This is a genomic window from Pseudomonas sp. 22085 (genome assembly GCF_052045815.1).
In the GTDB taxonomy this organism is placed as follows: domain Bacteria; phylum Pseudomonadota; class Gammaproteobacteria; order Pseudomonadales; family Pseudomonadaceae; genus Aquipseudomonas; species Aquipseudomonas glycinae.
Window position 1 is genome coordinate 115,393 of the sequence record NZ_JBQEQA010000016.1, and the last position, 50,410, is coordinate 165,802.

General features: G+C 60.8%; 52 protein-coding genes, 2 tRNA genes and 1 riboswitch (1 of these 55 cut by a window edge). Of the genes, 33 read left to right on the forward strand and 21 right to left on the reverse strand.

Features of this window, described 5'->3' with window-relative positions; translation table 11 throughout:
- The 3 genes from ACTJK7_RS20255 to ACTJK7_RS20265 all read right to left on the reverse strand — a co-directional run.
- A protein-coding gene (locus ACTJK7_RS20255; protein WP_064383978.1) for a DUF1302 domain-containing protein crosses the window boundary here: on the reverse strand, positions 1-1,323 show its 5' portion. It extends 567 nt beyond the left edge of the window; the window shows 1,323 of its 1,890 coding nt (coding positions 1-1,323); its start codon is at positions 1,321-1,323; the stop codon falls past the left edge of the window.
- A 336-nt stretch (positions 1,324-1,659) separates the two neighbouring features.
- Positions 1,660-3,342, reverse strand: coding sequence for a fatty acid--CoA ligase (locus ACTJK7_RS20260; RefSeq protein WP_064383979.1), 1,683 nt, complete (start codon positions 3,340-3,342; stop codon positions 1,660-1,662).
- A 156-nt stretch (positions 3,343-3,498) separates the two neighbouring features.
- Positions 3,499-4,128 (reverse strand): LysE family translocator, encoded by a 630-nt coding sequence (locus ACTJK7_RS20265; RefSeq protein WP_440780759.1) that lies wholly within the window; start codon positions 4,126-4,128, stop codon positions 3,499-3,501.
- Positions 4,129-4,219: 91 nt separating this feature from the next.
- On the opposite strand from ACTJK7_RS20265, the gene ACTJK7_RS20270 reads away from it, so the two are divergent.
- The 3 genes from ACTJK7_RS20270 to ACTJK7_RS20280 all read left to right on the forward strand — a co-directional run bounded on the left by ACTJK7_RS20270 (position 4,220) and on the right by ACTJK7_RS20280 (position 7,053).
- Positions 4,220-5,185, forward strand: coding sequence for a 2-hydroxyacid dehydrogenase (locus ACTJK7_RS20270; protein WP_085655277.1), 966 nt, complete (start codon positions 4,220-4,222; stop codon positions 5,183-5,185).
- A gap of 33 nt (positions 5,186-5,218) precedes the next feature.
- Positions 5,219-6,217 carry a class I SAM-dependent methyltransferase gene (locus ACTJK7_RS20275; RefSeq protein ID WP_108563223.1) on the forward strand — a complete coding sequence of 333 codons (999 nt, stop codon included), beginning with the start codon at positions 5,219-5,221 and terminating at the stop codon, positions 6,215-6,217.
- Positions 6,218-6,256: 39 nt separating this feature from the next.
- A riboswitch (yybP-ykoY riboswitch) is annotated at positions 6,257-6,381 on the forward strand.
- A gap of 87 nt (positions 6,382-6,468) precedes the next feature.
- Positions 6,469-7,053 (forward strand): TMEM165/GDT1 family protein, encoded by a 585-nt coding sequence (locus ACTJK7_RS20280; RefSeq protein ID WP_007956837.1) that lies wholly within the window; start codon positions 6,469-6,471, stop codon positions 7,051-7,053.
- Between the two features lie 44 nt (positions 7,054-7,097).
- Here the strand turns inward: ACTJK7_RS20280 and ACTJK7_RS20285 are convergent, their stop codons facing one another.
- Positions 7,098-7,916, reverse strand: a complete 819-nt coding sequence (locus tag ACTJK7_RS20285) for a M48 family metallopeptidase (protein ID WP_011335892.1) — start codon at positions 7,914-7,916, stop codon at positions 7,098-7,100.
- Positions 7,917-8,179: 263 nt separating this feature from the next.
- On the opposite strand from ACTJK7_RS20285, the gene ACTJK7_RS20290 reads away from it, so the two are divergent.
- Positions 8,180-10,321 (forward strand): methyl-accepting chemotaxis protein, encoded by a 2,142-nt coding sequence (locus tag ACTJK7_RS20290; protein WP_440780758.1) that lies wholly within the window; start codon positions 8,180-8,182, stop codon positions 10,319-10,321.
- Between the two features lie 214 nt (positions 10,322-10,535).
- On the opposite strand, the gene ACTJK7_RS20295 is transcribed toward ACTJK7_RS20290, so the two are convergent.
- Genes ACTJK7_RS20295 through ACTJK7_RS20305 form a run of 3 tightly spaced genes read right to left on the reverse strand, consistent with a single transcriptional unit; the run spans position 10,536 to position 11,648 of the window.
- Positions 10,536-11,159 (reverse strand): SOS response-associated peptidase, encoded by a 624-nt coding sequence (locus ACTJK7_RS20295; protein ID WP_108563225.1) that lies wholly within the window; start codon positions 11,157-11,159, stop codon positions 10,536-10,538.
- A gap of 36 nt (positions 11,160-11,195) precedes the next feature.
- Entirely contained in the window at positions 11,196-11,456 is a 261-nt protein-coding gene (locus ACTJK7_RS20300; RefSeq protein WP_108563226.1) for a putative signal transducing protein, read from the reverse strand.
- 9 nt (positions 11,457-11,465) lie between these two features.
- Positions 11,466-11,648, reverse strand: a complete 183-nt coding sequence (locus ACTJK7_RS20305) for a CPXCG motif-containing cysteine-rich protein (RefSeq protein ID WP_108563227.1) — start codon at positions 11,646-11,648, stop codon at positions 11,466-11,468.
- 142 nt (positions 11,649-11,790) lie between these two features.
- On the opposite strand from ACTJK7_RS20305, the gene ACTJK7_RS20310 reads away from it, so the two are divergent.
- A complete protein-coding gene (locus ACTJK7_RS20310; protein ID WP_170928982.1) occupies positions 11,791-12,954 on the forward strand; it encodes a 1-acyl-sn-glycerol-3-phosphate acyltransferase in 1,164 nt (387 codons plus the stop codon).
- Positions 12,955-13,003: 49 nt separating this feature from the next.
- Here ACTJK7_RS20310 and ACTJK7_RS20315 read toward each other — a convergent pair whose 3' ends face one another.
- Positions 13,004-13,282 carry a hypothetical protein gene (locus ACTJK7_RS20315; protein WP_108563228.1) on the reverse strand — a complete coding sequence of 93 codons (279 nt, stop codon included), beginning with the start codon at positions 13,280-13,282 and terminating at the stop codon, positions 13,004-13,006.
- Between the two features lie 193 nt (positions 13,283-13,475).
- Between ACTJK7_RS20315 and ACTJK7_RS20320 the strand changes: the two genes are divergently transcribed.
- The gene (locus ACTJK7_RS20320; RefSeq protein WP_039766399.1) at positions 13,476-13,682 is read left to right on the forward strand and encodes a hypothetical protein; all 207 of its coding nucleotides are present in this window, start codon (positions 13,476-13,478) and stop codon (positions 13,680-13,682) included.
- A 55-nt stretch (positions 13,683-13,737) separates the two neighbouring features.
- On the opposite strand, the gene ACTJK7_RS20325 is transcribed toward ACTJK7_RS20320, so the two are convergent.
- Entirely contained in the window at positions 13,738-14,322 is a 585-nt protein-coding gene (locus ACTJK7_RS20325) for a YajG family lipoprotein (RefSeq protein ID WP_007951676.1), read from the reverse strand.
- 190 nt (positions 14,323-14,512) lie between these two features.
- Between ACTJK7_RS20325 and ACTJK7_RS20330 the strand changes: the two genes are divergently transcribed.
- On the forward strand, positions 14,513-14,746 hold the full coding sequence (locus tag ACTJK7_RS20330; protein ID WP_039766297.1) for a hypothetical protein: 234 nt from the start codon (positions 14,513-14,515) through the stop codon (positions 14,744-14,746).
- Positions 14,747-15,446: 700 nt separating this feature from the next.
- Positions 15,447-16,955 carry a malate dehydrogenase (quinone) gene (gene mqo / locus ACTJK7_RS20335; protein WP_221615246.1) on the forward strand — a complete coding sequence of 503 codons (1,509 nt, stop codon included), beginning with the start codon at positions 15,447-15,449 and terminating at the stop codon, positions 16,953-16,955.
- A 75-nt stretch (positions 16,956-17,030) separates the two neighbouring features.
- Here the strand turns inward: mqo and ACTJK7_RS20340 are convergent, their stop codons facing one another.
- The 3 genes from ACTJK7_RS20340 to ACTJK7_RS20350 all read right to left on the reverse strand — a co-directional run bounded on the left by ACTJK7_RS20340 (position 17,031) and on the right by ACTJK7_RS20350 (position 18,601).
- Positions 17,031-17,318, reverse strand: a complete 288-nt coding sequence (locus ACTJK7_RS20340) for a PA4642 family protein (RefSeq protein ID WP_064383989.1) — start codon at positions 17,316-17,318, stop codon at positions 17,031-17,033.
- A gap of 63 nt (positions 17,319-17,381) precedes the next feature.
- Entirely contained in the window at positions 17,382-17,861 is a 480-nt protein-coding gene (locus tag ACTJK7_RS20345) for a hypothetical protein (RefSeq protein ID WP_064383990.1), read from the reverse strand.
- A 182-nt stretch (positions 17,862-18,043) separates the two neighbouring features.
- Positions 18,044-18,601, reverse strand: coding sequence for a hypoxanthine-guanine phosphoribosyltransferase (locus ACTJK7_RS20350; protein ID WP_007951681.1), 558 nt, complete (start codon positions 18,599-18,601; stop codon positions 18,044-18,046).
- A gap of 164 nt (positions 18,602-18,765) precedes the next feature.
- On the opposite strand from ACTJK7_RS20350, the gene upp reads away from it, so the two are divergent.
- Together upp and ACTJK7_RS20360 are read left to right on the forward strand one after the other, a co-directional pair.
- On the forward strand, positions 18,766-19,404 hold the full coding sequence (gene upp / locus ACTJK7_RS20355; RefSeq protein ID WP_007951682.1) for a uracil phosphoribosyltransferase: 639 nt from the start codon (positions 18,766-18,768) through the stop codon (positions 19,402-19,404).
- A gap of 2 nt (positions 19,405-19,406) precedes the next feature.
- A complete protein-coding gene (locus tag ACTJK7_RS20360) occupies positions 19,407-20,681 on the forward strand; it encodes a uracil-xanthine permease family protein (protein ID WP_064383992.1) in 1,275 nt (424 codons plus the stop codon).
- A gap of 159 nt (positions 20,682-20,840) precedes the next feature.
- On the opposite strand, the gene hemH is transcribed toward ACTJK7_RS20360, so the two are convergent.
- Complete coding sequence (gene hemH / locus ACTJK7_RS20365) at positions 20,841-21,866, reverse strand: ferrochelatase (RefSeq protein WP_440780755.1); 1,026 nt, start codon at positions 21,864-21,866, stop codon at positions 20,841-20,843.
- Positions 21,867-21,879: 13 nt separating this feature from the next.
- Positions 21,880-22,782 carry a TIGR01777 family oxidoreductase gene (locus ACTJK7_RS20370; protein ID WP_064383994.1) on the reverse strand — a complete coding sequence of 301 codons (903 nt, stop codon included), beginning with the start codon at positions 22,780-22,782 and terminating at the stop codon, positions 21,880-21,882.
- Between the two features lie 197 nt (positions 22,783-22,979).
- On the opposite strand from ACTJK7_RS20370, the gene ACTJK7_RS20375 reads away from it, so the two are divergent.
- The 12 genes from ACTJK7_RS20375 to ACTJK7_RS20430 all read left to right on the forward strand — a co-directional run bounded on the left by ACTJK7_RS20375 (position 22,980) and on the right by ACTJK7_RS20430 (position 33,009).
- Positions 22,980-23,966: an NAD(P)/FAD-dependent oxidoreductase gene (locus ACTJK7_RS20375; protein WP_064383995.1), complete on the forward strand. Its 987-nt coding sequence runs from the start codon at positions 22,980-22,982 to the stop codon at positions 23,964-23,966.
- Entirely contained in the window at positions 23,963-24,178 is a 216-nt protein-coding gene (locus ACTJK7_RS20380; protein WP_064383996.1) for a TIGR02450 family Trp-rich protein, read from the forward strand. Before ACTJK7_RS20375 ends, ACTJK7_RS20380 begins: the two co-directional genes overlap by 4 nt.
- A gap of 111 nt (positions 24,179-24,289) precedes the next feature.
- Positions 24,290-25,252 (forward strand): YbgA family protein, encoded by a 963-nt coding sequence (locus tag ACTJK7_RS20385; protein WP_440780754.1) that lies wholly within the window; start codon positions 24,290-24,292, stop codon positions 25,250-25,252.
- Entirely contained in the window at positions 25,252-26,193 is a 942-nt protein-coding gene (locus ACTJK7_RS20390; protein ID WP_108563233.1) for a MerR family transcriptional regulator, read from the forward strand. The genes ACTJK7_RS20385 and ACTJK7_RS20390 overlap by 1 nt, the downstream gene beginning before the upstream one ends.
- A gap of 20 nt (positions 26,194-26,213) precedes the next feature.
- Entirely contained in the window at positions 26,214-27,659 is a 1,446-nt protein-coding gene (phrB, locus tag ACTJK7_RS20395) for a deoxyribodipyrimidine photo-lyase (protein ID WP_108563713.1), read from the forward strand.
- Positions 27,652-28,074 carry a nuclear transport factor 2 family protein gene (locus ACTJK7_RS20400; RefSeq protein WP_108563234.1) on the forward strand — a complete coding sequence of 141 codons (423 nt, stop codon included), beginning with the start codon at positions 27,652-27,654 and terminating at the stop codon, positions 28,072-28,074. Before phrB ends, ACTJK7_RS20400 begins: the two co-directional genes overlap by 8 nt.
- Positions 28,071-28,853: an SDR family NAD(P)-dependent oxidoreductase gene (locus tag ACTJK7_RS20405; protein WP_064384001.1), complete on the forward strand. Its 783-nt coding sequence runs from the start codon at positions 28,071-28,073 to the stop codon at positions 28,851-28,853. Before ACTJK7_RS20400 ends, ACTJK7_RS20405 begins: the two co-directional genes overlap by 4 nt.
- On the forward strand, positions 28,850-30,097 hold the full coding sequence (locus tag ACTJK7_RS20410) for an NAD(P)/FAD-dependent oxidoreductase (protein ID WP_064384002.1): 1,248 nt from the start codon (positions 28,850-28,852) through the stop codon (positions 30,095-30,097). Before ACTJK7_RS20405 ends, ACTJK7_RS20410 begins: the two co-directional genes overlap by 4 nt.
- The gene (locus tag ACTJK7_RS20415; RefSeq protein ID WP_440780753.1) at positions 30,094-30,909 is read left to right on the forward strand and encodes a DUF1365 domain-containing protein; all 816 of its coding nucleotides are present in this window, start codon (positions 30,094-30,096) and stop codon (positions 30,907-30,909) included. The genes ACTJK7_RS20410 and ACTJK7_RS20415 overlap by 4 nt, the downstream gene beginning before the upstream one ends.
- Positions 30,896-32,167, forward strand: a complete 1,272-nt coding sequence (locus ACTJK7_RS20420) for an SAM-dependent methyltransferase (RefSeq protein ID WP_108563235.1) — start codon at positions 30,896-30,898, stop codon at positions 32,165-32,167. Before ACTJK7_RS20415 ends, ACTJK7_RS20420 begins: the two co-directional genes overlap by 14 nt.
- Positions 32,160-32,651: a DUF2878 domain-containing protein gene (locus ACTJK7_RS20425; protein WP_108563236.1), complete on the forward strand. Its 492-nt coding sequence runs from the start codon at positions 32,160-32,162 to the stop codon at positions 32,649-32,651. The genes ACTJK7_RS20420 and ACTJK7_RS20425 overlap by 8 nt, the downstream gene beginning before the upstream one ends.
- A gap of 52 nt (positions 32,652-32,703) precedes the next feature.
- The gene (locus ACTJK7_RS20430; RefSeq protein WP_108563237.1) at positions 32,704-33,009 is read left to right on the forward strand and encodes a YkgJ family cysteine cluster protein; all 306 of its coding nucleotides are present in this window, start codon (positions 32,704-32,706) and stop codon (positions 33,007-33,009) included.
- A gap of 57 nt (positions 33,010-33,066) precedes the next feature.
- On the opposite strand, the gene ACTJK7_RS20435 is transcribed toward ACTJK7_RS20430, so the two are convergent.
- The 6 genes from ACTJK7_RS20435 to hemA form a co-directional block, all read right to left on the reverse strand.
- On the reverse strand, positions 33,067-33,585 hold the full coding sequence (locus tag ACTJK7_RS20435) for an acyloxyacyl hydrolase (RefSeq protein WP_039766327.1): 519 nt from the start codon (positions 33,583-33,585) through the stop codon (positions 33,067-33,069).
- Between the two features lie 112 nt (positions 33,586-33,697).
- Complete coding sequence (murI, locus tag ACTJK7_RS20440) at positions 33,698-34,489, reverse strand: glutamate racemase (protein WP_108563238.1); 792 nt, start codon at positions 34,487-34,489, stop codon at positions 33,698-33,700.
- Positions 34,482-35,237: a molybdopterin-synthase adenylyltransferase MoeB gene (locus tag ACTJK7_RS20445; RefSeq protein WP_108563239.1), complete on the reverse strand. Its 756-nt coding sequence runs from the start codon at positions 35,235-35,237 to the stop codon at positions 34,482-34,484. The genes murI and ACTJK7_RS20445 overlap by 8 nt, the downstream gene beginning before the upstream one ends.
- The gene (gene prmC / locus ACTJK7_RS20450) at positions 35,231-36,061 is read right to left on the reverse strand and encodes a peptide chain release factor N(5)-glutamine methyltransferase (RefSeq protein WP_108563240.1); all 831 of its coding nucleotides are present in this window, start codon (positions 36,059-36,061) and stop codon (positions 35,231-35,233) included. The genes ACTJK7_RS20445 and prmC overlap by 7 nt, the downstream gene beginning before the upstream one ends.
- Positions 36,062-37,144, reverse strand: coding sequence for a peptide chain release factor 1 (gene prfA / locus ACTJK7_RS20455; protein WP_108563241.1), 1,083 nt, complete (start codon positions 37,142-37,144; stop codon positions 36,062-36,064).
- Positions 37,141-38,427, reverse strand: coding sequence for a glutamyl-tRNA reductase (gene hemA, locus ACTJK7_RS20460; protein WP_007951716.1), 1,287 nt, complete (start codon positions 38,425-38,427; stop codon positions 37,141-37,143). Before hemA ends, prfA begins: the two co-directional genes overlap by 4 nt.
- A gap of 182 nt (positions 38,428-38,609) precedes the next feature.
- On the opposite strand from hemA, the gene ACTJK7_RS20465 reads away from it, so the two are divergent.
- From ACTJK7_RS20465 to ychF, 8 genes are all read left to right on the forward strand, one after another.
- On the forward strand, positions 38,610-40,334 hold the full coding sequence (locus ACTJK7_RS20465) for a tetratricopeptide repeat protein (RefSeq protein ID WP_064384010.1): 1,725 nt from the start codon (positions 38,610-38,612) through the stop codon (positions 40,332-40,334).
- Positions 40,335-40,337: 3 nt separating this feature from the next.
- Complete coding sequence (lolB, locus tag ACTJK7_RS20470) at positions 40,338-40,955, forward strand: lipoprotein insertase outer membrane protein LolB (protein ID WP_108563242.1); 618 nt, start codon at positions 40,338-40,340, stop codon at positions 40,953-40,955.
- 3 nt (positions 40,956-40,958) lie between these two features.
- On the forward strand, positions 40,959-41,810 hold the full coding sequence (ispE, locus tag ACTJK7_RS20475) for a 4-(cytidine 5'-diphospho)-2-C-methyl-D-erythritol kinase (RefSeq protein ID WP_108563243.1): 852 nt from the start codon (positions 40,959-40,961) through the stop codon (positions 41,808-41,810).
- Positions 41,811-41,847: 37 nt separating this feature from the next.
- Positions 41,848-41,922, forward strand: a tRNA-Gln gene (locus tag ACTJK7_RS20480).
- A 47-nt stretch (positions 41,923-41,969) separates the two neighbouring features.
- Positions 41,970-42,911: a ribose-phosphate pyrophosphokinase gene (locus tag ACTJK7_RS20485; RefSeq protein WP_003171603.1), complete on the forward strand. Its 942-nt coding sequence runs from the start codon at positions 41,970-41,972 to the stop codon at positions 42,909-42,911.
- Between the two features lie 141 nt (positions 42,912-43,052).
- Positions 43,053-43,655 carry a 50S ribosomal protein L25/general stress protein Ctc gene (locus ACTJK7_RS20490; protein ID WP_011335926.1) on the forward strand — a complete coding sequence of 201 codons (603 nt, stop codon included), beginning with the start codon at positions 43,053-43,055 and terminating at the stop codon, positions 43,653-43,655.
- Between the two features lie 171 nt (positions 43,656-43,826).
- Complete coding sequence (pth, locus tag ACTJK7_RS20495) at positions 43,827-44,411, forward strand: aminoacyl-tRNA hydrolase (protein ID WP_007951726.1); 585 nt, start codon at positions 43,827-43,829, stop codon at positions 44,409-44,411.
- Positions 44,412-44,433: 22 nt separating this feature from the next.
- Entirely contained in the window at positions 44,434-45,534 is a 1,101-nt protein-coding gene (ychF, locus tag ACTJK7_RS20500; protein ID WP_064384013.1) for a redox-regulated ATPase YchF, read from the forward strand.
- A gap of 63 nt (positions 45,535-45,597) precedes the next feature.
- Here ychF and ACTJK7_RS20505 read toward each other — a convergent pair whose 3' ends face one another.
- Entirely contained in the window at positions 45,598-46,815 is a 1,218-nt protein-coding gene (locus ACTJK7_RS20505) for an MFS transporter (RefSeq protein WP_085668193.1), read from the reverse strand.
- A gap of 333 nt (positions 46,816-47,148) precedes the next feature.
- On the opposite strand from ACTJK7_RS20505, the gene ACTJK7_RS20510 reads away from it, so the two are divergent.
- The 3 genes from ACTJK7_RS20510 to ACTJK7_RS20520 all read left to right on the forward strand — a co-directional run.
- Positions 47,149-49,206 (forward strand): methyl-accepting chemotaxis protein, encoded by a 2,058-nt coding sequence (locus ACTJK7_RS20510; RefSeq protein WP_440780750.1) that lies wholly within the window; start codon positions 47,149-47,151, stop codon positions 49,204-49,206.
- 115 nt (positions 49,207-49,321) lie between these two features.
- A tRNA-Met gene (locus ACTJK7_RS20515) sits at positions 49,322-49,398 on the forward strand.
- A gap of 224 nt (positions 49,399-49,622) precedes the next feature.
- The coding region (locus ACTJK7_RS20520) for an S-type pyocin domain-containing protein (protein ID WP_440780749.1) at positions 49,623-50,410 on the forward strand (788 nt) is incomplete at its 3' end.

The following is a 50,410-nucleotide window of genomic DNA, read 5'->3' on the forward strand; positions in this document are numbered from 1 at the left end:
GATTTCCTTGCGCTCGTAGCCATGCAGATCCTGGCCCGGCACGCCATTGAGCAGCGATGCATTGGCGTAAGGGCCACCCAGCGGACGCACACCGGCGAACAGGATGTCGGTGGAGTTAAGTTGCACGGGTGCATTCGGGCGATAGCTGATCTCACCGCTCCACGCCGTACCGGTAGGCAAGGTGGTGGAGAAGCTCAGACCGTAGAGGCGGATGTCTTCAGGGTATTCGACGAAGTATTTCGAGTTGCCCGCGACCAGCAGCGGCCCGAGTGCCTGAAACGGACCTGGCAATGCGGCTACGCCGTTGTAGACCGATTGCGGCGCGCCAGTGGCACTGAAGATCGGCGCACGGCTGTGGTAATTCATGAAGTAGGCACCGAATTCGGTGTCCAGCGGTTCGAACATGTACTTGAGGGACGCGCCCCACTGGCCGCTGTCGCGCGCATCGCGATCGGCGCCGCGCGGCACCAGCACACCTTCTTCATTGACGTTGACGCCGTTGGCCGCCAATGGCCCCAGGGCAATGGCCGGGATCTGCGAGCGCTTGTTGAGTACGCGCAAGTTGTCGGTGCAGCCGTCGGCAATAATGTCCGGCTGGGAGAAGAACGTGCCGCAGTTGTCGACGACGGTCTGGTCCCACTCCAGCTGATAGAAGGCTTCGGCCGACAGGTTGTCGGTCAGGCTCTGGGACACGTAGAACATGTTGACCGGGATCAGGCCTTCCTTGATCTCGGCGCCTGGGCGACGGAACGCGGAAACGTCGATCGGGTTGATCGAGTTGATGCCGCCACCGATGAAGGTACTTTCACCCCAGCTCACCACCTGTTTGCCCAGACGCACGGAGCCCGGCTGATCGGCGATCGCGTAGTTGTGGTAGACGAAGGCATCGAGGATCTGGCCGCCGGCAGACTTGGCGCCTTCCTTGCGGTTGCTGTCGCTGATGTCCTTGAACTCGCGGCTCTCGTCTTTCAGTTCGAAGTCGTACCAGTACTTGCCACGGACGAACACGCCGGTGTCGCCGTATTTCAGTTCAAGGTCATGGATGCCCTTGAAGATCTTCGAGAAGGTTTCGCCGCTCTTGAAGTTGGCGTGGCCGTCGTCGGAAGTCTGGGACAGACCGTGACCGCCATTGTTGACGCCGATGAGGTTCTTGTTCGGGCTCTGGGTGGACCAACTGGCACCGATCGACAGGGAGGAGTCGAACTGGCCTTCGATTTCACCGACGTTGAAACTGACGCCGAATGCGGGCCCGGCGAGCGAAGAAGCAAGACTGACGGCCAGAGGCAGCTTTGCCCGGCGCCAGAACTGGTTTACTGAGGTCATCGACGCTACTCCATGTGCATTATTGTTATGGCAGTGAGTACTTTTAAAAACGCCTGAAGGACCGGGTGCCAGAGGCTTCCCGAAATCGCTTCAATGTTGCATCGCCCCGTTTGTGCGTGTGCCCCGTTCTTAAAAATCCTTGAGCGGACTATAGCCAGCAGGTGGTACTGCTTGATCCCTCTAAAGTGTGATTTGCAGCTGCCGGCCACTCTGGAACAGTCCTTTCGCCAGTCCGACACATGTCGGCACGGCAAGGATGGCTGAAAATTCGGATTTCACAAGCCAAGCGCTTGCTTGGTGGGTCTGGCGCGCCGTTTTCGGCGCGCCAGCGGACGCTCAAAGCGTCGAGAGGAAGGTGCTGTTGTTGGCCTGCCATTCGGTGATGTCGAGGCGGATGCGCTTCTTGTCGAGCTTGCCGACACTGGTCTTGGGAATTTCAGTAACAAGCGCGATCTGGCTCGGGATCGCCCACTTGCTCAAGTGCCCCAGTTCAACGAACGGCTTGAGGTGTTCCTTGAGCTCGCGCGCCCCTATAACGTGCCCTTCGCGCACCACCAGCAAGGCAAACGGACGCTCGCCCCACTGCGGATCGGCTATCCCCACCACTGCTACTTCACGTACCGCGACGTGTCGACTGATCAGGTCTTCGAGATCCAGCGAAGAGATCCACTCGCCGCCGGTCTTGATCACGTCCTTGATCCGGTCGCGGATATCGATCACACCCATGGCGTCGAGCGTCGCCACATCGCCGGTGTGCAGCCAGCCGCCGGCCCACAGCTCGGCGCCCTTCTGCGGTTCGTTGAAGTAGCCCTCGGTCAGCCACGGTGCGCGCAGCACCAGTTCGCCCTGGGTCTCGCCGTCCGCTGGGAGGAAATTGCCCTCGGTGTCGACGATGGCTGCTTCGACCAATGGCCCCGGCACGCCGGCCTTGATCCGGTAAGTGGTGCGCTCGTCTTCGGTGCCTGCCATCAATTCGTCGTTCAGATGCGCGCACGAAACCAGTGGCCCGGTTTCCGACATGCCGTAAGCGGCCGTCAGTTGAATGCCCTTGCTCTTGGCTGTTTCATACAGTGTGCGATTGAGGGCACTGCCGCCGATGACGATTTTCCAGCCGCCGAAATCGGTGCCCTGCGCGCCTTTGGCATTGAGCACCATCTGCAGGATGGTCGGCACGCAATGTGAGAACGTGACCTTTTCCTTGCGCCACAGCTCGACCAGGAACTCCGGGTCGTAACGCCCCGGATAGACCTGCTTGAGCCCGAGCATGGTCGCCACATACGGCAAGCCCCACGCATGCACATGGAACATCGGGGTGATCGGCATGTACACGTCGTTGGTACCCAGCAGCCGCACACTGTCGATGGCGCCCATGATGGTCGACACGCCCATGGTGTGCAGCACCAGTTGCCGATGGGTGAAATACACACCTTTCGGATTGCCGGTGGTGCCCGTGGTGTAGAACGTGGTGGCGACCGAGTTCTCGTCGAAATCCTGGAAGTCGTACTGGGGACTGGCGGCCGCCAGCAATTGCTCGTATTCGCCGACCAGATTCGGCAGATCGGCGGTTTTTTCCGGAAGATCGGTCAGCAGCAGGGTTTTCTCCACCGTGGTCAGGTGCGGCGCGATGGCCTGATACAGCCCGACGAACTCGCTGTTGACCAGCACGAAGCGGTCCTCGGCGTGGTTCATGGTGTAGAGGATCTGTTCCGGCGACAGACGCACGTTGATGGTGTGAATCACCGCGCCGATCATCGGGATCGCAAACATGCACTCCAGGTAGCGATGGCTGTCCCAGTCCATTACCGCCACGGTGTCACCCGCCTTTACGCCGGCCGCCGTCAGCACGTTGGCCAACCGCGCAACACGCTCGATCAGGGTCGGGTAGCTGTAGCGCAGCTGGTCACGGTAGATGATCTCGCGGGTTTTCTCGTAACGGGCGCCCGACATCAGCAGCCGTTTAATCAGCAGTGGATACTGGTACGCCCCTTCGGCGGGCGGAATAACGCGAGTCTGCAACATAAGAATCCCTTTTCTGACTGCACGGTGTTGGCGTTGGAGTTTCGTACTCTAGAACCGTTATACGTCAGCCAAATCAGCCAAAGGAATGATTTGCAGAGCCGTACAAATGCTAGCTTTGCGCCAGCATTTGCCGGAATCCGTTACGTCACCGCAGGATCAATGCATCTCGGTGAACGCGAGTTTCACGCCGATGGCGATCAGCACCGCGCCCATGGTGCGGTCGAACCAGTGGCCCATACGGGCGAAACCGGCGCGCACGCGCTGCTGGCTGAACAACATTGCCACCAGGCAGAACCAGGTCGCGGTCGCGACAGCCAGATAGATCCCGTAACCGGCCTGGACTGCCAGCGGGGTGTGCGGGTTGATCACCACGGTGAACAGCGACAGGAAGAACAGCGTGGCTTTCGGGTTCAGACCGTTGGTCACAAAGCCCGAGGTGAACGCGCCACGTGCGGTGCGCTCGCCGGCCGCTTTGTGCAGATCATCGGCGACGGTTTTCGCCGGTTGCGCGCGCAGGGCTTTGAAGCCGATGTACAGCAGGTACGCGGCGGCTGCCCATTTCAAGGCGTTGAACAGCACGATCGATTGGGAAACGATCAACCCGATCCCCAGCAACGAATAACCGACGTGCAGAAAAATCGCCGTGCCCACGCCCAACGCCGTCCAGGTTCCGGCACGACGCCCGTGAGTCACGCTTTCGCGCACCACCACGGCGAAATCAGGACCGGGACTGGCGACGGCCAGCAGGTGGATCAGGGCAACGGTCAAGAATTCGGTCCAGTACATGGGGGCTCCTTTCGGCCAAGCGTAACGAGTTGTTTCATCTGGTAGGCTCGGCAGATTACGCCTTCCCTTCAAAGCACGACAGGTACAGTTGATGACGAACGCCCACCGCGCCGTATTCCTCGATCACCCTTCGCTGGATCTTGGCGATCTCGATCTGAGCCCTTTGCGTGACTGCTTCAGCGATCTGCAACTGTTCGCCCAGACGTTGCCTGCGCAGGTTGCCGAACGCCTGCAAGGTGCGACCGTGGCGATCAGCAACAAGGTCCTGATCGACGCCGCCGCCATGGCCGCCAACCCACAGCTGAAGCTGATCCTGATCACCGCCACCGGCACCAACAACGTCGATCTGGCCGCCGCCCGCGCCCACGGCATCACCGTGTGCAACTGTCAGGGTTACGGCACGCCGTCGGTGGCGCAGCACACGATCATGCTGTTGCTCAACCTCGCCACGCGTCTGGCCGATTATCAAAAAGCCGTCAGCCAAGGCCGCTGGCAGCAAGCAAAACAGTTCTGCCTGCTGGATTACCCGATCGTCGAGCTGGAAGGCAAAACCCTTGGCTTGCTCGGTCATGGCGAACTCGGCGGCGCGGTCGCGCGACTGGCCGAAGCCTTCGGCATGCGCGTGTTGCTGGGGCAGATTCCGGGGCGCCCGGCCCGTCCGGATCGCCTGCCACTGGAAGAATTGCTGCCGCAAATCGACGCCCTCACCCTGCACTGCCCGCTCAACGAACACACCCGGCACTTCATCGGCGCCCGCGAACTCGCTTCGATGAAACCCGGCGCCTTCGTGGTCAACACCGCCCGTGGCGGGTTGATCGATGAACAGGCCTTGGCCGATGCTCTGCGCAGTGGTCATCTCGGCGGCGCGGCCACCGATGTGTTGAGCGTCGAACCACCGACCAACGGCAATCCGCTGCTGGCCGCCGACATCCCGCGCCTGATCGTCACCCCGCATAACGCCTGGGGCAGTCGCGAAGCGCGGCAGCGAATCGTCGGCCAACTGGTGGAAAACACCCGGGCGTTCTACAGCGGTAAGGCGCTGCGGGTCGTCAGTTGATAAACTGCGGCACTTTTTTTCACAGGAGCAGTTATGGATCCGCGCAGTGAAGTACTGCTTCGTCAGGCCGAGTTATTCCAGGGTTCGGTGTTGTTGGCCGGTTTGCCTGCCGATGATCTTTTGGGGCGCCTGCCCGAGGCGTTTGGCTGGTGCTGGCATGCCGGCGATCAGGCTGCGCTCGAAGCGCGCTTCGAAGGGCGTAGCCATTTTGGCGTGAACGTGCCGGAGCGCGAATTCACCAATGCCGTGGTGTTCCTGCCCAAGGCCAAGGACCTGACCGATTACATCCTCAATGCCGTGGCTTCGCGCTTGGCCGGGCGTGAGGTGTATCTGGTCGGGGAAAAACGCAGCGGCATCGAAGGCGCCTCCAAACAGCTCAACCCGTTCGGCAAACCGCGCAAGCTCGACAGCGCACGACACTGTCAGCTGTGGCAAGTGACGGTGGCCAACGCACCTGAAGCCAAACCGCTGGAAAGCCTGGCGCAAACCTACGAACTGCCGCTGGCCGAAGGCCCGTTGAAAGTTATCAGCCTGCCGGGCGTGTTCAGCCATGGCCGACTGGATCGCGGCAGCGCCCTGCTGCTGGAACACCTGGACAAACTGCCGAGCGGTCATTTGCTGGACTTCGGTTGCGGTGCCGGCGTGCTTGGCGCGGCGGTCAAGCGCCGTTACCCGCACAATCAGGTCACGTTGCTCGACGTTGATGCCTTCGCTGCCGCCAGCAGCCGGCTGACGCTGGCAGCCAACGGTCTGGAAGCCGAGGTGCTGACCGGTGACGGCATCGACGCCGCGCCGATGGGTTTAAACGCGATTCTGAGCAATCCACCGTTCCATGTCGGCGTGCACACCGATTACTTCGCCACCGAAAACTTGCTGCGAAAAGCGGCAAAACATCTGAAAAACGGCGGAGAACTTCGTCTGGTTGCCAACAGTTTCCTGAAGTACCAGCCGCTTATCGAGGAGCATCTCGGAGTCTGCGCGATCAAGGCCGAAGGCAATGGTTTCCGGATTTACCGGGCCAAGCGCGGCTGAAAATTAGCACTTGCCGAATGGATTGCGCCTAGGCAGAATCCGCTCCGTCCTAGGGGAGTAGTCTCCCACGAGCGCCAAGCTCGTCCGGCATACGTCAACATACTTGATCCTCAGATCATGGCGTATGCGACCCAAGCGTCCGCACCAGACGGATCGCAGGGTTTGACAAGACCTATGACACGCACACCTTACCCGGGGCGGGAAGGCTGTACGTGTCATAGCCGTGTCGACCCGCCCCTTAGGAAATCCTGATGCTGGACTCGTTACTCGTTCCCACCGCAATCGTTGCCTTGGCCGAAATCGGCGACAAGACGCAACTGCTCGCGCTGATTCTCGCCGCTCGCTTCCGCAAACCCTGGCCGATCATCGCCGGTATCGTGGCTGCGACCCTGGCCAACCACGCGGCAGCCGGTGCGGTCGGCGCCTGGTTCGGCAGCTTCTTCTCCGATTCCGTCCTGCACTGGATTCTCGCCGCAAGTTTCGCCGCCACCGCCCTGTGGACGCTGGTGCCGGACAAGATGGATGACGATGAAGCCAGCACCGCCCGCAAGTTCGGGCCATTCCTGACCACGCTGATTGCGTTCTTCCTCGCGGAAATCGGTGACAAGACCCAGATCGCTACCGTGATGCTGGCGGCGCAATACCCGGAGCTGTGGCTGGTGATCATCGGCACCACGGCGGGCATGCTGATCGCCAACGTGCCGGTGGTACTGGCGGGTAATTTTGCAGCGGAGAAACTGCCACTGACCCTGATCCGTCGACTGGCGGCCTCGGCGTTCCTGATCCTGGCAATCGTCGCGGTCTACAAGGCGATGCAGAGCAGCGGCTGGGTTTGATCCGGCAGATCGCTCCCCCACTCAGTGTGGGAGCGATCATTGTTTCAGGACTTGGGCGCTTTCTCGTAAAGCGGCATGACCTTCGGAATCGCCGCCTGCAAGGCAGCCGTGCGGCTGCTGGAAGACGGGTGAGTGCTCATGAACTCCGGCGGGGCGCCTTCAGATGCCTTGCTCATCTTGTTCCACAGGGTAATGGCGGCATTCGGGTTGTACCCGGCACGCGCGGCCAGTTCCAGACCGATCAGGTCGGCCTCGTTCTCGTTGGCGCGGCTGTTGGGCAGCGTCATGCCGTAGTTGGCCACGGTGTCGGCCAGCGCCAGGCTGTCCTGACCCAGGCCGAGCAACGCACCGGCGCCCTGCTTGGCCATTTCGATGCCATAAGCCTTGGACATGGCTTCACGACCATGCTCGCGCAGGGCGTGGGCGATTTCATGGCCCATGACCGCGGCGATTTCATCGTCGGTGAGTTTCAGGCTGTCGATCAGACCGGTGTAGAAAATGATCTTGCCGCCAGGCCCGCAGTTGGCGTTGAGTTCGTCGCTCTTGATCAGGTTCACTTCCCACTGCCATTGCGCCGCATCCGGACGGAAGTTCGGCGCCTGAGCGATCAAGCGGTTGGCAATCGCCTGAACACGTTTGGCATCGTTGCTGGTCTTGTCCAGCACGCCTTTGCTGGATGCTTCGCCCACGGTCTTCTGATAGGACTGGGCATACATCTGGTCGACCTCTTGCGAGGACAGCATGCTGAACATGTACTGCTTGCGCTCGACGCCCACGGCACCGCCGCTGGTGGTGTTGACCGACTGACAACCGGCCAGCAACAGCGCTGCGCTCAGTGCACTTACAACCAATGTCTTGTTCATTCAAAAGCTCCCTGAAAACCTGCCGCGTATCCTAGGCGGGTAATGGTATCGACGCCAGATACAACGGACGTGTTGCACCTGATTTCAGAAGACCTCCTTCTGACCTGTAGGAAAACATTCATATCCACCGACAAGCCCGCTGCAACTGCGTCGCTCACTGATCCATTTGCGACATTGCGCTGCAATTACTCTCTCTATACCTCATGGCTCAATAGTGGCTGCCGATACAACAGCGCAGACGTCCTCTCGCGTGCGGAGCTCCCATGAAGTTCAAGTCGATCCAGTTTTCCGTGGCTGCCCTGGCCGGCGCCATCGTGCTCAGCGTAGTCGCCGCGTTGGTGCTGTACGCGCTGTTCTCCGGTGCCCGCACCCAGGAAATGGTCCAGCAACGGACCCAGGCCCAGTTCGAGCAAGTCATCGAACAGCGCCTGACGTCGCTGGCGCAGACCCAGGTCAGCCAGATCCAGCGCGAACTGGAAGCGCCACTGTTGATCGCCGGCGGACTGGTACGCGTCAACGCCCTGCTCGGCACGCCGGGCGCCGACGGCCAGCCACGCCTGAACGTCAGCCGCGAGCAACTGATCAGCCTGATCAAGGAAAACGTCGAGAAGAATCCGAAGATTCTCGGCACCTACATCGGCTGGGAAAAGAACGCACTGGACCACAATGACGCGGCCTACGTCGGCACTCAGGTTGTCGGGATCGATCCCGCCAACGGGCGCTTCCTGCCGTGGTGGTTCCGCAACGACGATGGCACCCTGGGCCTGGACAAACTGGTGGACGTCGACGACCAGAAAGTCCTGTCCACCGGCGTGCGCGCCAGCGAGTATTACCTGTGCTCGAAAGAAACCAGGAAATCCTGCGTGATCGATCCGGCCCCGTACAAGGTCGGTGACAAGATCGTCATGCTCGCCTCCTTCATCGAACCGATCATGCTCAACGGCGCGTTCCAGGGCATCGTCGGGGCCGACCTGTCGGTGAACTTCATTCAGGAAATGCTCCTGGGCGCGAACCAGAAACTCTACAGCGGCGCCGGGCAAATGGCCCTGATCGGCAGCAACGGCCGGATCGTCGCCTATACCAAGGACCCGAGCAAATTCGGCGAGAAGGTCAGCGACATCCTCGACGCCCAGCAGATTGCCAACATGGCCAATCTCAAGCGCGGCGAAGTGACTTACACCGTCAATAAAGAGCAAGGCCGGATCGAGTTGTACCTGCCGTTCGGCATCGGCCAGACCGACGCACGCTGGACGCTGATGCTGCAACTGCCGCTCGACGCGGTGATGGCCGATCTGCAAAAGCTCCAAGGCGACCTCGACGCCCAGCGCAAATCCGACACCTTCGGCATGGCCATGGTCGGCCTGATCATTGCCGGCCTCGGCCTGCTGGTGATCTGGCTGGTGGGCCACGGCATCGCCCGTCCGCTCAAACAAATGGTGACCATGCTCGATGACATCGCCCAGGGCGAGGGCGACCTGACCCGTCGCCTGACCAGTGATCGCAACGACGAACTCGGCTCCATCGCCAAAGGCTTCAATACCTTCCTCGCCAAGTTGCAGGGGATGATCACGCAGGTGGTGTCGTCGGTGCAGAGCGTCAGCGATTCCTCGGAGCACACGGCGGACATCGCGATCCGTACCAATATCGGCATACAGAAACAGATGGCCGAGATCGATCAGGTGGCCACCGCTGTGCAGGAAATGACCGCCACCGCGCAGGATGTGGCGCGCAATGCGACCCAGGCCGCACAAGCCGCCAGCCATGCCGATCAGGCCGCCAGTCAGGGCATGCAGATCGTGCGTGACACCTCCGACTCGATTGGCGTGCTGGCCGTGGAAATCGGCAAGGCCGTGGACGTGGTGCAGACGCTGGCCAAGGACAGCGAAAACATCAACGCGATCCTGATCGCCATTCGCGGAATCGCCGAGCAGACCAACCTGCTGGCCCTCAACGCGGCGATTGAAGCGGCCCGCGCGGGTGAACAAGGACGCGGCTTCGCGGTGGTGGCCGATGAAGTGCGCAACCTGGCGCAGAAAACCCAGAAGGCCACCGAAGAAATTCAGAGCATGATCCAGCAACTGCAACAGGGCACCCGCGATGTAGTGCGGGTCATGGAAGACAGCCAGAACCGCACCGACGAAAGTGTGCAGCACGCGGCGAAGGCGGCCGAAGCGCTGGAAACCATCACCCAGGCAGTGTCGGTGATCAACGACATGAACACCCAGATCGCCAGCGCTGCCGAAGAACAGAGCGCGGTGGCCGACGACATCAACCGCAACGTGATCAATATCGGTCAGGTGGCCAATGAAGTGGCCGGTGGCGCGGATGAGTCGAGTTCGGCGAGTGCGGATCTGACCAAACTGGCGGAGCAGCAGCGGCGGTTGATCAACCAGTTCAAGGTTTAAGAGCCACCCCCTCACCCCAGCCCTCTCCCGGAGGGAGAGGGAGCCGACCGAGCAGTCTTGAGCTATCCATCGACCTGAAAAACCGAGTCGATTATGGATTCAAAGCAAATCGTGCAGGTCAGTACATTACTGAAGCATCCCCCAATCGGTCCCCTCTCCCTCTGGGCGGTCCGACGTTTCGGGAGGGCTAGGGTGAGGGGCTCTTGATCTGCTGCTAGGCCGGAGTCAGACACTCCGGCCCGTTGAGCTTCGGATCATTGACCAGATTCGCCAGCACCCGCTCGCGCAAGGCAGCGGGCTCGCTGGCGAGCAGGCCTTGCAGGACATGCAGCGGCGTCTCGAGATCAAGCCATGCCGCCTGCCCCGCCTCATCGAGAATCAACGGCCGGCGCTGACTGGCCGCCGACTGGGTGATCACCGCCGTGCTCAGCCAAACCTGCTCCTGCACCGGATACGCCTCCCAGATCGCCGCAAAAAACAACGAAGCACCTTCCCCCGGTGTCAGCCAGTACGGCCGTTTGCGCACATTGCCGCGCCATTCGTAGAAACCGTTGGCCGGCAGCAGACAGCGCCGCAAACGCAGGGCTTCACGGAACATCGGCTGTTCGGCGACGGTTTCGGCCCGAGCGTGGGCCGGCGTGCGTGACAGGTCGGTCAGCCACGGCGGCGTCAGGCCCCAACGGGCACGGGCCAGCGTGCGCTGGCCGTCAGGTTCGGCGCGCAGCATCAACACCGAATCGTTGGGGGAAATGTTCCACTGCGCCTGCTGATCGGCAGGAAAACCTGGCAGGCTCGCGAAATCGCGGTTCCAGCGAAACAGGGCATAACGTCCACACATGGGGCAGCACGACTCACAAACAAAACGAACGCCAGCCTAACAGACCAGCGTCCCGGGATAACTGTCCGGTTCATCGCCGGGCAGCGGCAGCGCGGCATTGTACGCACGGATCAGCTCGCGGGCGTATTCGGCCTGGTCGTTATCGACCGACAGGCCCAGCAAACCGAAGATCGGCAACTCCCCCGTGCCGCCCAGCAGATCGCGCCCGACCAGATGCGCCTCGATGCCCTCGCTTTCGAGCATGCCCTTGAGCATCTCGCCTTCCATCAGGTTTTCCGGCTCGTAGATTCGCTGCATGGGCGCGCCTCACTCGTTTTCGCTGAAGACTTCCAGAAACCAGTCCTCTCCATGGACCTGCAAAACAAACGTGATCGGCCGACAACACACCTGACAGTCTTCGATATAGGTGTGGTCGCCAGCGGAGAGATCCACGGTCGTCTCGACCTCTTCACCACAATACGGACATTCATATACTGCGCTTTCCAGCATCGCGGTCTCCCGGGTGACTTGTGCGTATAATCGCCGGTCTATTTGCAGGGCTATTTTTGTCTGGCTACTTTTTCAGACCGTGCCCCGTTGGTTTTCGATCAAAACCTTTACTTACCCTAGCCGTTTCCAACAAGAGAGCATGATGGGCGAATTCGATGCCATCCGACCTTACGACGACAGCGAAGTACCTGCGGTACTGGCGCGACTGCTCGGCGACAAGGCGTTTCTAGATATCCTCACCCACTTCCGCTTCCCGCGTTTTGCCGGTGCCTTCGGCTGGATGCTCAAACCACTTATAGCCCATCGGCTGCGTCGTGAGTTCGCCGACGTGACCTCCGTGGCCACTTTGCAGGACAAGGTCGAGTTCTACGTCGACCACACCATCGAGCGCGCCACCGATGGCGTGACCTACACCGGTGTCGAGCAATTCAAGTCCGGCAGCGCTTATCTGTTCATCGCCAACCACCGCGACATCGTCATGGACCCGGCCTTCGTCAACTACGCCGTGTACCACGCCGGCCTGCCGACCCCACGCATCGCGATTGGCGACAACCTGCTGCAAAAGCCGTTCGTCAGCGATCTGATGCGTTTGAACAAGAGCTTCATCGTGCACCGTTCGATCACCGGGCGCCGCGAGAAAATGGCGGCGTATCAACTGCTGTCGGCGTACATCAACCACTCGATTCGCAACGACTGCGCCTCGATCTGGATCGCCCAGGCCGAAGGCCGCGCGAAGGACGGCGACGACCGTACCGAATCGGCGATCCTCAAGATGTTCCACATGAGCCGCAAGGACGAGCCGTTCGGCGAAGTCATTCAGTCGCTGAACCTGACCCCGGTGTCGATCAGCTACGAATACGACCCGTGCGACCAGGCCAAGGCCCGCGAGCTGTACATCCGCGCCACCACCGGCACCTACAGCAAGGCGCCGGGCGAGGATGACGTGAGCATTGCCAAGGGCATCACCGGCTACAAGGGCCGGGTGCACGTGAACTTCGCCGCGCCGATCACCGAGCTGTTCGAGGACACCAAGCAATTGGCGGTCGAAATGGACAAGCAGATTCTCGGCGGCTACCGGTTGTTCCCGGTGCATTACCTGGCATACGCGCAGTGGGCTGATGCCGATCCGCAACTGAACGTGCCGAAGGCTGCCGAAGTGTTTGGCGCCGAGGAACTGGCCAAGGCCCAGGAAGAATGGCAAAGCCGTCTGGACGCTTGCCCGCAAGAGCATCGTCCGTATCTGGTGCTGCAATATGCGACGCCGGTGCGCAATCAGTACCGGGTCAAGGCTGGCCTGCCGCTGTAAGCGGTGTCGGCTGGATACAAGAACGGCGCCTTCGGGCGCCGTTTTTCGTTCAGAAGCGGGTACTGATCCAGGACACCAGCAATGCCAGGCCCAGGCAGGCAAAACCGAAGCGATAGAAGAAGCGGTTCATGCGCAGGGTCGCCCAATCGAGCACCGGTTCCTGATCCGGCTGACTATGACGCTGGGCCGCGATACTGGCCATGGCCCGTTGTTCACGGCGGCGGGTCGCGTGCAGCAGCCAACTGCCGGGAAAGGCCAGCAGCAGGGCCAACAGGTTGATCAGCTTGGCGGGATGGGCGGTAAACAGCGTCATCAAGTGCAGCGACATCACAGACCTCAATCTAGACCGGTATGGCGAGCGCCAGACCGACGACCGCGGCGCGGATTCTACCGAAACCCTCCCCGACTGCCCTACCCTTTACGACAAATAACCCGCCAATCGACCGATGGCTGTCCTGTGTCACGGCATCGTCATTTGTTTCAGTCACCCTGCGCGCCTCGAAACCGACACGGAACGCGACATGCTTCACGCTGAAAACCAGGATCGCCTGTACCTCATCTCCCCGTCCGACGAGCAGCAAACCCTCGTCGGCAGCCTGGCCTTCAATGTCCAGGATCGCCACTGGCTGGTGTATTGCGCCCTCGGCGGGCACCAGCATGCGGACTTGCCCGAGACCGACCTGCTGACCGGCGTCAGCGTTCTCGACTTCTATTCACAAGCCGCCTGAACGAAAAAGCCCGGAGCCATCACTGGCCCCGGGCTTTTTCACATCAACCGAACACTTACTCGGCGAGGACCTGACCCACGGTCGGGTCCTTGAACAGACGGGTCAGCGCATCGCTCAGCACGTCGCTGACCAGTTTGGTGTTGGTTTCCTGGTTCGGCGCCATGCCGAAACGCTGGTCCAGCGAGGCACCGTAACGGCCGCTGTAGCGACGGTTGGCGTTCTGCACGTCGGAGCGGAAGGTCGCGCCGATGGTGGCCTCGGTCACGTACATGCCTTCTTTCGGCGACTGGTATTTCAGTTCCGCCAAGGTCACGGTCAGTTGCGGTGCATTGGGCGCGTTGTTGGTCGGGGTGAACCCGAGCAGACGCACGGCGGCTTCAGCCTGGGCCTGCAACTTCGGCAGGATCTGCTCGCGCTGAACAGTGATGGCGCTGGTTTCCGGGTACAGGCCGCCACGGGTGCCGAGGGTTGGCGACGGACGACCGTCGACCACACGGACCACGACAGGCTGGCCGTGGCCGACCGGTGCCAGCTGAGTGGTCAGCTTCGGTTCCGGGCTCAGTTGTTGCGGGCTGTGGGCGCAGCCAACCAGGGTCAAACTGGTCACAGTGATCAAACCGAACAACAGGCGTTGCAACATGCTCTTCTCTCCAGAATCAGGCACAGACAGGCCGGCAGTATAGCGGTGGGCCACTGTGGGTCACCAGCACTGAAATCTCAGACAAAACCCGCTGCCAGCGGTTCCTGTCACAGATTCTTCACCCCCCATACACGTGCGCGTCACGGCCCTTTGCCAATCTTCCTCACAGATCCCCAAAAGGAACACTGCCATGCGCTATCTGATCTCGTTGTTCGCCCCACGCCCGCTGCACCGCAGCTTTGCCCTGCTCGACCGCAACGGCCATTGCCAGGCTTTCAAGCAATGCAGCCTGCAACCGATGGGTGATGGCTGGGTGGAAATCGAGGAAATCCGTCTCAACTGGCTGCACCAGCCACTGCCCGCCAGCGCCCGGGTCGAACAGCAGCGCCCACGCGCACGGGCTCAAGCGATGTTGAGCATCTGACCGGATGCCTAATAAAAGTCATTAAACTCGACCAACTCCGCGCATTTCTTCGATACAATCTCCCCCCGATTATAAGGACGTCTCCTGATCGGGCCCCGCAACAGCGTCAATGCGCTTGCATTGGCATCCAAATCGCCCACAGAGAGCCGCCCACACAGATCGAGTGAAGCTGGCGTGCTTGCTGTTTCCCTGGCAAATCCCGCTTTTCGCGAATCTGCAGAGCTGTCATGACGCTCGGCCACTGAGTTGTTTGCCCCTCCGGGCACGGTGCCAGCCCCGGACAGCCCTTTTTGAGGTTCACGTCTTCAAAAGAGCGTGAAAAAAACGGGTTTTCACAACTTCACAAGAGTGTGGCGAGCAAATGAATAGTTTTGCGTCTGAACATGCACCATTAGCGTCTGAAACAGCCCAACGACACAGGAACGGGAACGCCTCGACTACCGGAGCCTGAAGCCTGTCCGCTACGGATTTGGTTGCACAAACGGATGTCTCGACCATAAGTCGAATTGCCAGCCCCGTGCCGAAATGAGTTCATGGGACTCTTTAAGCCAGGCCGCACGCATCCGTCGAAGTTGCGAAAAATTGCGAAGATTCGGACATGGCACACCTGACCAAGGATACCCGGGGCTCAACTGACCTGCCCTGGACACCTGGCAGCCATGCCGACAATTTGGTGCTGCAGATTTTGGAGACGCGTTAAATGGCGCATAACGAAGCAGTCGACGTAGTTCTGGTTGGGGCCGGCATCATGAGTGCCACCCTCGCAGTACTGCTCAAGGAACTCGACCCGGCGATCAAGCTGGAAGTCGTCGAGCTGATGGATTCCGGTGCCGCAGAGAGTTCCAACCCATGGAACAATGCCGGTACCGGCCACGCCGGCCTGTGCGAGCTGAACTACACGCCACAGGCTGCCGACGGCACCGTCGACATCAAGAAGGCCGTGCACATCAACACCCAGTTCGAGGTGTCGAAGCAGTTCTGGTCGTACCTGACCAAGAAAGGCACGTTCGGCTCGTGCAAATCCTTTATCAGCCCGGTGCCGCACCTGAGTTACGTCGAGGGCGAGAAAGGCGTGTCGTTCCTCAAGGAACGTTTCAATACGCTGCGCAAGCACCACGCCTTCGCCGACATGGAATACACCGAAGACAAGGCGAAGATGACCGAGTGGATGCCGCTGATGATGCCGGGTCGTCCGAAAGACCAGGTGCTCGCCGCCACCCGCGTGATCAACGGCACCGACGTCAACTTCGGCGCCCTGACCAATCAGCTGCTCAAGCACCTGACCAGCGCACCCGATGCCCAGGTCAAGTACTGCAAGCGCGTGACCGGCCTCAAGCGTAACGCCAACGGCTGGACCGTCAGCATCAAGGACGTCAACAGCGGCAGCAGCCGTGAAGTCGACGCCAAGTTCGTATTCCTCGGCGCCGGTGGCGCGGCCCTGCCGCTGCTGCAAGCCTCGGGCATCGAAGAGAGCAAAGGCTTCGGCGGCTTCCCGATCAGCGGCCAGTGGCTGCGTTGCGACAACCCGGAAGTGGTCAAGCATCACCAGGCCAAGGTTTACAGCCAGGCTGCCGTGGGTTCGCCACCGATGTCCGTGCCGCACCTGGACACCCGCGTGGTCGATGGCAAGAAATCCCTGCTGTTCGGGCCATACGCCGGCTTCACCACCAAGTTCCTCAAGCACGGCTCCTTCATGGACCTGCCGCTGTCGGTTCGCGCCGGCAACATCGGGCCGATGCTGGCCGTGGCGAAAAACAACATGGACCTGACCAAGTACCTGGTCAGCGAAGTGATGCAGTCGATGGAACAGCGCCTGGAATCCCTGCGTCGTTTCTACCCCGAGGCGAAAGCCGAAGACTGGCGCCTGGAAGTGGCCGGCCAACGGGTGCAGATCATCAAGAAAGACCCGAAAAAAGGCGGCATCCTGCAGTTCGGTACCGAACTGGTTGCTGCGAAGGACGGCTCCCTCGCCGCCCTGCTCGGTGCTTCGCCAGGCGCTTCGGTGACCGTTTCGATCATGCTGGAACTGATCGAGAAATGCTTCCCGGCCAAGGCCAAGGGTGAGTGGGCTGCCAAACTGGCGGAAATCTTCCCGGCCCGCGAAAAGGTCCTGGAAACCGACGCTGCGCTCTATCGCAAGATCAACACGCAGAACAACGTCGCGCTGGAACTGGTTGAAGCCAGCAACGAGACCGAAAGCTACGCCTGATTCGGCTCCATGAAAAACGCCCCGCACTCGGTGAGTGCGGGGCGTTTTTTTATGCCTGTGGAAAACTTCGGGCGATCAGCCGCGGGCTTTTTCGATCAGCTCGATGTATTCCGCCGCATTGCGTTGATCGCGGATCTGGTCGACGAAGGTCTGGCCGTGCTCGTCCTTTCCGTCCAGGTCATAACCGGCGGCAACGAAGAACGTCAGGAAACGCTCGAAATCGTCGATACGCAGGCCACGGTAAGCCTTGACCAGTTTGTGCAGCGACGGCGAGGTGGCGTCGACCGGCTCAAAATCGAGGAACAGCTTGATCTGCTCATCGCCGATCTCGTCACCAATCACTTGCTTCTTATCTTTACGCATTGCCGACTCCAGCTCGCAGACATTTCACGGGGCGGGCAGTTTACCCCTGCGCAGGCACAAGGCTCAACGCGAGCGCGTGCTGCCGGTGTGCAAATCGGCCCAGATGTGACCGTTGGCGTAGGTCAGGAACTGGCAATACACGGTGTCGTTGCGCAACAGATCAATCACCACCCGGTACTGGGCCAGCGGGTAGTAGAGCGTCAGAGTCTTGCTCTTGGCGTCATACGCCGGCTTTTTCAGGCTTTTGCTTTCGCCATCGAAGTTGACCAGCACCTGATTGATCGTCGCTCCCTTGTTCAGGGATTTGCCTTTGAGGCGGATCATCAAGGACGAGGTGACCGGAATCGGCTGCTGATTGGACTGGCGCTGGGCCCCCACCACCACAGAATAGTCGGTGACCTGCAACAATTGCTGCTGCTCGGGCTCGGCATCACGCAGAGTCAGGTCGTCGGGCGGCAGGAATTGGCTGTGCAGCGGGGCGGCGGCCAGGGGCAGGCTGAGGGTCAGCAACAGGGCGGCGCAGCTGCGGATCAAGAGGCTCATGACAGACTCCGGGAGGCGGGGCCGAGCACTCTAGCATGGGTATCGCGGATGGATCAGCACACACAAAACAACTGTGGGAGCGTGGCTTGCCCGCGATAGCGTCGGCATATCCGACATCAATGTGTCAGACAGTCCGCCATCGCGGGCAAGCCCGCTCCCACAGGGATCGGGGTTACCCGGAATTACATGCCTTTGACGGCGAAAATTCCGTTGGCGTTGCGCCAGTAGCCTTTGTAGTCCATGCCATAACCGAAGATGTAACGGTCGATGCACGGCAGACCGACGAAATCGGCTTTCAGGTCAGGACGGGCCTTGCGGTCGTGATCCTTGTCGATCAGCACGGCAGTGTGCACTTTGCGCGCGCCGGCGTGACGGCAGAAGTCGATGATCGCGCCCAGGGTGTGACCTTCGTCGAGGATGTCGTCGATGATCAGCACGTCACGGTCGATGAACGAGACTTCCGGCTTGGCTTTCCAGAACAGGTCGCCGCCGCTGGTTTCGTTGCGGTAACGGGTGGCGTGCAGGTAGGACGCTTCCAGCGGGAACTGCAGATGCGTCAGCAGTTTGCCGGAGAAGATCAGGCCGCCGTTCATCACGCAGAACACCACCGGGTTGCTGTCGGCCAGTTGTTCGTTGATTTGTGCACCGACGCGGGCAATGGCAGCCTCGACTTCAGCTTCGGTGTACAGGCAGTCAGCCTCTCGCATGATTTGACGGATATGCTCGAGATCAGCGGACATGGCGCTCTCCAGGGGGACGGATTTCGGAAAAGCGGGCAAAGGTACGCATCAACCGGGGCCGAATCAAGCATTTGTGGACTAACGTACTGTATGTCCTATAGGACATCACCCTCGGATAGATTAATCTAGGCCGGTTTTTTTGCCCGCCGCCGGAGCCTTTCCCCATGTCCATCCAAGAGATCCGCCATCCGCTGATCCGTCACAAACTTGGCCTTATGCGCCGTGCAGACATCAGCACCAAGAATTTCCGCGAGCTCGCTCAGGAAGTCGGTGCCCTGTTGACCTATGAAGCGACCAAAGACCTGCCGCTTGAAACCTACGATATCGAAGGTTGGTGCGGCACCGTGTCGGTCGAGAAAATCGCCGGCAAGAAGATTACCGTCGTGCCGATCCTGCGTGCTGGCATCGGCATGCTCGAAGGCGTGCTGAGCCTGATCCCGGGCGCCAAAGTCAGCGCCGTCGGCGTTGCCCGTAACGAAGAAACCCTGCAGGCCCACACCTATCTGGAAAAACTGGTTCCGGAAATCGACGAACGCCTGGCGATGATCATCGACCCGATGCTCGCCACCGGCAGCTCCATGGTCGCGACCATCGACCTGCTGAAGAAAGCCGGTTGCAAGGACATCCGCGCAATGGTGCTGGTTGCCGCGCCGGAAGGTATTGCCGCTGTCGAGAAAGCTCATCCGGACGTGATCATCTACACCGCGTCCATCGACCAGAAACTCAACGAGCACGGTTACATCATTCCTGGGCTTGGCGACGCCGGTGACAAGATCTTCGGCACCAAGCAGAAGGACGCGTAAGCATGCAGCAAGAGTTCAACGATCCGCTCTGGCGTACGGTGCTGTCCGGCGCACAGATGCTGTTCGTGGCTTTCGGCGCCCTGGTGCTGATGCCACTGATCACGGGCCTGGACCCGAACGTGGCACTGTTTACCGCAGGTTTAGGCACGATTCTGTTCCAGATCGTCACCGGGCGTCAGGTGCCGGTGTTCCTGGCGTCGAGCTTCGCCTTCATCACCCCGATCATTCTCGCCAAGGGTCAGTTCGGCCTCGCCGCGACCATGGGCGGCGTGATGGCGGCCGGTTTCGTTTACACCTTCCTCGGCCTGGCCGTGAAGATCAAAGGCACCGGGTTCATTGACCGTCTGCTGCCGCCAGTCGTAATTGGCCCGGTGATCATCTCCATTGGCCTGGCCATGGCGCCGATTGCCGCGAACATGGCGATGGGCAAGGCCGGTGACGGTTCCGAGCTGATCCACTACCAGACCGCGATGATGATCTCGATGCCGGCGCTGCTGACCACGTTGATCGTGGCGGTGTTCGGCAAAGGCATTTTCCGTCTGGTGCCGATTATTTCCGGGGTGCTGGTGGGCTTTGCCCTGTCCTTCTACTTCGGCGTGGTCGACACCGCGAAGATTGCCGCAGCACCATGGTTCGCCCTGCCAGCCTTTACCGCTCCGGAGTTCAACTGGCAGGCGATCCTGTTCATCGTCCCGGTGGCGCTGGCCCCGGCCATCGAACACATCGGCGGCGTGATTGCGGTCGGCAGCGTGACCGGTCGCGACTACCTGAAGAAGCCGGGCCTGCATCGCACCCTGCTCGGTGACGGTATCGCCACCACGGCTGCCGGCCTGTTCGGTGGTCCGCCCAACACGACCTACGCGGAAGTGACTGGCGCGGTGATGCTGACCAAGAACTACAACCCGAAAATCATGACCTGGGCGGCGATCTTCGCCATCAGCCTGGCGTTCATCGGCAAGTTCGGCGCCCTGCTGCAAAGCATTCCGGTGCCGGTGATGGGCGGGATTCTGTGCCTGCTGTTCGGTTCGATCGCGGCGGTGGGGATGAACACTCTGATCCGTCACAAGATCGACCTGGGCGAGGCGCGCAATCTGGTGATCGTTTCGGTGACCCTGGTGTTCGGTATCGGTGGTGTGCTGGTCGGCACCGGCACCGGTCCGGATGATTTCGGGCTCAAAGGCATCGCGCTGTGCGCGGTGGTGGCGATTGCGCTGAACCTGCTGCTGCCGGGCAACGACAGCTGGAAACAGAAGAAGGCGGATGAGCCGCTGATCTAAGCCTTGGCTTCAAGATCGTTCCCACGCGGATCACCCCACACTGATCGTTCCCACGCTCTGCGTGGGAATGCCTCTGGGGACGCTCCGCGTCCAGTGACGCGGAGCGTCACGGGCTGCATTCCCACGCGGAGCGTGGGAACGATCAATCATCGACGATCATCAAAGGGCCAATGGCGCCCGTTCACACAACGTTGCCAACGCCTTCGCCCATTGCGGGTCGTCATTCAGACACGGCACCAGCACCAACTCCTCGCCCCCCGCCTCGCGGAACTGCTCCTTGCCGCGATCGCCGATCTCTTCCAGGGTCTCGATGCAATCGGCGACAAACGCCGGGCACATCACCAGAATCTTCTTCACGCCACTTTTGGCCAGCTCATCCAGCCGCGCTTCGGTGTAGGGTTCGATCCATTTCGCCCGGCCCAGCCGCGACTGAAACGACACCGACCATTTGCCGTCCGGCAGGCCCATGCGCTCAGCGAACAACGCCGCTGTGCGCAGGCATTGGGCGCGATAACAGGTGGCCAATACGGCAGCCGAAGCATTCTTGCAGCAATTTTCATTCTTGAAGCAATGGTTGCCGGTCGGGTCAAGCTTGGTCAGGTGCCGCTCCGGCAAACCATGGAAGCTCAGCAACAGGTGATCGTAATCCTGCTGCAAGTGCGGTCTGGCGCTGGCCATCAAGGCATCGAGGTATTCCGGTTGATCGTAGAACGGCTGCAACACCGACAGTTGCACATCGAGTTTTTTCTCGCGCACCACACGCTTGGCTTCTTCAATCACGGTGGTGGTGGTGCTGTCGGCGAACTGTGGATAAAGCGGTGCGAGGGTGATGCGTTTATGCCCCGCCGCTACCAACTTCATCAGACTTGTCTCAATCGACGGCTCGCCGTAACGCATGGCCAGTTCCACCGGGCCGTGAGTCCACTGAGCCTTCATCTGCTGCTGCAGGCGACGACTGAGGACCACCAGCGGCGACCCTTCATCCCACCAGATCGAGGCGTAGGCGTGGGCCGACTGCTCGGGGCGCTTGATCAGGATCAGCGACACCAGCAGACGCCGCACCGGCCACGGCAGGTCGATCACGTAAGGATCCATCAGGAATTGATTGAGATAGCGGCGCACGTCGGCCACCGAAGTGGAGGCCGGCGAACCCAGGTTGACCAGAAGCAAGGCGTGATCGGTCATGCAACGTCCTATTTCAGAGGCGGCTGGAAAGATCGTCCAGGGCCGCGCGTAAATCCGTGAACCGGAAAGTGAATCCCGCTTCCAGCAAGCGCTTGGGCATGGCCCGTTGGCCACCCAGCAACAGCAATGACATCTCGCCGAGCCCGACCTTCAAGGCGAGGGCCGGCATCGGCATGAACGCCGGGCGGTGCAGCACACTGCCCAGCGTCTTGGCGAATTCGCGATTGCGCACCGGTTTCGGCGCGCACGCATTATAAGGACCGCTCGCCTGATTGCAGTGCAGAAGAAAATCAATCAGGGCGATTTGATCGTCGATATGAATCCACGGCATCCACTGCCGACCGTTGCCCAAAGGCCCGCCCAGCCCGAGCTTGAACGGCAGCAGCAGGCGCGACAAAAAGCCGCCCTCGGCCGACAGCACCAGCCCGGTGCGCACCAGCACCACGCGAATATCCATCGCCTCGGCACGTTGCGCGGTTTCCTCCCAGGCGATGCACAACTGGCTGGCGAAATCGTCGATCACCGGCGGCGAGTCCTCGGTCAACTCGCGCTCGCCGCCGTCACCGTACCAACCCACGGCCGAACCCGAGATCAGCAGCGACGGTTTTTGCCCGCGCTTTTCCAGCCACGCCAGCAACGATTCGGTCAGCGAGATCCGGCTGCTCCACAACAGCGCCTTGCGTCGATGGGTCCACGGCCGGTCGGCAATTGGCGCGCCGGCGAGGTTGACGATCACGTCGACCGGCTCGTCGCCAAGGTCCTCCAGACGCGCAATGCCACGCACCTGGGCGCCACAGATGTTCGCGACTTTTTCCGGACGACGACTCCAGACCGTCAGGCGATGCCCCTGCCCGGACCAGTGCCGGCAAAGCTGGCGTCCGATCAATCCAGTACCGCCGGTCAGCAATATGTGCATGACTTCTTCCTCGCGTGGCGTTTTACCCCGATCACTAGTCTATTTTTATAAACAGGGATCTTTTCTATCGGGCAGGCTCTATTGTTTAACCATAGGCCAAGCTGTCAGAACCAGAACGCTGGAAGTTATACCAAAAAACAGAATTGTACAGGTTTCATCCACGGCGTAGTCTGTACAGAAAGGTAAACGAGGCCCCTATGACTGTACCTATCGCAATCATTGGCACCGGCATCGCCGGACTCTCCGCCGCCCAGGCCCTTACGGATGCCGGGCATACCGTCCAGTTGTTCGATAAAAGCCGCGGCAGCGGCGGGCGCATGTCGAGCAAACGCAGTGACGCCGGCTCGCTGGACATGGGCGCGCAGTATTTCACAGCCCGTGACCGACGCTTCGTGACCGAAGTCCAGCGCTGGCAAAGCAAAGGCTGGGTTACCGAATGGGCGCCACAGCTCTACACCTTTCATGGCGGGCAGCTGAACCTGTCGCCGGACGAGCAGACCCGCTGGGTCGGCACGCCGCGCATGAGTGCCATCACCCGGGGCCTGCTCGATGGCCTGGAAGTGCATTTCGCCTGTCGCATCACCGAGGTCTATCGCGGTGAACAACACTGGCACCTGCAGGACGCCGAAGGCTTCACCCACGGGCCGTTCAGCCACGTCGTGATCGCCACGCCGGCGCCCCAGGCCACTGCACTGCTGGCCGCTGCGCCGAAACTCGCCGGTGCCGCCGCCGGGGTGAAAATGGACCCGACCTGGGCCGTCGCCCTCGCCTTCGACACGCCGCTGGATACGCCGATCGAAGGCTGCTTCGTCCAGGACAGCGCCCTCGACTGGCTGGCCCGCAACCGCAGCAAACCGGGGCGCGACACCACATGCGACACTTGGGTCCTGCACGCTACCAGCGCCTGGAGCAGGCAGCACATCGACCTGCCCAAGGAAGCGGTGATCGAACAATTGCACGGCGCCTTCGCCGAGTTGCTGCACAGCGCCATGCCGGCCCCGACCTTCAGCCTCGCCCACCGCTGGCTCTATGCCCGGCCTGCCAGCAGTCATGAATGGGGCACTCTGGCCGACGCCGACCTGGGTCTGTACGCCTGTGGCGACTGGTGCCTGTCGGGTCGGGTCGAAGGGGCATGGCTCAGTGGTCAGGAGGCGGCAAGACGCTTGCACGAACACTTGCAGTGAACCGTATCAATCCGCGCAAATTGCTGCTGTCGAAATGGACAGCAGCCCACCCGCAAAACCGTGAAAAGCATTTTCTGGTGACCGAACTGTTCCGTGACGAGGACGGTACGGTGCTGGAAATCGAATTGCAGGCTGTGCTCACCCGGCGTACCGAGCAATGCGACTGGCGCGCTTTGCAGGATGACTCACACTGGAAAATGGGCTGGCGCTAAAAACCTCAAAAAACTTATACAAAAAGTTTGACTTGTACACCCATGAATCTATGCTCAGAGAATGTTGTACAGATCTATTCGTCTGTACAGGATCAAATTCGAGGTTGTTGCATGTCCGACTCATCGACGCCCCTGCCAAAAATCGCCATCAGCGCCTGCCTGATGGGGGCCGAAGTTCGCTACAACGGCGGCCACAAGGAATCGCGTTTGTGCAGCCGCACCCTGGCCGAGCATTTTGAGTTCGTTCCCGTCTGTCCTGAGGTAGCGATTGGTCTCGGGATACCCCGCGAGCCGATTCGTCTGGTGGGCGACCCGCAAAAGCCTGATGCGGTCGGCACCGTCAATCCATCGATCAATGTTACCCAGCCACTGGCCGCTTACGGCGAGAAAATGGCCGGGGAACTCAGTGACATCTGCGGATACATCTTCATGCAGCAATCGCCGTCCTGCGGACTGGAGCGGGTCAAGGTCTACCACGCCAACGGCGCACCGGTGAATGGTGGCGGGCGCGGCATTTACGCCGACGCGTTCTGTGCACGGCATCCGGACCTGCCGGTGGAAGAAGCCGGGCGTCTTAACGATCCGGTGCTGCGGGAAAATTTCATCACCCGCGTACTCGCCTACCGCGAATGGCAGCAAGTGCTCCAGCAAGGCTTGAGCCGCCGCGCGCTCACCGACTTCCATTCGCGCTACAAATACCTGCTGATGGCTCACAACCCGGTGCAATACAAGGCGCTGGGCAATCTGCTCGGCAACATGGGCCGGACCGACCCGATCGAACTGGGCCCACGCTATTTCAGTGAACTGATGGCGGCACTCAAGAAATGCGCCACCCGCCGCACCCACAGCAATGTCCTGCAGCACATCAGTGGCTACCTGAAGCAGGCCATCAGCCCAGAAGACAAACAGGAAGTGCAGCACATCATCGGCCAATACCGACACGGCATCGTGCCGCTGGTAGTACCGCTGACGCTGCTCAAACATCACTTTCGCCTCCACCCGGATCCCTATATTGCGCAGCAGGTGTACCTGCAGCCGCATCCGGAAAACCTCAGCCTGCGAAACGCCATTTGATGAACGACTCACTCGACACCAGCGCCCGTGAAGACCTCGGCGCCGACTTCAAGAAAGCCCTCGACGAAGGCTGGCTGCCGATCCGCGAAGTCGCGCGTCAGACCGGCGTCAATGCCGTCACCCTGCGCGCCTGGGAACGGCGCTACGGGCTGATCGTGCCGCAACGCACGCCCAAGGGCCATCGCCTGTACAACGCCGATCATGTGCTGCGTATCCAGAATATTCTCACCTGGCTCAACCGTGGCGTAGCGGTCAGCCAGGTCAAACCGCTGCTCGACACGGCTCAGGCCTTGAACGAACCGGTGGAAGACGAATGGCATCCCCTGCGTCAGGCCGCCCTGTTGGCGGTCACTCAACTGAACGAGCGCAGCCTTGACGACAGCGTCAACCAGGCGATGGCGCTGTATCCGCCGCGCACCCTGTGTGAGCAATTGTTGCTGCCGCTGCTGAGCGATCTCGAACAACGTTGGCAGGGCCAGTTCGGCGCGCAGATGGAGCGCGTGTTCTTTTATGCCTGGTTGCGCAGCAAATTCGGCGCACGCATCTACCATAACAACCGTCAGTTGCGCACTGCGCCGCTGCTGCTGGTCAATCAATCGGACCTGGCGCTGGAGCCGCATCTGTGGCTCTGCGCCTGGCTCATCAGCAGCGCCGATTGCCCGGTACAAGTACTCGACTGGCCGCTGCCGGCCGGCGAACTGGCATTGGCAACCGATACCCTGCAAGCCCGTGGCGTACTGCTGTATTCCAGCAAAGCCCTGAACCTTGCCCAACTGCCGAAACTGTTGAATGGCATCAGTTGCCCGAAACTGATTGCCGGACCAACGGTGTGCATTCACCACGCCGAGTTGTCCGCCAGAACTTCCGAAATCGCAGATCTGCTGCTGGCCGAAGATCCTCTTTCGGCGCATCGGGCACTCGTTCAGCGTGGGTTGATTTAATGATTCAGACAGAAACCGACATGCAGTTGATCTGGCTGCGCAGCGACTTGCGCCAACATGACAACACTGCCCTCGCAGCCGCCGCCGAGCGTGGCCCGACCGTGGCCGTGTACCTGTTGAGCCCGCAGCAGTGGCAGGAACATGACGACGCGCCGTGCAAGATCGATTTCTGGCTGCGCAATCTGCACGAGCTGAGCAAAAGCCTCGGCGACCTGAACATCCCGCTCCTGATCCGCACCGCGTCTCACTGGGATCAGGCACCGGCGGTGCTGCTCGAGCTGTGTCGGCAACTGAAGATCGAGGCAGTGCACGTCAACGAGGAATACGGCATCAACGAAAGCCGTCGCGACGCAGCCGTTGCCAAGGCGCTGCAAGCCGAAGGCATAACGTTCCATAGCTACCTCGACCAATTGCTGTTCAAGCCCGGCAGCGTGCTGACCCGCACCGGCACTTACTTTCAGGTGTTCAGTCAGTTCCGCAAAGTCTGCTACGAGCACCTGCACCGTTCGATGCCTTCGCTGAAACAGGCGCCGGGCAAACAGTCAGCGCTGAACATCGCCAGCGACCCCGTTCCAGAAGCCATCGAAGGATTCCCGACTCCCGGCGCATCCCTGCGCGCCCTGTGGCCCGCCGGTGAAACCGAGGCCCGGCGACGCCTCGACACGTTCGCCGATGCACAGATCGACTATTACAAGAGCGAACGTGACTTCCCGGCCAAACCCGGCACCAGCCAGCTCTCGGCCTATCTGGCCGCTGGTGTGATCTCGCCGCGCCAGTGCCTGCACGCTGCCCTGCAAAGCAATCAGGGCGAATTCGAAAGCGGCAAGGTCGGGGCCATCACCTGGATCAACGAACTGCTGTGGCGTGAGTTTTACAAACACATCCTCGTCGGCTATCCGCGGGTGTCACGGCATCGCGCATTCCGTCCGGAAACCGAAGCCCTGGCCTGGCGCAACGCACCGCAGGATCTTGCGGCCTGGCAAGAGGCTCGCACCGGCCTGCCGATCATTGATGCAGCCATGCGCCAACTGCTGGAAACCGGCTGGATGCACAACCGGCTGCGAATGGTGGTGGCGATGTTTCTGACCAAGAACCTGTTGATCGACTGGCGCGAAGGCGAGCGTTTCTTCATGCGCCACCTGATCGACGGCGACCTGGCCGCGAACAACGGCGGCTGGCAGTGGAGCGCCTCGACCGGCACCGACTCGGCGCCGTACTTTCGCATCTTCAACCCGGTCAGCCAGTCGGAAAAATTCGACAGCGAAGGCTTGTTCATCAAGCACTGGCTGCCGGAGCTGGCCGGACTGAACAAAAAAGACGTACACAACCCGGCCAGTGCCGGCGGGCTGTTCGGCGTCGCGGACTATCCGCCGCCGATCGTCAATCTGAGCACATCGCGGGAGCGGGCGCTGGCAGCCTTCAAGAACCTGCCGTCGCGGTCGTCTCAAGGAGAGAGCGATGAGTGAATTTCTGCGCGGTTTTGCCCGGCGGTTCGCACAGTTGAATAAAGACAACTTGCGCAAACTGGACGAACTGTACAGCGAGGACATTCATTTCACCGATCCGCTGCACGAAGTGCAGGGACTGGCGCAACTGCGCAGCTACTTCAGCGAGTTGTACGCCAACGTCAACGAACTGCGCTTTGATTTCCACGGTTTCGACCAGATCGGCGACGGCGAAGGTTATTTGCGCTGGGTCATGAGCTACCGCCACCCGCGCCTGGCCAGCGGGCAACTGATTCGAGTTTCCGGCTGCTCGCACCTGCTCTGGCGCGACAAGGTTTACCGTCATCGGGATTACTTCGATGCCGGAGCACTGCTTTATGAACATTTACCCATATTGGGTCGGGTGATCGCTTGGCTGAAAAGGAGATTGGGATGAGTCGTACAGCTCCACGGCGTTATTGGCTGACCGGTGCCAGCAGTGGCATCGGCGCGGCACTTGCGGAAGAAATTCTGAAGAGCGGCGCACATCTGGCGGTCAGTTCCCGACAGGTCGCGCCGCTCAAAGTGTTGGCACAGCGCTATCCGGGCCAGGTGCTGGTAGTGCCGGGAGACCTGACCAACAGCCAGACTGTCCGGGAAATCGGCGAGAAAATCGCCATGGACTGGGGCGCGCTGGACACAGTGATCCTCAACGCCGGCACCTGTGAGTACGTCGATGCCCGGCAGTTCGACGCCTCGATCATCGAGCACGTGGTGCGCACCAACCTGCTCGCCAGCAGCTATTGCATCGAAGCCGCGCTGCCCTTGCTGCGCAAAGGGACGGCACCGCATCTGGTGGGCATGGCCAGCTCGGTGACCTATGTGCCGCTGCCCCGCGCCGAAGCCTATGGCGCATCGAAGGCCGGGCTGCGCTATCTGTTCGAGTCCCTGCGTATCGATCTGGCGGACGAAGGCATTGAAGTGACCGTGATCAGCCCCGGTTTTGTAGAGACGCCGCTGACCGCCAAAAATGATTTCCCGATGCCTCTCAGTTGGCCTGTGGATAAAGCCGCACGGCACATCTTCGCCAAGCTGAAAGATCGACCGCTGGAAATCGCCTTTCCGGCACTGTTCATGGCGGTTCTGTGGCCACTGTCGAAAATGCCTGCGCGGGTACAACTGGCAATTGGCAAACGCATGGTGCGCAGCAACCCTCCGCTCAAGGACGCAACATGAAGATCGCCATTGTCGGCAGCGGCATCGCCGGTTTGACCTGTGCCTATCTGCTCGCTCGTCGGCATGACATTACGGTGTTCGAAGCCGACGCCCGAATCGGCGGCCACACGCACACTGTGCCTGTGACCGTGGACGGGCGCGAGTATGCGGTGGACACCGGCTTCATCGTGTTCAACGACTGGACGTATCCCAACTTCATCCGTTTGCTTGGCCAACTGGGTGTGACGTTCAAACCCACCGAGATGAGCTTTTCGGTCAACGATCCGGACACCGGTCTGGAATACAACGGCAACAACCTGAACAGCCTGTTTGCCCAGCGCAGCAATCTGCTGTCGCCCGGATTCTGGGGCATGTTGCGCGACATCCTGCGATTCAATAAAGAAGCCCGGCGCGACCTTGCCGAACAGCGGATCACCGCGGACACCACACTCGACGATTACCTCAAGGCCGGCGCTTACGGCGAGCGCTTCATCCTGCATTACATCGTGCCGATGGGCGCGGCGATCTGGTCGATGCCGATGGCCGAAATGCTCAATTTTCCGTTGCAGTTCTTCGTGCGTTTTTTTGAGAACCACGGGTTGCTGTCGGTCAGCAACCGTCCGCAATGGCAGGTCATCGAGGGGGGTTCCAGCGCTTACATTGCGCCGTTGACCGCATCGTTCAAGGAGCGTATCCGCCTGAATTGCCCGGTGGGCCGGATCGATCGTGATGCGCACGGCGTGGTTATCCACAGCCCGGCCGGCATCGAACGTTTCGACAAAGTGGTGCTGGCCTGCCACAGCGACCAGGCCCTGCGACTGCTGGGAAGTCCTGACGATAAAGAAAGGGAAATCCTCGGCGCCCTGCCCTACGCCGACAACGAAGTGCTGCTGCACACCGACACCCGTCTGCTGCCCACGCGCAAGCGGGCCTGGGCCAGCTGGAACTATCGCCTCGGCGGAGCCGGTCATACCCGGGCGGCCGTGACCTACGACATGAACATTCTGCAAGGCATCCAGAGCGACACCACGTTCTGCGTCAGCCTCAACCAGAGCGCTGGCATCACGCCGTCCAAAGTGCTGGCGCGCTTCACCTATGCCCACCCGCAATTCAGCCTCGCGGCCGTGGCGGCACAGCAGCGCTGGGCTGAAATCGACGGCGCGCAACACACGCATTATTGCGGCGCCTATTGGGCCAACGGTTTTCATGAGGACGGCGTGGTCAGCGCCCTGCGCGTGGCCGCAGCCTTCGGAGAAAGTCTGTGAACAGCGCGCTCTACAGTGGCTGGATTGCCCATCGGCGATTCGCACCGCGCCGTCATCAATTCCGTTACCGGATCGGCATGCTGTATCTGGATCTGGCTGAACAGGAAGCGGTGCTGGGCCTGTCCCGACTGGCGGGTTCGAGCCGCTTTGCGCCGTTTTCATTTCGCGAAACCGATTACCTGAAAACCTTCACCGACCGGGGCGTGCGCCTGAGCGATGCGGTGCGCCAGTTGGTCGGCGAAGCCCTGGGCCATGCGCCGCAAGGTTCGATCTGCCTGCTGACCCAACCGCGCAGCTGGGGCCTGTCGTTCAACCCGGTGAGCTTTTTCTACTGCCACGAGGCCGACGGCCAACTGGCGGCGATTCTCTGCGAAGTCCGCAACACGCCGTGGCGCGAGCGTTATCACTACGTGCTGCCGGCTCGAGCGCCGACTCATCTGCAGGACTTTCATCAGCACTTTGCCGTGACCAAGGCCTTTCACGTGTCGCCGTTCCTGCCGCCGGACCTGGAATACCGCATGAGCTTCAGCCCGGCCGCGCAGACTTTGGGCGTACACATGGCCGACTGGCAGGGTGAGCAAAAACTGTTCGACGCCACCCTCGACCTGCAACGCGAACCCCTTGATCGAGGCCACTTGCACCGACACCTGTGGCGCTTTCCCTGGATGACTGCCAAGACCGCGCTGGCGATCTATTGGCAGGCGCTGCGCCTGTTGCTCAAGCGCACCCCGGTGTATGACCACCAACGCGCCGACGACCGTTTTCGAACCGCCACTGTACCGACCGAGGAACGCCACCATGAAATCCACTAGCGTCTCGGCCAAAGCCAGCCTGTTCAGCCCTCACGGCCTGAGCGGTTCGCTGCTGCGCCGGGGAGTACTGCGCCAGCTGGAGCAGCTCAAGCAGGGTCAACTGATCGTCATCGAGGACGGCGAGCGCCACGTCTTCGGCACGCCGGGCAGCGCCCTGGTGGGCGAGATTCAAGTTCTGGATCCGGCCGTCTGGGGCCTGGTCGCCGGCAATGGTTCGATCGGTGCGGGCGAAGCCTTCATCCATGGCTACTGGCGCTCGCCGGACCTGACGGCCGTGGTGCGGGTCTTCGTCAGCAACCTTGAAGTGCTCGACGCAATGGAAGGTGGCCTGGCCCGGCTCGGTCGCCCGCTGGTGCGCGGGCTGCACTGGCTCAACCGCAATACGCGCAAGGGCTCGCAGAAAAACATCGCCGCTCATTACGATCTGGGCAATGACCTGTTCGAGCAGTTTCTTGACCCGACCATGATGTATTCGGCCGCGCAGTTCCTCAGCCCTGACGACAGCCTGGAGCAGGCGCAACTGAACAAGCTGGAGCGGATCTGCCAGAAACTCGCGCTCAAGCCCGGCGACCATCTGCTGGAAATCGGCACCGGTTGGGGCAGCATGGCGCTCTACGCGGCGCAGCATTATGGCTGCCGAGTCACCACCACCACGCTGTCAAAAGAGCAGTTCGCCTTCACCGCGGCCCGCATCGAACGCCTCGGTTTGCAGGATCAGGTGACGCTGCTACTCAAGGACTACCGCGACCTCACCGGCCAGTACGACAAACTGGTGTCGATCGAAATGATCGAGGCGGTCGGCCACCGCTTTCTGCCGACCTACTTCAAGCAATGCGCGCAACTGCTCAAGAGCAACGGCCTGATGCTGCTGCAAGCAATCACCATCCGCGAACAGCGCTACGAACAGGCGCGCCGTGGCGTGGACTTCATCCAGCGCTACATTTTCCCCGGCGGTGCCCTGCCCTGCGTACAGAAAATGCTCGAAATCGTCGGCCGCGACACCGATATGAACCTGTTGCACATGGAAGATTTCGGCCTGCATTACGCCCGCACCCTGCGCCTGTGGCACGAGAACTTCCGCCATGCTCACGGCCGTTTGACCGAACTGGGCTATGACGATTACTTCCTCAGGTTGTGGGAGTTCTACCTGTGTTACTGCGAGGGCGGATTCCTCGAGCGCACCATCGGCACTGCACAGCTGGTGCTGGCCAAACCGGCGGCGATGACCGCGCCTTTGCTGGGCCGGTTCGATGCTTGAGCGGTTGGCCAACGCAGTGCTGTTCCAGATCGGCTGGCTGGCCTGCGTGCTCGGTGGCGACAGCCTTTGGCTGCTACTGGCGCTGGCGGTGCTGGTGATTCATCTGCGCTGGATCAGCAGCTGGGCGCGGGAAGGTCGCCTGTTGCTCTGCGTAGTGATTATCGGCACGGCAGTGGACAGTACGCTGCGCGGTCTCGGGGTCTTCGAGTTCAAGGATCTGTCGCCGCTGATCCCGCTGTGGCTGATGTTGCTCTGGGCGTTGTTTGCCACGACGTTGCGCCATTGCCTGCAATGGAGCGCCAGGCCGTGGTGGCTCGCCAGCCTGCTTGGCGCAGTCGGGGGCGCCCTGTCCTACGGTGCCGGCGGACGACTGGCCGGCGTGCAGTTTCCTCACGGTGAGCTTGCGACCCTGATCGGCGTGGCGCTGCTGTGGGCGATGCTGTTTCCGTTGCTGCATCAATTGTCCCGACGGCTGCCGCGCTAAACGCCTGTCAGGCCTTCCACACGGTCATCGGCCACTGCCGTACACTGGCGCCATGAAAACCATTCCCCATCGGCAAATCGCCGAATCCGTTGTCACGTGCTCGACCTGTGCAGCCTGCTGCTGTCAGCTCGAAGTGATGCTGATCACCGATACCGGCGTGCCCGAGCGTTTTATCGATACCGACGATTGGGGTGGTGAGGTGATGCTGCGTCTGGACGATGGCTGGTGCGCGGCACTGGATCGCGACACGATGATGTGCACGATCTACGAGAAGCGCCCGCTGATCTGCCGCGAGTTCGAAATGGGCGCCCCGGAATGCCTCGACGAACGCCAGGGGATTGCTACGGCGTACCGCTGAGCACAAAAAAAAGGAGCGCCTGGCGCTCCTTTTTTCTTGAACTGACTTTCCGGGTGCTTACAGCGGCATCGTGTAATGCAATGCGTAGCTTTCCACACCGTCGTTGTCGCTGCTCAGACCGGCGTTGGAATAGTGCGTCGCACGGATCCCCACCTCATGTCCGCCATTGAAGCGCAGGCCGAAACCGATACGGTCTTCGAACTGGAAGGAACCGCCGAGCTTGTTGTCTTCGTATTCGGTGTTGGAGAACAGCGCCACGCCGATCCCCGCCTCGACATACGGTTTGACCGACTGACCGGCGAACTCGTAAACAAACACCGGCGAGAACGACAGGCTGTTGTTGCTCGACGTCTTGTCGCCTTCCCAATAAGTGTAGGCGCCGCTCCAGTAACCGGTCAGACGACCAACGTCACTTTGCAGCCAACTCTTGTCCCAGTCGAAATTCATGCCCAGGCGATAAGTCATGGTCGAATCACTGGTAGCACCCACTGCAAACTCGACGCCAGCAGCCTGTGCGGTAAAACTTTGCCCCATCAGTGCAGCCGCAATCGCGGCCAAGCAGAATAGTCGCTTCACTTTGAAACTTCCTTTTCCGGAACGATCGTTTGGTTTTCTAGGTCACTCTGCGCTATAGAAATCTGCGCTTGGTCAGAAGTTCAGCTGACTTTTTAGATATTTCACATTTTTTTTACAAGTTGAATTTCTCGACTTCGCCGGCGACTTGCCCCAGCAGGGCCAGGGTCTTGCGTAAAGACGCGGGATCAGCGCTGGTCCAGAATCTGACCGGTCGGTTCGGACCTTCGGCAAGCAGATCACGCTGGGCCAACAACCGCTGCAGCTGCCGTGCTACCGCCGCGCCCGTATCGATCAGGCTGATGGTCTCGGGAATCATCGACTTGAGCATCGGCTTGAGAAACGGGTAGTGGGTGCAGCCGAGGATGATCGTGTCGCAACCATTGGCCAGAAGCGGATCGACATAGTGCTTGAGCAATGCACGCAACTCGGGGCTGTGCAGATCGCCGCTTTCAATGCGCTCGACCAGTCCGGGACACGGCTGAGTGATGACCCGCACATCGGTGGCGAAACGATCGAGCAGCGCGGCGAACTTGGCGCTCTGCAACGTACCGGTGGTGGCGAGTACGCCCACAACACCGCTGCGGGTGGCGGCTGCGGCCGGTTTGACCGCCGGCTCCATGCCGACGATCGGCCAGTCAGGAAAGTCCCGGCGCAGATCGGCGACACCGGCCACGGTCGCGGTGTTGCAGGCGATCACCAGCGCCTTGGCGCCCTGCTCGCGGAAAAAACCGGCCATCACGCTGCAACGCTGGCGGATGAATTCCGGAGTTTTCTCGCCATAAGGAATATGGCCGCAATCACCGAGGTACAGCAGCGATTCACTTGGCAGCAGGTGCTGGATTTCCGCCAGTACCGACAGACCGCCGACGCCGGAATCGAAGACGGCAATCGGCGCTTCACGCATGCTGCGAACCACAGACGCTGCAACCGGGGTCGCGCTTGACCCGCAGCTCACGGAATCGCGAGCCCAGTGCATCGATCAACAGCAGACGCCCCACCAGTGGCTCGCCAAAACCTGCCAGCAACTTCAGGGCTTCCAGCGCTTGCAGGCTGCCGACCAGACCGACCAGCGGCCCGACCACACCGGCTTCGCTGCAAGTCAGTTCGGCTTCGCTGCCGTGACCGTACAGACAGTGGTAGCACGGGCTTTCGGCGCGACGCGGGTCGAATACCGAAAGCTGTCCTTCGAGGCGAATCGCGGCGCCGCTGACCAACGGCTTGCGCCCGGCCACACAGGCGGCGTTAACCGCTTCGCGGGTGGAGAAATTGTCTGAGCAGTCGAGCACCAGATCAACCGCCGCCACAGCTGCCGCGAGGGAATCCTCGTCAAGCGCCTGACGATGGGGCACCAGTTTGATTTCAGGATTGATCGCGCTCAGGCGCTTGAGCGCCGAGTCGACCTTGGTCATGCCGACGCTGTCGGTGTCGTGGATGATCTGGCGTTGCAGGTTGGTCAGGTCGACCGTGTCGAAATCCGCCAGATGCAATTCACCGACACCCGCCGCCGCCAGGTACAACGCCACCGGCGCGCCGAGACCGCCGAGGCCGACGATCAATACCCGGCTGTCCTTGAGCTTCAACTGGCCATCGATGTCGATGTGTTGCAGCAGGATCTGCCGACTGTAGCGCAACAATTCCTGATCATTCAGCACGGCAGGCGCCCCAGGCTGATCCGTTGATGGCCGCCCAGATCGGTGCGGCTGTGGACTTCTTCGAAACCTTGCGTCAGCAGCAGATCGCGCACGGCTTCGGCTTGATCATAGCCGTGTTCGAGCATCAGCCAGCCACCGGCCTCGAGATGGGCCGGCGCCTGGGCGATGATCAGACGCAGATCGTCGAGCCCGTCGATGCCGGCAACCAAGGCGCTTTCCGGTTCGAAGCGCACATCGCCTTCCACCAGATGCGGATCGGCGGCGCGGATGTATGGCGGATTGCTGATGATCAACTCGAAACGCTTGCCTTCGAGGGCGCTGAACCAGTGGCTGCTCAGCACCGTGGCGTTGTTCAGGTGCAGGCGCTGCCGATTGCGCTCGGCCAGGGCCACGGCTTCCAGCACGCGATCCACGGCAGTGACCTGCCACGCCGGGCGCTCGCTGGCCAGGGCCAGAGCAATCGCCCCGCTGCCGGTGCCCAGATCAAGCACTTTGGCCGGGGTTGCCGGCAACAATTCCAGCGCGGCTTCCACCAGCAGTTCGGTGTCCGGACGCGGGATCAGCGTGTGCGGCGCGACTTCCAGATCCAGCTTCCAGAAACCCTGCTGGCCCAGAATGTAGGCGACCGGCTCACCACTGCGGCGACGTTGCAGGTACTCGGCAAAGACCAGCGCAGCTTCGCTGGGCACGATGCGTTCTGGCCAGGTGTGGAGAAAACTGCGGGATTTGCCCAGCGCGGCAGCCAGAAGCAATTCGGCGTCCAGACGCGCGGTAGGCGAATCCGGCAGTTCGGCGGCGCGCAACAGGCTGGCGATGATGGTCATTTACTCACCTATCGCTGCGAGCTGGTCGGCCTGGTATTCGGCCAGCAACGGCTCGATTACCGCTTCAACGCCACCGGCGAGGATTTCGTCGAGGGAATACAGGGTCAGGTTGACGCGATGGTCGGTGACCCGGCCCTGGGCAAAGTTGTAGGTGCGGATGCGCTCGGAGCGGTCACCGGAACCCACCAGCAATTTACGTTCGCTGGCGATGGCGTTGGCCGCCGCCGCCGTCTGCTGGTCGTTGAGCTTGGCCGACAGCCAGGCCATCGCCCGGGCGCGGTTCTTGTGCTGGGAACGTTCTTCCTGGCACTCGACAACGGTGCCGGTCGGTATGTGGGTGATGCGGATCGCCGAATCGGTGGTGTTGACGTGCTGACCACCGGCCCCGGAGGAGCGGTATGTGTCGACGCGCAAATCCGCCGGGTTGATCTCGATGGCTTCACGCTCGTCCGGCTCGGGCAATACCGCCACGGTGCAGGCCGAGGTGTGGATACGGCCCTGGGATTCGGTGGCGGGTACACGCTGCACGCGGTGCGCGCCGGATTCGAATTTCAGCTTGCCGTAAACGTTGTCGCCTTCGATGCGGGCGATGACTTCTTTATAGCCACCGTGTTCGCCTTCGTTTTCCGAAAGGATTTCCACCCGCCAGCCACGCCGTTCGGCGTAACGCGAGTACATGCGGAACAGGTCACCCGAGAAGATCGCCGCCTCGTCACCACCGGTGCCGGCGCGAATTTCGAGAAACACGTTGCGCCCGTCGTTGGGATCCTTGGGCAGCAGCATGCGTTGCAGGTCGGATTCCAGCGTGATCAGCAACTCCTTGGCTTCGCGGACTTCTTCCACGGCCATTTCACGCATGTCCGGGTCGCTGTCCTTGAGCAGCGCCTGCGCGCCTTCAAGATCGCTTTGTACGCCGAGCAGCTTTTTATAGCCTTGTACCACCGGCTCAAGTTCGGCGTATTCCTTGGAATAGGCGCGGAATTTTGCTTGATCGGAAATCACTTCGCCGTCGCCGAGCAGCGCGGTCAGTTCCTCGAAACGGTCCTGGAGGATGTCCAGCTTATTGAGCAGTGACGCTTTCATTGCGGTTTTTTATCCGAAAAGCTATCCGGTGAGCCCTCGAGGGCGAAGAGTTCCTGAGCCATGGCCAGCGCATCGAGGCGGCCTTCGGCAGAAAGCTTTTTCAACTGCACACTCGGGGCGTGCAGGAGTTTGTTGGTCAGGCCACGGGCCAGTTGCCCGAGCACGTCTTCGGCGTTGCCGCCGTTGGCCAGCAGGCGCAGGGCCTTTTGCAGTTCTTCGTCGCGCAGGCGTTCGCTCTGTTGACGATAGGCCTTGAGCACGTCGACCGCCGCCAGCTCGCGCAGGCGCACCATGAAATCGTCGGCGCCGACCGAAACCATCTCTTCAGCCGCCTGCGCTGCACCCTGACGGCTCTTGAGGTTTTCGGCGACCACTTCGTGCAGATCGTCGACGCTATAGAGGTAAACGTCGTCGAGTTCGCCGACTTCTGGCTCGATGTCACGGGGAACGGCGATATCGACCATGAAGATCGGTTTGTGCTTGCGCAACTTCAGCGCGCTTTCCACCGCGCCCTTGCCGAGGATCGGCAACTGACTGGCGGTAGAACTGATGACGATGTCGCTGCGCACCAGTTCGGCCGGGATGTCCGACAGCAACACCGCGTGGGCACCGAACTGTTCGGCAAGCAGGCTGGCGCGCTCCAGGGTCCGGTTGGCGACCACGATACGCTTGACCCCCAGCTCGTGCAGATGGCGGGCGACCAGGGTGATGGTCTCGCCAGCGCCGATCAGCAGGGCCTGGCTGCGTTGCAGGTCGCTGAAAATCTGTTTGGCCAGGCTGACGGCGGCAAACGCCACGGACACCGGGTTTTCGCCGATGGCAGTGTCGGTACGCACCTGCTTGGCGGCGTTGAAGGTTGCCTGGAACAGTCGCCCGAGCAGCGGCCCGATGGTGCCGGCCTCGCGGGCCACGGCGTAGGCTGACTTCATCTGGCCGAGAATCTGCGGCTCGCCCAGCACCAGCGAGTCGAGCCCGGAGGCGACGCGCATCATGTGACGAACGGCCGCATCGTCTTCATGCACATAAGCGCTCGCGCGCAGCTCATCGAGGCTTAAATGGTGATAGTCGGCCAGCCAGCGCAGCACGATATCGGCCGACAGCTGATCCTGTTCTATATACAGCTCACTGCGATTGCAGGTGGAGAGGATCGCAGCTTCGCGGCTGTCGGTGAGTCGGCAGAGCTGCTGCAAGGCCTCCACCAGCTGCTCAGGGGTAAAGGCCACGCGCTCGCGGACGTCTACTGAAGCAGTCTTGTGGTTGATACCGAGTGCAAGGAAGGCCATTCAAGGTCGCTGATGGTGACGTGAAGCCGGCAATTGTCCTACTTCGTCAGATTCAGAACAACTACCGCTGACTATTGTCCCAATTGCCGGCCCCTATAATGGCCACAATCGAGACTCGGTTATGTTTGGCCGAAGGCTTGTGTCATGATGATCCGACCGCAGGTTAGTCGTCCTCTTCCTATATGAATAGATCTTCCGCGTTGCTCCTCGCTTTTGTCTTCCTCAGCGGCTGCCAGGCCTTGGCCCCCGTTTCGCAGGACGGTGCCTCACCGGTCGAAGACACCACGCCGGCCCCTGAAAAGCCCAAGGTTTACAGCTCGTTCAGCCAGGAAACGGTGTTCAGCCTGCTGAGTGCCGAACTCGCCGGCCAGCGCAATCGTTTCGACATTGCCCTGGACAACTACGTGACCCAGGCCATCAACACCCAGGATCCGGGCGTTTCCGAGCGTGCCTTCCGTATCGCCGAGTACCTGGGCGCCGACCAGCCGGCCCTCGATACCGCGCTGATCTGGGCGAAAAATGCCCCGGACGATCTCGAAGCACAGCGCGCCGCCGCCGTGCAACTGGCGCGCGCCGGGCGTTATGACGACTCGATGGTCTACATGGAGAAAGTCCTTCAGGGCAAGGGCGACACCCATTTCGACTTCCTCGCGCTGTCGGCTGCCGACACCGATCAGGAAACCCGCAACGGCCTGATGAAAAGTTTCGACCGCCTGTTGCAGCGTCACCCGAACAACAATCAGCTGATTTTCGGCAAGGCCCTGCTGATGCAGCAGGATGGCGACACCCGAGGTGCGCTGACCCTGCTCGAAGACAATCCGCCGGAAGACGGCGAGATCGCCCCGATCCTGCTGCGCGCGCGCCTGCTGCAAGGGCTGAATCGCGGCGACGAAGCCTTGCCGCTGCTGCAAAAGAGCATCAAGAAGTATCCGGACGACAAGCGCCTGCGCCTGACCTACGCGCGGATGCTGGTGGAACAGGACCGGATGGACGACGCCAAGGTCGAGTTCTCCACCCTGGTTCAGCAATACCCGGAAGACGACGAACTGCGTTACTCGCTGGCACTGGTCTGCCTGGAAGCCAAGGCCTGGGACGAGGCCAAGGGCTATCTGGAAGACCTGATCGCCCGGGAAAGCCATGTCGATTCGGCGCACCTGAACCTGGGCCGCATCGCCGAAGAACGCAACGACCCGCAAGGCGCGCTTATCGAGTACGCCCAGGTCGGCCCCGGCAACGACTATCTGCCGGCGCAACTGCGTCAGGCCGATATTCTGATGAACAACGGCAAGACCGCCGAAGCCCAGAGCAAACTCGCCGCCGAGCGTGACGAGCAGCCGGACTACGCGATCCAGTTGTACCTGATCGAAGCCGAAACCCTGTCCGCCAACAATCAGGGCGACAAGGCCTGGAAAGTCCTGCAACAAGCGTTGCAGCAGTATCCGGACGATCTGAATCTGCTTTACACCCGCGCCATGCAGGCGGAAAAGCGCAATGACCTGGCGCAGATGGAAAAAGACCTGCGCCTGATCATCAAGCGCGATCCGGACAACGCCATGGCCCTCAACGCCCTCGGCTACACCCTGTCCGACCGCACCACCCGCTACGCTGAAGCCAAGGCGCTGATCGAACAGGCCCACCAGATCAACCCGGAAGACCCGGCGGTTCTCGACAGCCTCGGCTGGGTGAACTTCCGCATGGGCAATCTGGAAGACGCCGAGAAATACCTGCGTCAGGCCCTTGAGCGCTTCCCCGACCACGAAGTCGCCGCACACCTGGGCGAAGTGCTGTGGGCCAAGGGTAAACAGCGCGAAGCGAAACAAATCTGGGGCAAGTTCCTCAAAGACCAGCCTGACAGCACCATCCTGCGCAGCACCATCAAGCGCCTGACCGGATCCGAGACTCTTTAACTCATGTTTTTGCGCCACGTCATCGTTTTCAGCTTCATCGCCCTGCTCGCCGGCTGCGCGGGCTTCGGCGCCCGTGAATCGGTCGAGGGCCAAGGCAGCCCTGCACAATGGGCCGCGAACAAACAGCAACTGACCGGCCTCGACGGCTGGCAGATCGATGGCAAGATTGGTATCCGCGCCCCGAAAGATTCGGGCAGCGGCACGCTGTTCTGGCTGCAACGTCAGGATTACTACGACATCCGCCTGTCCGGCCCGCTGGGGCGTGGCGCGGCGCGACTCACCGGCCGCCCGGGTGCCGTGTCGCTGGAAGTGGCGAATCAGGGCCGTTATGAAGCGCCGACTCCGGAAGCACTGGTCGAAGAGCAACTGGGCTGGAAACTGCCGGTCTCGCATCTGGCCTGGTGGGTTCGCGGCCTCCCGGCACCGGACAGCAAAAGCCGTCTGACCCTGGACGGCAACAGTCGCCTGGCCAATCTGGATCAGGATGGCTGGCAGGTCGAATACCTCAGCTATGCCGAACAGAGCGGTTACTGGCTGCCCGAGCGGATCAAGCTGCACGGCAGCGATCTGGACGTGACGCTGGTGATCAAGACCTGGCAACCGCGCAAACTGGGGCAATAAAGCATGACCGTTCCACGCCTCACGCTGCCATCGCCGGCCAAACTCAACCTGATGCTGCACATTCTCGGTCGTCGTGAAGACGGTTATCACGAGTTGCAGACGCTTTTTCAGTTCCTCGACTACGGCGACGAAATCACCTTTGCCGTCCGTGACGATGGCGTGATTTGCCTGCACACCGAATTCGACGGTGTGCCCCACGACAGCAACCTGATCGTGCGCGCGGCCAAAAAACTCCAGGAACAATCCGCTTGCCCGCTTGGCATCGACATCTGGATCGACAAGGTCCTGCCGATGGGCGGCGGCATTGGTGGCGGCAGCTCGAACGCGGCCACCACCCTGCTCGGCCTCAATCATTTATGGCAACTGGATTGGGATGAGGATCGCCTGGCCGCACTGGGCCTGACGCTGGGCGCCGACGTGCCGGTGTTCGTGCGTGGCCATGCGGCTTTTGCCGAAGGTGTCGGTGAGAAACTCACCCCGGTCGAGCCCGCCGAACCTTGGTATGTCGTGCTCGTTCCGCAAGTCTCTGTAAGTACGGCAGAAATTTTTTCAGATCCTTTGTTGACACGTAACACGCCGCCCATTAAAGTGCGCCCCGTTCCCGAGGGAAACAGTCGAAATGACTGCTTGCCGGTGGTTTCGAGGCGTTATCCAGAAGTACGTAACGCATTGAATTTGTTAGGTAATTTTACCGAAGCAAAACTTACCGGAACTGGAAGTTGTGTGTTTGGGGGCTTCCCAAGCAAAGCTGAAGCTGATAAAGTCTCGGCCCTTCTGACAGAGACCCTTACAGGGTTTGTAGCAAAAGGAAGCAACGTTTCGATGTTGCATCGCAAGCTGCAAAGTCTGCTCTAAAGGAATCAAGTGCCCGGCACTTGAAAGCAACAGATACAGGGGCGTCGCCAAGCGGTAAGGCAGCAGGTTTTGATCCTGCCATGCGTTGGTTCGAATCCAGCCGCCCCTGCCATTTTCCTATACTCATCCAGGTATACCCTCAGCCTTCAGGTACTGCGCGTGTCCAAGATGATGGTCTTTACGGGGAACGCTAACCCCGATCTGGCTCGGCGTGTCGTACGTCAGCTGCATATCCCTCTCGGTGACATCTCTGTCGGTAAATTCTCCGACGGCGAAATTACAGCCGAGATCAATGAAAACGTTCGTGGTAAAGACGTCTTCATTATTCAGCCGACTTGCGCTCCGACCAACGATAACCTGATGGAACTGGTAGTGATGGCTGATGCCTTCCGCCGCTCCTCGGCTACTCGTATCACTGCTGTTATTCCTTATTTTGGTTATGCCCGTCAGGATCGCCGTCCGCGTTCCGCACGTGTGGCTATCAGCGCAAAAGTCGTTGCTGACATGCTTACCGTAGTCGGCATCGACCGTGTTCTCACGGTTGATCTGCATGCTGACCAGATTCAGGGTTTCTTCGATATTCCGGTAGATAACATCTACGGCTCCCCGGTTCTGGTGGATGACATCGAAGATCAGCGCTTCGAGAACCTGATGATCGTGTCCCCGGACATTGGTGGCGTCGTGCGTGCACGTGCCGTTGCCAAATCCCTGGGCGTGGATCTCGGGATCATCGACAAACGCCGTGAGAAAGCCAATCACTCTGAAGTGATGCATATCATCGGTGATGTCGAAGGGCGTACCTGCATTCTGGTCGATGACATGGTCGATACCGCCGGCACTCTGTGCCACGCGGCCAAGGCCCTGAAAGAGCATGGCGCAGCCAAGGTCTTTGCCTACTGCACACACCCTGTGCTGTCGGGTCGGGCCATCGAGAATATCGAAAATTCCGTGCTGGACGAGCTGGTGGTCACTAACACCATCCCGCTGTCCGCTGCAGCACAAGCCTGTGCACGTATCCGTCAACTGGATATCGCACCGGTTGTTGCCGAAGCGGTTCGCCGCATCAGCAATGAAGAATCGATCAGCGCGATGTTCCGTTAAGGGCCCTGCCCTTCGCGAAATGTCTCGTTGACGAAAAGCGCCCCGCCCCGGCATTCCTGCCGGGGCGGGGCTTTTTTGCCCATACCGTGTTCGGCGCTGGTCGCAAACGCCACTCGGTCATGGCTATTTTGGAGATACAAAATGAACGATTTTACTTTGAATGCTGAACTGCGTTCCGACCTGGGGAAAGGTGCGAGCCGCCGCCTGCGTCGTCTCGCTGCCCTGGTTCCAGCTGTTGTTTACGGTGGCGACAAAGCCCCTGAATCCATCAGCATGCTGGCCAAAGAAGTTGCCAAACTGCTCGAAAACGAAGCGGCCTACAGCCACGTTATCGAACTGAACGTTGGTGGCACCAAGCAGAACGTGATCATCAAGGCTCTGCAACGTCACCCGGCCAAAGGCCACGTGATGCACGCTGACTTCGTACGCGTTGTAGCTGGCCAGAAACTGACCGCTATCGTTCCTGTGCACTTCATCAACGAAGCTGCTCCAGTGAAGAAAGGCGGCGAAATCTCGCACGTTGTTGCCGAGATCGAAGTTTCCTGCCTGCCGAAAGATCTGCCTGAGTTCATCGAAGTCGACCTGGCTAACGCTGAAATCGGCACCATCGTTCACCTGTCGGACATCAAAGCTCCTAAAGGCGTTGAGTTCGTTGCTCTGGCACACGGCGATGACAAGGCTGTTGCCAACGTCCACGCTCCACGTGTTGCTCCAGAAGCTACCGAAGAAGGCGCAGCAGAGTAATTCACTCTGCCATGCCTGAGTGAGCAGGTAACATCGCGGACTGGAACGTAGCGAGAAAGCGGGCGGGAACGCGGAGTTTACATCCATGGTAAATGAGCATTTTTCGTCCACTTTCGCCGCCTTCACGGATCGCGGCGATGTTATCCACCACTCAAAGGAAGGGCCCCTATCGTGACTGCCATCAAACTGATCGTTGGCCTGGGAAATCCAGGCGCTGAATACGAGCAGACCCGGCATAACGCAGGGGCCCTTTTTGTTGAGCGCATCGCCCACGCACAGAACGTGAATCTCGTGGCCGATCGCAAGTATTTCGGCCTGACCGGGCGTTTTTCGCATCAGGGTCAGGATGTTCGTCTGCTGATTCCCACCACCTACATGAACCGCAGCGGCCAGGCCGTGGCGGCACTCGCCGGTTTCTTCCGCATCAAGCCTGAAGAAATACTGGTGGCACACGACGAACTCGATCTGCCTCCGGGCGTCGCCAAACTCAAAGTCGGCGGCGGCCATGGCGGTCACAACGGGTTGCGCGACATCATTGCGCAATTGGGCAATCAGAATACGTTCCACCGCCTGCGGCTTGGCATCGGCCACCCGGGCGTCGCCAGTATGGTTTCAAATTTCGTCCTTGGTCGTGCGCCACGCGCCGAACAGGAAAAACTCGATGCCAGCATCGACTTTGCCCTCGGCGTGCTGCCGGATATCCTCGCCGGTGAATGGAACCGCGCGATGAAAAACCTGCACAGCCAGAAGGCCTGACTCTAATCCGAGGGGAAACACCATGGGATTCAATTGCGGCATCGTCGGCCTGCCTAACGTCGGCAAGTCCACCCTGTTCAACGCCCTGACCAAATCCGGGATCGCGGCCGAGAACTTCCCCTTCTGCACCATCGAGCCGAACAGCGGCATCGTGCCGATGCCGGATCCGCGTCTGGACGCTCTGGCGGCCATCGTCAATCCGAAGCGCATCCTGCCGACCACCATGGAATTCGTCGACATCGCGGGCCTGGTGGCCGGCGCCTCGAAAGGTGAAGGCCTGGGCAACAAGTTCCTGGCCAACATCCGCGAAACCGACGCGATCGCCCACGTCGTGCGCTGCTTCGAAGACGAAAACGTGATCCACGTTTCCAACAGCGTCGACCCGAAGCGCGACATCGAAATCATCGACCTGGAACTGATCTTCGCCGACCTCGACAGCTGCGAGAAGCAACTGCAGAAGGTTTCGCGCAACGCCAAGGGCGGTGACAAGGACGCGGTGGCCCAAAAGGCCCTGCTTGAGCAGTTGATCCCGCACTTCACCGAAGGCAAGCCTGCGCGCAGCCTGATGAAGAACATGAGCGCCGACGAAAAAGCGATCATCAAGGGCTTCCACCTGCTGACCACCAAGCCGGTCATGTACATCGCCAACGTCGCTGAAGACGGTTTCGAGAACAACCCGCATCTGGACGTGGTCAAGGCCATCGCCGAAGAAGAAGGCGCCATGGTCGTTCCGGTCTGCAACAAGATCGAAGCGGAAATCGCCGAGCTGGATGACGGCGAAGAGAAAGACATGTTCCTCGAAGCCCTGGGCCTGGAAGAGCCTGGCCTGAACCGCGTAATCCGCGCCGGCTACGAGATGCTGCACCTGCAGACCTACTTCACCGCCGGTGTAGAAGAAGTCCGCGCCTGGACCGTCCGCGTCGGTGCCACCGCACCGCAAGCCGCTGGCGTGATCCACACCGACTTCGAGAAAGGCTTCATCCGCGCCGAAGTGATCGCCTACAACGACTTCATCCAGTACAAGGGCGAAGCCGGTACCAAGGAAGCCGGTAAATGGCGCCTGGAAGGCAAGGACTACATCGTCAAGGACGGCGACGTAATGCACTTCCGCTTCAACGTGTAAAAGCTGAACCCAAGAAAAAGCCGCGTTCGATACGCGGCTTTTTTATGTCTGAAATTCAGCCTGTCAGGCCTTTTTGGTTCTCGGCAGGAAGATCGCCAACACACCGAACAGCGGCAGGAACGAGCACAGGAAATACACGTATTCGATGCCGTGAATGTCCGCCAGATGGCCAAGCAACGCAGCACCAATCCCGCCGAAGCCGAACATCAGACCGAAGAACACCCCGGCAATCATTCCGACGTTGCCCGGCACCAGCTCCTGCGCGTACACCACGATCGCCGAGAACGCTGAAGCGAGGATGAAACCGATCACCACGCTCAGGACGCTGGTCCAGAACAGGTCGACATGTGGCATCAGCAGCGTGAACGGCGCCACGCCAAGGATCGAGAACCAGATCACCGCCTTGCGCCCGATCTTGTCGCCAATCGGCCCGCCAAAGAATGTGCCCGCCGCCACCGCGCCAAGAAACAGAAACAGGTGCAACTGCGAACTGGCCACCGACAGGTCGAACTTCTCGATCAGGTAGAAGGTGAAGTAACTGGTCAGGCTGGCCATGTAGAAATACTTGGAGAACACCAGCAGACCCAGCACCACCAGCGCACTGACCACCCTGCCCTTCGACAGTCCATGAGTGGCGGCCTGGCCGGCCTTGAGCTTGAACAGGTTCAGGTGATGGGCGTACCAGCGACTGATGCGATAGAGCACGAACAGCGCAAACACCGCGAACAGCCCGAACCACGCCACGTTGCCCTGCCCGAAAGGAATGATGATCGCCGCGGCGAGCAACGGGCCGAAGGCCGAACCGGCGTTACCGCCCACCTGAAAGGTCGATTGCGCCAGACCGAAACGCCCGCCCGAGGCCAACCGTGCTATTCGGGAAGCTTCGGGGTGGAAGGTCGAAGAGCCGATACCGATCAGCGCCGCCGCCAGCAAGATAAGCGGAAAACTGCCGACCATCGACATCATCACAATACCGATCAGCGTACACACGGAACCGGCGGGCAACAGCCACGGTTTCGGATGCCGGTCGGTGTGATAACCGACCCACGGCTGCAGCAGCGAAGCGGTCAATTGGAATGTCAGGGTAATCAGGCCGACCTGGGTAAAACTCAAACCATAGTTGGCCTTGAGCATCGGATAGATCGACGGCAGCACCGACTGGATCAGGTCATTGATCAAATGCGCCAGCGCCACCGCGCCGATGATGCGCATCACCAGTGGACTGCTCTGGGGAGGAGCGGACGCCGAGGCAGCGGCGGTCTGAACGTTGCTGATAGCCATGGGAGTTTCCGGACTGCAGATGGGTGCACGCGGGCAGGTGCGTCAATGTGCCATTTTTCGGTGCGTCAGCGCCATCCCCTTAGCCAGCTAACGAACTATTCAGTCGCCGCGCCGCAAGTGATAGCGCAACGCCATGGTCTGAATCTTGCCTTGCTTATCGGCTTGAACGCGGCGCCCTTACAAAGGGCATCGAGAATGGGAAGTTTCGCTACAGAGCCGGCCTACAGAGCGGGCAAGGGTGAACTTTCGAGGCCTTTTAGCAGGGCACCAATCCCGGTCGCAGTGACCGCGATGCACGCCGATGGTGCGTGGTGTCCAGAGGAGTCATGGGGCATGCAGGCTTTTTTATCACCGGGGATCAGGTTGCTGGGGCGGTTTGGCTTCGCGCGTAAATTCCAGTTGTTGTTTCTGCTGTTTATCCTGCCATTGGCCGGCAGCCTGTTAATGATCGGCCAGGACTATCGCGACAAACTCAACTTGATCGCCGGCGAACGTGCCGGTGTGCGGCAGTTGCTCGCCCTTGATGCACTCGACAACCTGCTCGCCGCCCAACGCGACCGCGCCGCCCGCTGGCGCGCCACGGAAACCAACCGCCAGCCGACGCCCGCCACCCTGGCCGCCGTGGCCGCATTCGATGGCGTGCAACCTGCCGTGGCCCAGGCCACGCTGGAGCTGGGCAATGCCTTGCAAGCCGAAGGCGCGGAAAGCGAAACCCTGACCCGCTATCAGGCTCTGCAAGCCGCGCTCAATGGTCTGGACTCGAAAAGCCTTTCCGGTGTCGGCTGGTGGCCGGATGGTTACGACCGCTTCACCAATGCGCTCAGCGCCCTGCAAGCGTTGCGCGAACAAATCGCGATGGACAATCGCCTGATCCTCGCGCCGTGGCTGGAAACGTATCTGCTGACACAGATTTCCACCCAGCACGCACCGGACCTGATCGAGCGGGTCGGCCGACTGGCAGCCGTCGGCCAGGCTTCTGTAGTTTCCGGCCAGTTCACCCTGCAAAGCCGTCTGCAACTGCGTGACCTGCGCAGCCGCATCGGCGATGCCCGCGAGCAGCTTGTAAAAACTGCCGGCCTGCTCGAAGCGCGTCTACCGAGCGCTCTGCAAGGCTGGGCCGGGCAATATCACGACAGCCTCAAGCAACTGGATGCCGGTCTCAAAGTGCTGGATGACGGCGTGTTCGGCGGCAGCATCAACCTCAAGCCGGAAGAGTTCGAGCGCATCCTCGACGCCCTGCTCGGCAACCTCGCCACGTTGCGCCAGCAATCGCTGGTGTCGCTGGATCAGAGGCTGGATGACTACCATGGGTCGGCGATTCGTCAGTTCATCATTGTCGCGGCGGTCTTCGGTTTTCTGTTGCTGGCGGCGCTGTACCTGTTCGTCTGCCTGCAAGCCTCGATCCGCCGCAGCGCCAGTGGCATCACGCTGCTGGCCGAGGCCCTGCGTGACGGCAATCTGAGCCTGCAAGTGCCAGTCGTGGGCCGTGATGAACTGGCGTCGATCAGCACCGCGCTCAACGTGGCCGTGGTGCAATTGCGCACCAGCCTGCTGGGAGTCGACCACGAGACGTCGCAACTGAGCAACGCGGTGCGCAGCCTCAACGATCACTCCAGCGGCGCTCTCAGCGAAGTCGAAGCGCAGCAATTGCAGATCAGCCAGATCGCCGCCGCAGCCACGCAATTGGCGGCGACCTCCCAAGGCGTGGCGCAGAGTTGCGAACAGGCTTCCGGCAGCGCCCAGCACACCCGGCGCATCGCTGCCGACAGCAGCCGTGACAGTCAGCGCACCACGGCGAGCATTCAACAGCTCAATCAGCGCCTGAACGAAACTGCCGCAGCGCTCGGCCGGGTCAGCGAGCAAGGGCAGCAGATTCAACTGGTGGTCGACACCATCCGTGGCGTCGCCGAGCAGACCAACCTGCTCGCCCTCAACGCCGCTATCGAGGCCGCTCGCGCGGGTGAACAAGGTCGTGGCTTTGCCGTGGTGGCCGATGAGGTGCGCAGCCTGTCGCAACGTACGCAATCGTCCACGGCGCAGATCGCCGGTACGGTCGACAGCCTGCGCAATACGGTCAACGAAGCCGTGAGCCTGATGGAGGCTGCGTGCGGCCAGGCGCAATCGGATGCCGCGGCGGTCACGGGACTTGGCGAACGCCTGGGGGAAATCGCCAGCGCCGTGCAGAGCGTCACCGACACCCTCGCCCAGATCGCCACGGCGGTCGAGGAACAGGCGAGCACCGCCGATGAGGTCAGCGGCAATATCCAGCAGGTGGATCAGGCGGCGGTTCGCCTGCTCGAAGGCGCGCGGGCGGTGAACCTTGCGGCGGACACCTTGAGCCAGGGCAGCCATGCCTTGAGTGCCAACACCGGAAGATTTCAGCTGCGTTGAAAGCCCTTCCCGCGCCTTTTTTCGGCGCGGGAGGATAAGCGGTTGAAAATAAGAAGAAATATTTTGAATTTACGCTTGACGCTTTTTCATTTCAGGGGAATAATGCGCGCCACTTGGCTACATAGCTCAGTTGGTTAGAGCATAGCATTCATAATGCTGGGGTCCGGGGTTCAAGTCCCTGTGTAGCCACCAAGTACTAAAAACGGCTTACCGAAAGGTAGGCCGTTTTTTTATGCCTCGAGAAAAGTGCCCTCCCCGCTGGATCGGTCTGATTCTGTAGGAACCCGGTGCGAAAGGCGTACGAAGAGGATTTTTCGTTCGTCCAGGCACCTGCATCTGCGCCAGTCGATTTGATCGCCATCCCGATTGACCGACACGCTCCCCTGTCTCGATTCCAGGACAGACAGGGAGTGGTCATGGACCTGAACAAATTCCTTTTCGACGATGAGTGGCGTCGAAAACGCCCGAGCGAAAACGCGACATGGACCGGATGGATTCCACCCCCGCCACCAGAACCCGTTTATATCCGGACAGACGAATGGCCATCGCCAAAGCCTCGCGACGATCTGGTTTTTGCCAAGTCCTGCACGCCGGGCAACTGGTGCCGGACGGATGCCGGCACTACACCTGAGCCCGCCTCTCACTTCGGCAAAGTCATGGTGGCAGGCGCTCTGCGCATTCCCGCTGCCAGTCACGCCGTAGCGAAGGCCATCGGCGCCGATCTGGCGTTGGGGCGCATGGCCGGTGGTGGAATTCTGCAGCAGCGCCTTAATTGGGCAATCCGCGGTGCGGGAGGCCCGGCCAGCGTGTTTATCCTCGGGATGCTCCCGACCCGAATGGGCGACGGCACGCTTCACACTGATGAACAGCTACGCAGCATGAGCCGCGCCACCACTCGCGTGCGGTTCCAGTTTCGGCGTGATGCCGAAGGCGTCATGCAGGTCTACGGCATCCACACCGGCGTCTCGGGCGACGACTCGGTGCGTACCGTAAAAGTCGAGTGGAACAGCGACAAGACCGCCATGGAGGCGAAGCTCAACGGCATCACGATTTTGTGGACGCCGCAACGCGGGCCGCTGGGATCGATGCCGCCGCTGGTGTATCCGGAACACGGCGAACCACTCAGCACGATTCTCGTCCACCCGATCGCCGCGAACACCGACAGCCAGATTGAAATCCTGCCCGGCGAAGACATCACCGCCGA

What these genes read in the sequence shown, in the direction of transcription:
- ACTJK7_RS20305 (WP_108563227.1), bottom strand. Translation starts at nt 11,648, where the DNA reads ATGCTGGAAAGCGCAGTATATGAATGTCCGTATTGTGGTGAAGAGGTC.
- phrB (WP_108563713.1), top strand. Translation starts at nt 26,214, where the DNA reads ATGCAGTTGATCTGGCTGCGCAGCGACTTGCGCCAACATGACAACACT.
- ACTJK7_RS20505 (WP_085668193.1), bottom strand. Translation starts at nt 46,815, where the DNA reads ATGGCTATCAGCAACGTTCAGACCGCCGCTGCCTCGGCGTCCGCTCCT.
- ACTJK7_RS20400 (WP_108563234.1), top strand. Translation starts at nt 27,652, where the DNA reads ATGAGTGAATTTCTGCGCGGTTTTGCCCGGCGGTTCGCACAGTTGAAT.
- ACTJK7_RS20280 (WP_007956837.1), top strand. Translation starts at nt 6,469, where the DNA reads ATGCTGGACTCGTTACTCGTTCCCACCGCAATCGTTGCCTTGGCCGAA.
- ACTJK7_RS20290 (WP_440780758.1), top strand. Translation starts at nt 8,180, where the DNA reads ATGAAGTTCAAGTCGATCCAGTTTTCCGTGGCTGCCCTGGCCGGCGCC.
- ACTJK7_RS20370 (WP_064383994.1), bottom strand. Translation starts at nt 22,782, where the DNA reads ATGCACATATTGCTGACCGGCGGTACTGGATTGATCGGACGCCAGCTT.
- ACTJK7_RS20430 (WP_108563237.1), top strand. Translation starts at nt 32,704, where the DNA reads ATGAAAACCATTCCCCATCGGCAAATCGCCGAATCCGTTGTCACGTGC.
- ACTJK7_RS20275 (WP_108563223.1), top strand. Translation starts at nt 5,219, where the DNA reads ATGGATCCGCGCAGTGAAGTACTGCTTCGTCAGGCCGAGTTATTCCAG.
- mqo (WP_221615246.1), top strand. Translation starts at nt 15,447, where the DNA reads ATGGCGCATAACGAAGCAGTCGACGTAGTTCTGGTTGGGGCCGGCATC.
- ACTJK7_RS20295 (WP_108563225.1), bottom strand. Translation starts at nt 11,159, where the DNA reads ATGTGTGGACGTTATGCCCTGTTTCGCTGGAACCGCGATTTCGCGAGC.
- ACTJK7_RS20410 (WP_064384002.1), top strand. Translation starts at nt 28,850, where the DNA reads ATGAAGATCGCCATTGTCGGCAGCGGCATCGCCGGTTTGACCTGTGCC.
- ACTJK7_RS20285 (WP_011335892.1), bottom strand. Translation starts at nt 7,916, where the DNA reads ATGAACAAGACATTGGTTGTAAGTGCACTGAGCGCAGCGCTGTTGCTG.
- ACTJK7_RS20345 (WP_064383990.1), bottom strand. Translation starts at nt 17,861, where the DNA reads ATGAGCCTCTTGATCCGCAGCTGCGCCGCCCTGTTGCTGACCCTCAGC.
- hemH (WP_440780755.1), bottom strand. Translation starts at nt 21,866, where the DNA reads ATGACCGATCACGCCTTGCTTCTGGTCAACCTGGGTTCGCCGGCCTCC.
- ACTJK7_RS20385 (WP_440780754.1), top strand. Translation starts at nt 24,290, where the DNA reads ATGTCCGACTCATCGACGCCCCTGCCAAAAATCGCCATCAGCGCCTGC.
- ACTJK7_RS20300 (WP_108563226.1), bottom strand. Translation starts at nt 11,456, where the DNA reads ATGCAGCGAATCTACGAGCCGGAAAACCTGATGGAAGGCGAGATGCTC.
- hemA (WP_007951716.1), bottom strand. Translation starts at nt 38,427, where the DNA reads ATGGCCTTCCTTGCACTCGGTATCAACCACAAGACTGCTTCAGTAGAC.
- prfA (WP_108563241.1), bottom strand. Translation starts at nt 37,144, where the DNA reads ATGAAAGCGTCACTGCTCAATAAGCTGGACATCCTCCAGGACCGTTTC.
- ychF (WP_064384013.1), top strand. Translation starts at nt 44,434, where the DNA reads ATGGGATTCAATTGCGGCATCGTCGGCCTGCCTAACGTCGGCAAGTCC.
- ACTJK7_RS20330 (WP_039766297.1), top strand. Translation starts at nt 14,513, where the DNA reads ATGCGCTATCTGATCTCGTTGTTCGCCCCACGCCCGCTGCACCGCAGC.
- lolB (WP_108563242.1), top strand. Translation starts at nt 40,338, where the DNA reads ATGTTTTTGCGCCACGTCATCGTTTTCAGCTTCATCGCCCTGCTCGCC.
- ACTJK7_RS20315 (WP_108563228.1), bottom strand. Translation starts at nt 13,282, where the DNA reads ATGTCGCTGCACTTGATGACGCTGTTTACCGCCCATCCCGCCAAGCTG.
- ACTJK7_RS20310 (WP_170928982.1), top strand. Translation starts at nt 11,791, where the DNA reads ATGGGCGAATTCGATGCCATCCGACCTTACGACGACAGCGAAGTACCT.
- ACTJK7_RS20320 (WP_039766399.1), top strand. Translation starts at nt 13,476, where the DNA reads ATGCTTCACGCTGAAAACCAGGATCGCCTGTACCTCATCTCCCCGTCC.
- ACTJK7_RS20325 (WP_007951676.1), bottom strand. Translation starts at nt 14,322, where the DNA reads ATGTTGCAACGCCTGTTGTTCGGTTTGATCACTGTGACCAGTTTGACC.
- ACTJK7_RS20350 (WP_007951681.1), bottom strand. Translation starts at nt 18,601, where the DNA reads ATGTCCGCTGATCTCGAGCATATCCGTCAAATCATGCGAGAGGCTGAC.
- ACTJK7_RS20420 (WP_108563235.1), top strand. Translation starts at nt 30,896, where the DNA reads ATGAAATCCACTAGCGTCTCGGCCAAAGCCAGCCTGTTCAGCCCTCAC.
- ACTJK7_RS20270 (WP_085655277.1), top strand. Translation starts at nt 4,220, where the DNA reads ATGACGAACGCCCACCGCGCCGTATTCCTCGATCACCCTTCGCTGGAT.
- upp (WP_007951682.1), top strand. Translation starts at nt 18,766, where the DNA reads ATGTCCATCCAAGAGATCCGCCATCCGCTGATCCGTCACAAACTTGGC.
- ACTJK7_RS20375 (WP_064383995.1), top strand. Translation starts at nt 22,980, where the DNA reads ATGACTGTACCTATCGCAATCATTGGCACCGGCATCGCCGGACTCTCC.
- ACTJK7_RS20360 (WP_064383992.1), top strand. Translation starts at nt 19,407, where the DNA reads ATGCAGCAAGAGTTCAACGATCCGCTCTGGCGTACGGTGCTGTCCGGC.
- ACTJK7_RS20490 (WP_011335926.1), top strand. Translation starts at nt 43,053, where the DNA reads ATGAACGATTTTACTTTGAATGCTGAACTGCGTTCCGACCTGGGGAAA.
- ACTJK7_RS20405 (WP_064384001.1), top strand. Translation starts at nt 28,071, where the DNA reads ATGAGTCGTACAGCTCCACGGCGTTATTGGCTGACCGGTGCCAGCAGT.
- prmC (WP_108563240.1), bottom strand. Translation starts at nt 36,061, where the DNA reads ATGACCATCATCGCCAGCCTGTTGCGCGCCGCCGAACTGCCGGATTCG.
- ACTJK7_RS20340 (WP_064383989.1), bottom strand. Translation starts at nt 17,318, where the DNA reads ATGCGTAAAGATAAGAAGCAAGTGATTGGTGACGAGATCGGCGATGAG.
- ispE (WP_108563243.1), top strand. Translation starts at nt 40,959, where the DNA reads ATGACCGTTCCACGCCTCACGCTGCCATCGCCGGCCAAACTCAACCTG.
- ACTJK7_RS20510 (WP_440780750.1), top strand. Translation starts at nt 47,149, where the DNA reads ATGCAGGCTTTTTTATCACCGGGGATCAGGTTGCTGGGGCGGTTTGGC.
- ACTJK7_RS20390 (WP_108563233.1), top strand. Translation starts at nt 25,252, where the DNA reads ATGAACGACTCACTCGACACCAGCGCCCGTGAAGACCTCGGCGCCGAC.
- ACTJK7_RS20260 (WP_064383979.1), bottom strand. Translation starts at nt 3,342, where the DNA reads ATGTTGCAGACTCGCGTTATTCCGCCCGCCGAAGGGGCGTACCAGTAT.
- ACTJK7_RS20425 (WP_108563236.1), top strand. Translation starts at nt 32,160, where the DNA reads ATGCTTGAGCGGTTGGCCAACGCAGTGCTGTTCCAGATCGGCTGGCTG.
- murI (WP_108563238.1), bottom strand. Translation starts at nt 34,489, where the DNA reads ATGCGTGAAGCGCCGATTGCCGTCTTCGATTCCGGCGTCGGCGGTCTG.
- ACTJK7_RS20465 (WP_064384010.1), top strand. Translation starts at nt 38,610, where the DNA reads ATGAATAGATCTTCCGCGTTGCTCCTCGCTTTTGTCTTCCTCAGCGGC.
- ACTJK7_RS20265 (WP_440780759.1), bottom strand. Translation starts at nt 4,128, where the DNA reads ATGTACTGGACCGAATTCTTGACCGTTGCCCTGATCCACCTGCTGGCC.